At 54.4% G+C, this 57671-nt stretch carries 37 protein-coding genes, 20 tRNA genes and 2 pseudogenes (2 of these 59 cut by a window edge); 21 read left to right on the top strand and 38 right to left on the bottom strand.

The window, feature by feature from the left end; all coding sequences use genetic code 11:
• The 3 genes from AC5DDB_RS22645 to AC5DDB_RS22635 all read right to left on the bottom strand — a co-directional run.
• Positions 1-53 carry the 5' end (the start) of a Gfo/Idh/MocA family protein gene (locus AC5DDB_RS22645; RefSeq protein ID WP_491742030.1) on the bottom strand. Its footprint begins 1057 nt before the window's first position, so only the first 53 of its 1110 coding nucleotides appear in the window; its start codon is at positions 51-53; its stop codon lies off the left edge, out of view.
• A 186-nt stretch (positions 54-239) separates the two neighbouring features.
• A complete protein-coding gene (locus tag AC5DDB_RS22640) occupies positions 240-1508 on the bottom strand; it encodes a CCA tRNA nucleotidyltransferase (protein ID WP_491742029.1) in 1269 nt (422 codons plus the stop codon).
• Between the two features lie 71 nt (positions 1509-1579).
• Positions 1580-1954, bottom strand: coding sequence for a heavy-metal-associated domain-containing protein (locus AC5DDB_RS22635; RefSeq protein ID WP_491742028.1), 375 nt, complete (start codon positions 1952-1954; stop codon positions 1580-1582).
• Between the two features lie 236 nt (positions 1955-2190).
• On the opposite strand from AC5DDB_RS22635, the gene AC5DDB_RS22630 reads away from it, so the two are divergent.
• The 5 genes from AC5DDB_RS22630 to AC5DDB_RS22610 all read left to right on the top strand — a co-directional run bounded on the left by AC5DDB_RS22630 (position 2191) and on the right by AC5DDB_RS22610 (position 8744).
• Entirely contained in the window at positions 2191-2853 is a 663-nt protein-coding gene (locus AC5DDB_RS22630; protein ID WP_491742027.1) for a DUF1326 domain-containing protein, read from the top strand.
• A gap of 189 nt (positions 2854-3042) precedes the next feature.
• Complete coding sequence (locus AC5DDB_RS22625; RefSeq protein ID WP_491742026.1) at positions 3043-4011, top strand: phosphatidylserine decarboxylase family protein; 969 nt, start codon at positions 3043-3045, stop codon at positions 4009-4011.
• Positions 4012-4035: 24 nt separating this feature from the next.
• Complete coding sequence (locus tag AC5DDB_RS22620) at positions 4036-4908, top strand: CDP-alcohol phosphatidyltransferase family protein (protein ID WP_491742025.1); 873 nt, start codon at positions 4036-4038, stop codon at positions 4906-4908.
• A 318-nt stretch (positions 4909-5226) separates the two neighbouring features.
• On the top strand, positions 5227-7149 hold the full coding sequence (locus AC5DDB_RS22615) for a vWA domain-containing protein (protein ID WP_491742024.1): 1923 nt from the start codon (positions 5227-5229) through the stop codon (positions 7147-7149).
• Between the two features lie 218 nt (positions 7150-7367).
• Positions 7368-8744 carry a DUF1501 domain-containing protein gene (locus AC5DDB_RS22610; RefSeq protein ID WP_491742023.1) on the top strand — a complete coding sequence of 459 codons (1377 nt, stop codon included), beginning with the start codon at positions 7368-7370 and terminating at the stop codon, positions 8742-8744.
• A 13-nt stretch (positions 8745-8757) separates the two neighbouring features.
• Here AC5DDB_RS22610 and AC5DDB_RS22605 read toward each other — a convergent pair whose 3' ends face one another.
• Positions 8758-9681, bottom strand: a complete 924-nt coding sequence (locus tag AC5DDB_RS22605; RefSeq protein WP_491742022.1) for a LysM peptidoglycan-binding domain-containing protein — start codon at positions 9679-9681, stop codon at positions 8758-8760.
• 352 nt (positions 9682-10033) lie between these two features.
• Here AC5DDB_RS22605 and AC5DDB_RS22600 point away from each other — a divergent pair, with 352 nt between their 5' ends.
• Positions 10034-11020 carry an ATP-binding protein gene (locus tag AC5DDB_RS22600; protein WP_491742021.1) on the top strand — a complete coding sequence of 329 codons (987 nt, stop codon included), beginning with the start codon at positions 10034-10036 and terminating at the stop codon, positions 11018-11020.
• Here the strand turns inward: AC5DDB_RS22600 and AC5DDB_RS22595 are convergent.
• The 3 genes from AC5DDB_RS22595 to queG all read right to left on the bottom strand — a co-directional run bounded on the left by AC5DDB_RS22595 (position 10989) and on the right by queG (position 14014).
• Positions 10989-11888, bottom strand: coding sequence for a hypothetical protein (locus tag AC5DDB_RS22595; RefSeq protein ID WP_491742020.1), 900 nt, complete (start codon positions 11886-11888; stop codon positions 10989-10991). The genes AC5DDB_RS22600 and AC5DDB_RS22595 overlap by 32 nt on opposite strands.
• Positions 11889-12037: 149 nt before the next feature.
• The gene (gene dapB / locus AC5DDB_RS22590) at positions 12038-12844 is read right to left on the bottom strand and encodes a 4-hydroxy-tetrahydrodipicolinate reductase (RefSeq protein ID WP_491742019.1); all 807 of its coding nucleotides are present in this window, start codon (positions 12842-12844) and stop codon (positions 12038-12040) included.
• 42 nt (positions 12845-12886) lie between these two features.
• Positions 12887-14014 carry a tRNA epoxyqueuosine(34) reductase QueG gene (queG, locus tag AC5DDB_RS22585; RefSeq protein WP_491742018.1) on the bottom strand — a complete coding sequence of 376 codons (1128 nt, stop codon included), beginning with the start codon at positions 14012-14014 and terminating at the stop codon, positions 12887-12889.
• Positions 14015-14283: 269 nt separating this feature from the next.
• Here queG and eno point away from each other — a divergent pair, with 269 nt between their 5' ends.
• Together eno and AC5DDB_RS22575 are read left to right on the top strand one after the other, a co-directional pair.
• Complete coding sequence (gene eno, locus AC5DDB_RS22580) at positions 14284-15552, top strand: phosphopyruvate hydratase (protein ID WP_491742017.1); 1269 nt, start codon at positions 14284-14286, stop codon at positions 15550-15552.
• A 163-nt stretch (positions 15553-15715) separates the two neighbouring features.
• A complete protein-coding gene (locus AC5DDB_RS22575) occupies positions 15716-16315 on the top strand; it encodes a hypothetical protein (protein ID WP_491742016.1) in 600 nt (199 codons plus the stop codon).
• 55 nt (positions 16316-16370) lie between these two features.
• Here AC5DDB_RS22575 and AC5DDB_RS22570 read toward each other — a convergent pair whose 3' ends face one another.
• From AC5DDB_RS22570 to AC5DDB_RS22555, 4 genes are all read right to left on the bottom strand, one after another.
• Positions 16371-17501 carry a tetratricopeptide repeat protein gene (locus AC5DDB_RS22570; protein WP_491742015.1) on the bottom strand — a complete coding sequence of 377 codons (1131 nt, stop codon included), beginning with the start codon at positions 17499-17501 and terminating at the stop codon, positions 16371-16373.
• A gap of 283 nt (positions 17502-17784) precedes the next feature.
• Complete coding sequence (locus AC5DDB_RS22565) at positions 17785-19305, bottom strand: sugar ABC transporter ATP-binding protein (RefSeq protein WP_491742014.1); 1521 nt, start codon at positions 19303-19305, stop codon at positions 17785-17787.
• A gap of 56 nt (positions 19306-19361) precedes the next feature.
• Entirely contained in the window at positions 19362-20603 is a 1242-nt protein-coding gene (locus AC5DDB_RS22560) for an ABC transporter permease (protein WP_491742013.1), read from the bottom strand.
• Positions 20604-20934: 331 nt separating this feature from the next.
• On the bottom strand, positions 20935-22008 hold the full coding sequence (locus AC5DDB_RS22555) for a substrate-binding domain-containing protein (protein ID WP_491742012.1): 1074 nt from the start codon (positions 22006-22008) through the stop codon (positions 20935-20937).
• Positions 22009-22200: 192 nt separating this feature from the next.
• Between AC5DDB_RS22555 and AC5DDB_RS22550 the strand changes: the two genes are divergently transcribed.
• From AC5DDB_RS22550 to AC5DDB_RS22540, 3 genes are all read left to right on the top strand, one after another.
• Positions 22201-23433, top strand: a complete 1233-nt coding sequence (locus AC5DDB_RS22550; protein ID WP_491742011.1) for a Glu/Leu/Phe/Val family dehydrogenase — start codon at positions 22201-22203, stop codon at positions 23431-23433.
• A gap of 40 nt (positions 23434-23473) precedes the next feature.
• Positions 23474-24040 carry a cyclic nucleotide-binding domain-containing protein gene (locus AC5DDB_RS22545; protein ID WP_491742010.1) on the top strand — a complete coding sequence of 189 codons (567 nt, stop codon included), beginning with the start codon at positions 23474-23476 and terminating at the stop codon, positions 24038-24040.
• A 180-nt stretch (positions 24041-24220) separates the two neighbouring features.
• Positions 24221-24568, top strand: a complete 348-nt coding sequence (locus AC5DDB_RS22540) for a four helix bundle protein (RefSeq protein ID WP_491742009.1) — start codon at positions 24221-24223, stop codon at positions 24566-24568.
• Between the two features lie 40 nt (positions 24569-24608).
• Here the strand turns inward: AC5DDB_RS22540 and AC5DDB_RS22535 are convergent.
• The 4 genes from AC5DDB_RS22535 to AC5DDB_RS22520 form a co-directional block, all read right to left on the bottom strand.
• Positions 24609-24681: transfer RNA gene (locus AC5DDB_RS22535), tRNA-His, on the bottom strand.
• 121 nt (positions 24682-24802) lie between these two features.
• Positions 24803-24874, bottom strand: a tRNA-Arg gene (locus tag AC5DDB_RS22530).
• Between the two features lie 12 nt (positions 24875-24886).
• Positions 24887-24972 (bottom strand) — tRNA-Ser (locus AC5DDB_RS22525).
• 12 nt (positions 24973-24984) lie between these two features.
• Positions 24985-25055: transfer RNA gene (locus AC5DDB_RS22520), tRNA-Ala, on the bottom strand.
• A 209-nt stretch (positions 25056-25264) separates the two neighbouring features.
• Between AC5DDB_RS22520 and AC5DDB_RS22515 the strand changes: the two genes are divergently transcribed.
• Entirely contained in the window at positions 25265-25420 is a 156-nt protein-coding gene (locus AC5DDB_RS22515; protein WP_491742008.1) for a hypothetical protein, read from the top strand.
• Positions 25421-25518: 98 nt separating this feature from the next.
• Here the strand turns inward: AC5DDB_RS22515 and AC5DDB_RS22510 are convergent.
• The 16 genes from AC5DDB_RS22510 to AC5DDB_RS22435 all read right to left on the bottom strand — a co-directional run bounded on the left by AC5DDB_RS22510 (position 25519) and on the right by AC5DDB_RS22435 (position 27276).
• Positions 25519-25590 (bottom strand) — tRNA-Glu (locus AC5DDB_RS22510).
• Between the two features lie 11 nt (positions 25591-25601).
• Positions 25602-25684, bottom strand: a tRNA-Tyr gene (locus tag AC5DDB_RS22505).
• A gap of 193 nt (positions 25685-25877) precedes the next feature.
• Positions 25878-25950, bottom strand: a tRNA-Asp gene (locus AC5DDB_RS22500).
• A 52-nt stretch (positions 25951-26002) separates the two neighbouring features.
• Positions 26003-26076, bottom strand: a tRNA-Leu gene (locus AC5DDB_RS22495).
• A 15-nt stretch (positions 26077-26091) separates the two neighbouring features.
• Positions 26092-26164, bottom strand: a tRNA-Val gene (locus AC5DDB_RS22490).
• Positions 26165-26172: 8 nt separating this feature from the next.
• Positions 26173-26243 (bottom strand) — tRNA-Trp (locus AC5DDB_RS22485).
• 8 nt (positions 26244-26251) lie between these two features.
• Positions 26252-26336 (bottom strand) — tRNA-Ser (locus AC5DDB_RS22480).
• A gap of 10 nt (positions 26337-26346) precedes the next feature.
• Positions 26347-26421 (bottom strand) — tRNA-Gln (locus tag AC5DDB_RS22475).
• Positions 26422-26490: 69 nt separating this feature from the next.
• Positions 26491-26562: transfer RNA gene (locus tag AC5DDB_RS22470), tRNA-Gly, on the bottom strand.
• An 11-nt stretch (positions 26563-26573) separates the two neighbouring features.
• A tRNA-Ser gene (locus AC5DDB_RS22465) sits at positions 26574-26661 on the bottom strand.
• Between the two features lie 10 nt (positions 26662-26671).
• Positions 26672-26743 (bottom strand) — tRNA-Asn (locus AC5DDB_RS22460).
• Between the two features lie 85 nt (positions 26744-26828).
• Positions 26829-26902, bottom strand: a tRNA-Pro gene (locus AC5DDB_RS22455).
• A gap of 41 nt (positions 26903-26943) precedes the next feature.
• Positions 26944-27014: transfer RNA gene (locus tag AC5DDB_RS22450), tRNA-Gly, on the bottom strand.
• A gap of 23 nt (positions 27015-27037) precedes the next feature.
• Positions 27038-27108: transfer RNA gene (locus AC5DDB_RS22445), tRNA-Thr, on the bottom strand.
• A 10-nt stretch (positions 27109-27118) separates the two neighbouring features.
• Positions 27119-27191: transfer RNA gene (locus AC5DDB_RS22440), tRNA-Lys, on the bottom strand.
• A 13-nt stretch (positions 27192-27204) separates the two neighbouring features.
• Positions 27205-27276 (bottom strand) — tRNA-Lys (locus AC5DDB_RS22435).
• Positions 27277-27545: 269 nt separating this feature from the next.
• Here AC5DDB_RS22435 and AC5DDB_RS22430 point away from each other — a divergent pair.
• From AC5DDB_RS22430 to AC5DDB_RS22420, 3 genes and pseudogenes are all read left to right on the top strand, one after another.
• Positions 27546-28379 (top strand): annotated as a pseudogene (locus tag AC5DDB_RS22430) (DUF6797 domain-containing protein); the annotation flags it as partial.
• 174 nt (positions 28380-28553) lie between these two features.
• Positions 28554-32027, top strand: coding sequence for a DUF6797 domain-containing protein (locus AC5DDB_RS22425; protein ID WP_491742044.1), 3474 nt, complete (start codon positions 28554-28556; stop codon positions 32025-32027).
• Positions 32028-32207: 180 nt separating this feature from the next.
• Positions 32208-33311: pseudogene (locus AC5DDB_RS22420) on the top strand (M48 family metallopeptidase); the annotation flags it as partial.
• Positions 33312-36180: 2869 nt separating this feature from the next.
• On the opposite strand, the gene AC5DDB_RS22415 reads toward AC5DDB_RS22420, so the two are convergent.
• Positions 36181-37614: a sulfatase family protein gene (locus AC5DDB_RS22415; protein WP_491742007.1), complete on the bottom strand. Its 1434-nt coding sequence runs from the start codon at positions 37612-37614 to the stop codon at positions 36181-36183.
• A 316-nt stretch (positions 37615-37930) separates the two neighbouring features.
• Between AC5DDB_RS22415 and nrfH the strand changes: the two genes are divergently transcribed.
• Together nrfH and AC5DDB_RS22405 are read left to right on the top strand one after the other, a co-directional pair.
• Positions 37931-38482, top strand: a complete 552-nt coding sequence (gene nrfH / locus AC5DDB_RS22410) for a cytochrome c nitrite reductase small subunit (protein WP_491742006.1) — start codon at positions 37931-37933, stop codon at positions 38480-38482.
• Between the two features lie 24 nt (positions 38483-38506).
• Positions 38507-40030, top strand: coding sequence for an ammonia-forming cytochrome c nitrite reductase subunit c552 (locus AC5DDB_RS22405; protein ID WP_491742005.1), 1524 nt, complete (start codon positions 38507-38509; stop codon positions 40028-40030).
• Positions 40031-40310: 280 nt separating this feature from the next.
• On the opposite strand, the gene AC5DDB_RS22400 is transcribed toward AC5DDB_RS22405, so the two are convergent.
• Positions 40311-41672, bottom strand: a complete 1362-nt coding sequence (locus AC5DDB_RS22400; RefSeq protein WP_491742004.1) for an efflux RND transporter periplasmic adaptor subunit — start codon at positions 41670-41672, stop codon at positions 40311-40313.
• Between the two features lie 198 nt (positions 41673-41870).
• Between AC5DDB_RS22400 and AC5DDB_RS22395 the strand changes: the two genes are divergently transcribed.
• Positions 41871-45116: an efflux RND transporter permease subunit gene (locus AC5DDB_RS22395; RefSeq protein WP_491742003.1), complete on the top strand. Its 3246-nt coding sequence runs from the start codon at positions 41871-41873 to the stop codon at positions 45114-45116.
• Here AC5DDB_RS22395 and AC5DDB_RS22390 read toward each other — a convergent pair.
• Entirely contained in the window at positions 45108-46667 is a 1560-nt protein-coding gene (locus tag AC5DDB_RS22390) for a TolC family protein (RefSeq protein WP_491742002.1), read from the bottom strand. The genes AC5DDB_RS22395 and AC5DDB_RS22390 overlap by 9 nt on opposite strands.
• Before the next feature lie 302 nt (positions 46668-46969).
• Between AC5DDB_RS22390 and AC5DDB_RS22385 the strand changes: the two genes are divergently transcribed.
• Positions 46970-47158 carry a hypothetical protein gene (locus AC5DDB_RS22385; protein ID WP_491742001.1) on the top strand — a complete coding sequence of 63 codons (189 nt, stop codon included), beginning with the start codon at positions 46970-46972 and terminating at the stop codon, positions 47156-47158.
• Between the two features lie 8 nt (positions 47159-47166).
• Here the strand turns inward: AC5DDB_RS22385 and AC5DDB_RS22380 are convergent, their stop codons facing one another.
• Entirely contained in the window at positions 47167-48495 is a 1329-nt protein-coding gene (locus tag AC5DDB_RS22380; RefSeq protein WP_491742000.1) for a sulfatase family protein, read from the bottom strand.
• Positions 48496-48626: 131 nt separating this feature from the next.
• Positions 48627-51161 (bottom strand): ATP-dependent Clp protease ATP-binding subunit, encoded by a 2535-nt coding sequence (locus tag AC5DDB_RS22375; RefSeq protein WP_491741999.1) that lies wholly within the window; start codon positions 51159-51161, stop codon positions 48627-48629.
• A 467-nt stretch (positions 51162-51628) separates the two neighbouring features.
• Here AC5DDB_RS22375 and AC5DDB_RS22370 point away from each other — a divergent pair, with 467 nt between their 5' ends.
• Positions 51629-53212 carry a thiamine phosphate synthase gene (locus AC5DDB_RS22370; RefSeq protein ID WP_491741998.1) on the top strand — a complete coding sequence of 528 codons (1584 nt, stop codon included), beginning with the start codon at positions 51629-51631 and terminating at the stop codon, positions 53210-53212.
• A gap of 6 nt (positions 53213-53218) precedes the next feature.
• Positions 53219-54220, top strand: coding sequence for a glycosylasparaginase (locus tag AC5DDB_RS22365; RefSeq protein WP_491741997.1), 1002 nt, complete (start codon positions 53219-53221; stop codon positions 54218-54220).
• Between the two features lie 18 nt (positions 54221-54238).
• On the opposite strand, the gene AC5DDB_RS22360 is transcribed toward AC5DDB_RS22365, so the two are convergent.
• Together AC5DDB_RS22360 and AC5DDB_RS22355 are read right to left on the bottom strand one after the other, a co-directional pair.
• Positions 54239-56476 carry a mechanosensitive ion channel domain-containing protein gene (locus AC5DDB_RS22360; RefSeq protein WP_491741996.1) on the bottom strand — a complete coding sequence of 746 codons (2238 nt, stop codon included), beginning with the start codon at positions 56474-56476 and terminating at the stop codon, positions 54239-54241.
• A 14-nt stretch (positions 56477-56490) separates the two neighbouring features.
• Positions 56491-57671: the 3' portion of a sulfatase family protein gene (locus tag AC5DDB_RS22355; protein WP_491741995.1), read on the bottom strand. Its footprint extends 250 nt past the window's final position; 1181 of the gene's 1431 nt are visible here — the last part of the coding sequence; its start codon lies beyond the right edge, outside the window; it ends in the stop codon at positions 56491-56493.

Here is a 57671-nt window from a genome sequence, read left to right as displayed (position 1 = left end):
TAGTCGGAAACGGCTCCCGCGCCGATAATGCCAATGCGGACAGTCTGAGTCATCGGATTTACCTATTGGAACGTCAACTGAAGAATTTGGGGGCTCATCAATACGCAATGAGCGACAACGGAGCGGTTTATGTCACCACGTCCCAACATCAAAGCCTTTACAAGGCCCTATTTGTGTGGGTTCAGATCGACTAAGCAGTCTTACCGCGAGCCGACATACGATGCAACCAAGCCGCGGGGTCACTGCCGACGGAGTTGTTGAACGAGTTCCAACGCTTGGTCGGCATTCTCGATTTGGCCGTCGAGTTGGGCATCGCGAACCGCATCGAGCAGGGCTTTGAATTCCTTGCCCGGTTTGAGGCCGAGTTGGATCAAATCGTGTCCCCCTACCAACTGCGGGGGATCGATTTCTTCCGCCGTGTGCGTTGCCAAATAGTCCCGACAAAACTCGACGGGTGCCACATCGTCACCACGTGCGATGCGATCCGCTTGCATCAGCGACAGCAAATCGTTGATCCCCGGAGCCGCCAGGATGCGTTTGAGCCGATGGGCTGGCAAGCGGTCGGCGTCTGCCAAACTCTCGCGGTGTTCGAGGAGCCAGGAGATTTGGGCAACATCGTCGTTAGAAAGTCGCAAACGTTTTCCCAGTCGTTGAGCCAATGTGGTCGGCGATCCCGCGTCGGGCAGCCGATGCCATAGGGTAGCAGCCGCGAGTGGGAAACTCGGCTCCCGGAGATTTCCAAGTGCCTTGAGTGTGGCTTCCCAGGAATCGAGTTCATTGTGCAATAAGGTTCGAAACTCCGGAAAGATAACCGGGAGCAAATCCGTCTCCGCAAGCATCTCGATCGCCCGTTTGCGATGGCGGTCAATCAGCATCCGGCGAAGTTCTTGCGCGATTCGCTCCGCACTGACAACGGTAAGTTGCGACGCCATCTCGCACACGGCGGCCTGGGTGGTCTCGTCCAGGCGGAAATCGAGCGTAGCGGCAAAGCGGACGGCCCGTAGCATTCGCAGTTTGTCCTCGGTCATCCGTGCATGAGGATCACCGATCGCCCGAATCACACCAGATTGTAAGTCCGCTTCACCCCCGACATAGTCCCGAATCGCGTTCTCCAACGGGTCGTAGAACATGCCATTGATGGTGAAGTCCCGTCGCTTGGCGTCCTCCTCAGCGGAGGTAAACACCACATCTGTCGGTCGGCGGCCGTCTTCATAGTTGCCATCGCTTCGGAAAGTGGCGACTTCGACATGCTCAACCCCCTTCGGAGCCAACACCACAATGACTCCAAAACTCGCGCCAATGGAGAGTGTGCGTTTGCGGCCGAATAACTCTCGGACTTGGTCGGGAGTCGCATTGGTGGCGATGTCGTAGTCTTTCGGCGTGCGACCCAGTAGAAAATCTCGCACACATCCGCCCGCCCACAACGCTTCAAAACCGGCATCACGGAGCGTACGGACAAGAGTTCTGGCGTAGTCGCGGTTGGGGTCTTCGGCCGTCATTTGGCTCATGTTCTATTGGTTATCAGCAATAAAAAAGCCCCAGCGTGCAGACGCCGGGGCTTGTCGATGAGACGTCGTGATTAATTCTTGTTGTCGACGCTAGCACCATCAAACCCGGCATCCGCCAATGCGGAAACGGCTTTGTTGGCGTCGAATTCATTGTTGAGTTTCACTACCACGCGGCGATCGTTGATTTCGCCTTCTTTTTCTTGTGGCACAAGTTCCACTTCTTCCACACCGTCCAAGCTGGTCAGTGTTTTCTCGACCGTAGGATAGCACCCGAACGGACAGTGCATGCCGGGAACTTCCAATGTCAAAGATTCACCAGCGTTGTAAACAACCGGAGTAACAGCCGCAGTTGTTTCCGTTTCACCAGTTGCTTCGGGGGCCGGTGCACTTGTTCCGCAGCCAACGGCGAACGTCAACATCAAACCGCAAATCGTAAGTGTCTTCATAAGATTCCTAAACCAATAAAGAGGTGGAGAGATCGACTCCGTTCAACAATGAATTGTGGTGAACCAATACCGACATCGCAAGGTTCATCACCGACGGAAATCAATTGTCGCAAGGGACCGTCGTCTCTGCTGTGAATTAGCTCACAGATTTGACAAGGTTGACGGGATGTGTGTTCAGCGCGAAAATAGAAATCATGCCACAAACTGCAAGTGCCATTTGGAAAGGTCTTCGAACCATGCGATTTTTATCTCTCGCTACAATTGTCTTGGCTACCACATCCGTCGCAGGTGCGGCGACCATTGAAGGGGAATATCTCGAAGCACGCTCTTGCAATGTGTATACCGGTCCCTGCTTTGCAAACGGAGAAATGGAACTCGCCGGAAAAGAAGCACTTTTGGCGTGGAAAGTCGACAAGGGTTCCTGGGACAACGTCGATTTGGCTGGGTGTGGAGTGGCGTTAGTAGTGTCTTCCGACACCACACTCGGGGATGACGGTGTCTTCCCAATGAAGGACGGCAAAATCGAATCGGTGGTCTTGGTCGACGAAAAAGCCGATCGCGAGCAGCAACAAGCGTTGGTCGCGTTTGTGAAAGAGTCCGCCGGCAAACTCGCCGCAAATGTGCAACACATTCAACGTGTGCCGTTTAAGCTCGAGAACGACCATCTCAGCAGCAGCGGTCGTTTTGAAGCGGGCCAGATTGCCAAAATCGAAACTCGTCAGCTGAAAAAAAACGACTGCGTTTGTTCGAATGAAATTGTTTTTTATCAACCGCTGGTCAAAGTGGAGAACGCTCATCCGGCGTTTTCTCTCGACAACACCTTCCGTGGCAAAGGTTTGCAGAAATCTTGGAGCGGCGGCGGAGAACGTGGCGCGTTTTTGGCCACTTTTCGGAAGTGATCTGTGAATAAATTATCGAGAGCCGAATGATTCCCGTTCGGCAACATCGCAAGTTGGTGGATGGAGTGCTAAAGTGAAAGGCCAGTATTTTCCTGATTGCGCCTTCGATCTATCCACGTTTGCATGAACGATTCTACAACGACAACTCCACCCACCCAAACGCCCGAGGAACGCGCGGAGATTGAGCCGATGGACCCGCAATTGCGGACGATCCAACCGGGCGGGGGTGTGGTGATTCAGCTCGAACAGGCCTGGGGAAGCATTCGCCGTGCCTACCTGAGGACATTCCGCAAAGGTTACGTCAAACGGATGGAATCGCTCCGGCAAGGCGATACCAACCCCTGCCCCCATCCGGTGCTTGACCCTCGCGATCTCAAATATCACCAGAATCAACCGGGGTATTATTGGAGTCCAGAACACGATCCCTTCAAGTGGCGTGATCGTATCCCGTTTGCACGTGTGGGTTTAGCCGAATTGTTGGTGTTCTCGCTGATCTTCTTCGGCTTGGCGGGCGGGCTGGCGTGGTACATGTTGGCGATGCCGTTGACGACGCTCGAGAAAGTCATCGGATGGATTCTTGTCGCAACTTCAACCGTCATCGGCGGCCTGATCGTATGGTTTTTTCGCGATCCCGAACGCAAAATCGCTCAAGAACCCGGTTTGGTTGTATCGCCCGCGGATGGTTTGGTCGTCGCAATCGACGAGATTCCCCACGATGATTACATCGGTGGTCCGGCAGTGATGATCGGAATTTTTCTTTCCATCTTCAATGTTCACATCAACCGGTCGCCAGTCGACGCGAATGTGATTGCGCTTCGCTATCGTAAGGGTAAGTACCTCAATGCGTTGCGTCCTGAATCGGCCCGGGAGAATGAACAACTCGCCGTTCGCTTGGAAGAGAAAGCCGCACCCTATCGGCGGATGATCGTCCGACAGATTACCGGTGCGATTGCCCGACGAATTGTATGTTGGCTTAAACCGGGAGACGAACTCGACCGCGGAGAACGGTTCGGAATGATCAAGCTCGGTTCGCGAACAGAACTCGTGATTCCGGCCGATGCGAGTTTGTCCATTCGCACGAAAATCGGTGAAAAAGTCAAAGCCGGTAGTTCCATCCTCGCAGAGTACAAAGACGACTTTGCAGGCGATCCATCCTGAACAGCTTGAATCAGTAGCGTCCTCATGAGCAAAAAGCAAAAGATGTTCGCCGTGTTGCCGACGATGCTCACGTTGTGCAATGCCGCCTGCGGTTTCGGTGCGATTACCTTCGCGGCGAAACTCGGCCCGACACCCACCGGTAACCTCGGCGGCAACGAACTTTTGATTGCCGGGATGCTGGTGTATTTGGCGATGGTGTTCGACGCCTTCGATGGTTCAGCGGCTCGGTTGTTCAATCAAACGTCGGACTTTGGAGCCCAGTTGGATTCGCTGTGCGACGCGATTAGTTTTGGCGTCGCGCCGGCATACTTGATGTTGCAAATCATGGTGCACTCTTTCGGCGACGATGCGATTGCCGGGCTCAACTATCATCCGCGATTGCTATGGGTGATCGCGGTTTTGTACGTGATGTGTGCGATTTTGCGTCTCGCCCGCTTCAACGTCGAAACAGACGAAGACGATTCCCACGAGTTTTTCAGCGGTTTGCCGTCTCCGGCGGCGGCGGGTGTGGTCGCATCGTTTCCGATCGCTTTGTACGACCTCCGAGACTTGGCCATCGTGGGTGAAGGCACAGTCGCCCAGGATGCCGCCCGGTTCCTGTTGCCGACAATAAAACTCTTGATTCCGATGATCGTCTTGGCCGTCGCGTGTTTAATGGTCTCACGGTTTCGCTACAGCCATGTGTTCAACCAACTGTTCCGTGGTCAACGAAGTCGTCGACACATCATTCAATTACTGCTGACAGTGATCACAATTTTTCTGGTTCGCGAGTTGGCGGTTCCGGTGTTTTTCTTGTACTTCGCGTTCTCCGCTCCTCTGACGTCTGCTTGGCGTGAGATCATGCCAGACCGCAACAAACCGGCGTTCCAGTCGAACCAAGAAACACCGTCGCTATAATCCGTGGAGTGTCGTCTGCTGATGTCGTGTTGATCGTGAAAACGCTTGTGTTTTCCGACCGCCGCTAGACATTCATCGCGACGATCCTGTTCAGCAACGCTCGCGTTGTTAGCCCATCGAATCGGCTGATTTGGCCGAATTGCACTGGAAACCGCTGTAAACGGCACCATCGGCGAATCGGACTCCCCACCGATTCGCTAGTGGACATCGCCTATTGATTCCGATACGATCAATAGCTCTTGATCGGATATTCATATTCTCTTTGCATTCCGATTTCACTTCTGAACTCTCGTCCGTCGCTCATCGGAAGTCTGAAGCATGCAAGCGCGAAATCAGGTTCTCCCGGTTGCCATCTCAACCGTTCTACACGGTTTGGTGTTGTTCGTTCTGTGGAAGATCGTCGTCGAGACTCCTGCCGATCCCGTGCCTCCGGCCCTTGAGACCGTTCTGAATGAAGAGCGGATTCAGGAAGAATTCCAACAGGAACTCGACGAACAACTCGAAGCCGCCGAGACGGTGAATTTCGTCGCCGGTGGTTCGGTTTCGACAATGGTCGGCGCGACCTCCAGTCCGGTGGCACCGTCGACGAACATTGAAACATCTGAGTTGCTCGAAGACCCAGAGATCGAAGTCGCCTCGACCGATATCACCCGCCCAGGTGATGGGGAAGTTTCTATCGATATCGGTGAGGGGGAAATCAGCGGTGAAGTCGGAGCAGTCGTCGCTGGTTATGGCCCGGCATTGGACCGCTTGGTTCAAGAACTCATGCGGATAATGCGGAGTGAAAAGGTGCTCGTCGTTTGGATGTTCGACGAATCCGAAAGTATGAAGGACGACCAAGAGCAGCTGAAGTCTCGGTTACACCGCGTGTACGAAGAACTCGGGCTGGTCGAAACCGATTCGCGGGCCTTGGGTGAGAAGAAAAAGCTGGAAGATATTCTCCTGACGGCGATTACCAGCTTCGGCAACACCGTTCATGAGCAAACACAACAGCCGACCGGCAAACCCGACGAGTTGCTCAAAGCGATTGAACGCATTCCGATCGACAAGTCCGGTGATGAAAATCTCTGTGCGGCGATTCTGCAGGTCATCAATCGCTATCATCCCACCGCGTCCCGTCAAAAACGCAAATTGGTTCTGGTGATTGTCAGTGATGAATCCGGCGACGATGGGCAGTTGGTCGAGGAGGCGGTATTCGCTGCCAAGAAAGCGAAGTCGCCGATCTATGTCCTTGGACGCGAAGCGGTCTTTGGTTCGTTGTACGCCCATGTCAAATGGAAGCAACCCGAAACGGGGCGGACGTTCTACTTGCCGATCCGACGCGGACCGGAAACACCATTCGCCGAACAACTTCAGTGGGACGGTTATCGTCGTCGCCGCGATTCGCAAATGAGTGGCTTCGGGCCGTACGAGCAAGTTCGGCTCGCACGTGACACGGGCGGAATCTTTTTCCAGCTGCCGGGCGAGCAAGAAAACCTCAACGATCTCGACGACCGCAAACTCAACATGCTCAATCTGCGAGAGTATTTGCCGAATCTCGATTCGCGTCGGGAATATGCTGCCGATCGCGATTCGAGCCCATTCCGCAAAGCGATTTGGGACGTGATCGCATTGCTGAACCCCTATAATCCCGATGCTTCCAAGTTCCTAGAGATTCCTGATCCCGACGTCACTCGCGAGCAGTTCCCTGCGAATCCGAACGAGTACGGACCACGTGTTGCGAAACGTCTTCAGCAAGTGGTTTCGATATTGGGAGTCGTGAATCAGGCTCAGCAATATCTTGAGAAGGTCCGACCGCTTCGGGACAAGGAACCATCGGTTCGTTGGCGGGCCAATTACGATCTCATCGTCGCCCAACTTTGGTGGTATAAACTGCGACTCTTCGAATACGGGTTGGCGGTGGATCAGTTTGTACGAGTCGATTTGCCACAACGTTTGATCAAGAATCCGATGCACAATCGTTGGAATCTCCGCGAGAATCCCAGCGGTAAGATGATCAAACCCGACGAGCGACAATCGAAGTTGCTTGGTGTGACCGAAGAAGATTTGGCGATGGCACACGATATGGCTGTCGAAAAACTCAAGCAAGTCATCAAAGATCACCCAGAGTCGCCTTGGTCACGCCGGGCGGAATACGAACTCAACCGCCGGTTTGGGGTGTCGTTTAGTACTTGGCGTCACGTTCCGCCAAAACCCAACAACAAACCCCGACCTAAACCCACTCCCCCGCCAAAGTTGTAACTGGAATTTTGGCCACGTCACGAGTTCGAAACCGAGTGCCAGGTTCCATTTTTCGTTGACGAATGGCGATCTCACCTGCTAAGCTGACAGATCAACACGGGTTGAAATGTTGACCTGTGTTGTCGAGATTGGTCGATCAATACAAGGTGTCTTGATCGACACACACGCAGTCTTGTTCCCGCCTTCTGAGCTGTCCGAACCGAAAAGGATCTCCCGCCATGCTCACGATTCTCGGCCCCAAACATTCCTCGCGGTCTCAGTATTGTGACGGTGTTTCCCGTCGCGGGTTTCTGAAAATTGGCGGGTTGGCGATGGGAGCAGCTGGCGGACTCACGCTTCCGCAAATTCTTCGAGCCGAATCGGCTACGAAACAAGCTGTCGGTGAGATTCAGCCACGACAGAAGTCGGTGATCAATATCTTCCTAGGCGGTGGTCCGCCGCACCAGGATATGTGGGACATCAAGACCGATGCCCCGGCGGAGATCCGTGGGGAGTTCATGCCGATTTCTACGAACGTCCCCGGGATTCAAATCGGCGAGTGCTTCCCGAAGATCGCTTCGATGTTCGATAAGTTCACCGCGATTCGGTCGATCGTCGGCTGCGACGGGAGTCACGATGCCTTTCAGTGCATGACCGGTTGGCGACGACGCGATTTGGAATCGCTCGGCGGTCGGCCGTGCATCGGTGCGGCGCTTTCTCGATTGCGTGGGTCCATCGATCCCGGCATTCCCGCTGCCGTTGCCCTAGCTGAGAAAACTCGTCATGTGCCGTGGTCATTCGGTGGCGATCCCGGTTTTCTCGGTCCGGCTTATCAACCGTTCAAACCCAATGGCGAAGGTAAGGACGACCTGACGCTCAACAACATCACGCTCGATCGGCTGGGAGACCGTAAGCGTTTGTTGCGGGAACTCGATACGCTCAAACGCAGTGTCGACGCTAACGGCATGATGACAGGAATGGACGCGTTTTCCGAAGCGGCTTTCGGGGTGCTGACATCGAGTCGGTTGGCCGAGGCACTCGATATTTCCAAAGAACCCGAGGAAGTCCGGGCCCGTTACGGTGACGGCAAACCTTATCAATACCAGTACGACGGGGCACCAACCGTCAACGAACACGTGTTACTCGCACGTCGTCTCGTCGAAGCGGGCGTGCGGTGCGTTTCGCTGTCCTACGGTCGGTGGGACAGTCACGGCAAGAACTTCGACTTGGTCCGCGATCACGGCGGCAAACTCGATCAGTGTGTCTCGGCGTTAGTCGAAGACCTTCACGAACGCGGCATGCTGGACGATGTGTCCGTCGTTGTGTGGGGCGAATTTGGACGCACACCCAAAGTCAATGGCAACGCCGGTCGTGATCACTGGCCCCGCGTGAGTTGCGCACTCCTCGCTGGTGGCGGGATGCGACACGGGCAAATCATCGGCTCCACGAACCGTCTCGGGGAATACGCCGTCGATCGCCCGGTCGAAGTGCAAGAAGTGATTACCACGCTGTATCACAGCTTGGGTATCGATCCCATGTCCACAACGGTCATGGACCCATCCGGTCGACCACAGTACTTGGTCGATATTCGTGAACCAATCCGCGAGCTCGTCTAGAAAGACGTTCGAATCAGCGAAACGGCGATTGATGACTTGGCAGAAATCGCCGACTCGTTGTCTGTTGCACGCTCGGTGTTTTGGTCTCGGTTGGAACCGATTGCGATCCTTTCTCGTTCGTTTCGACGGTCGGGATCCGTAGTTCCATCCCGATCGGTAAGTTATCCGGATGGCTCAATCGATCCCGGTTGGCCTCGTAGAGTTCGTGGAAACGTCGACTGCTGCCCAACTCACGCCAGGCAATTTCCGAAAGGGTGTCACCCGGTCGGATTCGATAAGTACGTTCTCTGGCCGGCGGTTTCGTGAGTACCGGTTTGGTGTCCTGCTCGACGACGGCCTTGATTGGTGATTCCAATGGCGGCGACACAACCGTTATGCGGTTTGTCTTCGGGGGAACGTCTCGTGACTCCGATGCATTCGTAATCGGCGCGGCGATGTCGGGCAGAATCGGTTCGATGTCTGCAACGCTCTCCCATCCAATGTCTTCTGAGAAGACGTCCTGAGACTCATCGCGAGCAGTCTCGAACGGACTGCCGACCGGCACCGCGATTTTCGCCGGCTTGGAGTTTGTCACCGGTTCAATGCGAACCACCGGCGCGAAGGTATCGATCGGAACGGGAGATTCCAGCTGGACTGTCGACGCATCGGTGGCATTGCCGGTCGGTAACGGTTCCGTCGACGGAATCGTGCCCGAGTTGCGGTAGCGTTCATCGACCGGTTCCAGGCCCGTCAGGTACGGCCCGCCCGATTCCGTTGCGATTTGCTCATCCAACGCCAAGGCATCTTCGAGCAGCGGAATGTCTTCTAAGGGGTCGGACTCGTTCCGGAAAAAGAACGCAGCGACAATGCCGACCAATAAAATCCCCATGGCCAGCCCGACTTTTTTGTCGCGGTGCATGCCACAACCTCTTTGCGTTTCCCGCGGTTTGGCATCCATGCGAGAAAGCTCCACTATCGGCATCGACTTGGCGACCCGCCCGACTTCAGCTGGAACATCGAATCGTTGCGACAACGACTGAATCTGCTGGTTCGAGTTTTCGATCCTACCGGTACTGAGAATTCGAATGAATTCGACCGATGTGACGCTTGAATCATACGGAGCGATTTGAGGCGTTTTGCCGAGGCGGTGTCTAATCACTTCAACCGGTCAAAACGGTTTTCTTGATGGTGAATCATTGATGTCGTGCGCAATGTCACTGGAATCAATTGGACTGGCAGGATCTCAAAACCTAGATGAAAGCAGCACACCAAAAAGATAAGAATTATTTCCTGACAGGAGATCATCGGAAATGCCCCGTATTCTGATTGTCGAGGACTGCCGAGTCCAACAACGCTTGATTCAACAACTCATCGCCCGCCAACCCAATTGGGAAGGTGTCGGAGTGAGTCGTGGCGCTGCGGCTCTGGAAATGATGGTCAACGAACCGATTGACCTCGTGGTGTGTGACCTGCGAATGCCGGAGATGGATGGCCTTGAGTTTTTGCGTCTCGCGCAAGAAGCCTACCCGCTCGTGCCGGTGATCATTGTCACGGCACAGGGAAGCGAGGAGGTGGCCGTCAGCGCGTTACGCGAAGGCGCAGCGGATTATGTTCCCAAGCGGAACTTGATGACGGACCTCACCACACGTATCGAACGGGTCCTCAATGCGTCTCAACGCGACTTGATCGAGCATGAGTTGCAACAATGCGTTGTCTCACGCCGGACGGAGTTGGTCATCGGTAGCGATCGAACAATCGTGCCATCGGTGGTGGCCATGTTGCAAAGCCAACTTGATCCGCTCGGGGTGTGCAAAGATAAAGACCGCATTCGCATTGGTGTTGCACTCGAGGAAGCATTGGTCAACGCGGTCATCCATGGCAACTTGGAAATCACTTCGGAATTACGTGGTGTGGACGATGAAGCGTTTACGGCACTGATCAATGAGCGTTCTCAATCTGCTCCTTGGAACGATCGTCAGGTGTATTGTCTCGCGGAAGTTTCCCGAGCGAAAGCGAAGTTCGTCATTCGGGACGAAGGACCAGGGTTCGATCCCGGTGCCCTACCCGATCCCACGAAACCCGAGAACTTGGAGAAAGCCAGCGGACGTGGTTTGTTGTTAATTCGCACGTTCATGGATGCGGTGCGTTACAACGAGACCGGTAACGAGATCACCTTAGAGAAACATTTTTTCCAGAACAACGAACTCGATCATGTTATGGGGGCGATCGAAACGGTCCAAAACTGTGGCTCGCACAAGGAACGGGCTACTGCTCGAACACTTGTTCCATGCGATTGAGTTCGGCTAACCGGACGACGAGCAATCGTTGAAGATGTTTGCTCTCGCCGGCCCCTCGGAAGAAGTTGTCGCCAAGGTCAAACTCAGGTCCGTCCGTCGCGGTCAGAATGACCATTTCGCCAACATTGAGATCGACGGCGAACTGATGCCGGTACAGCTTCTCAATCTTCTGTGATGTATCCCATTGCCAGCCTTCGTCGGTGACCGTCCGGCGATTTGTGAATTCACCGTGATGGAGTTCGGGTAGAAACTCGATCCGCGCCCACCCATCTTGCAAGCGGTGCGGGCGAATGCGGAAGACACACCGGGCGTTTTCGAGCGTTTCGGTTTTATCTTCGTTCTCGCCAACGACAAGCACGTTCCGCAGCATACGGACTTCGCTAGCCGTCACTTGCGATTCGCCCCCCGAAGGAACCATCACACATTGGCCGGAAAGACGATTCTCATCGGAATCGGACGTACCAATTTCTGGTGACTCTCCGAGAAGTTTCTGCAACGCCTTGGGCGGGTTCGCGCCGGAACGTCCCACACGCAAACCGTTCCGCTTCAATTTGAGTCGTGTCTCGTAGTCGACGGACGCAATCTCGTCGAGTTCATCCCAGAGAGCTTTGCCCAAAAGCGGATCGTGATTCGGACGCTCGATGAGCACCACTTCGAGAACAATCACTTCCGGTGGCAACGGCATCTTCTTGAGAAGTGCCGTTTCGGGATGATTCGCATCTGTCGCATCGCCACCGACAAACAGCTGGCTGATACTCAGCAGCGAACAGCCCGGCAATAGACATACAAAGACCCACACCATCCACACTGGAAATTTCCAAAGGGTGGATGTCGAGCCTGGTGCCGCCGGTCTGCGAATGTGCAACACGAACCGCCTCCGTGGCATTCATCGAAGAACGCCGCGTCCGGACAAACTGACATGAAAACTAGGTAGTGAGAGAGAGTGGCGGGAATCTAGAGAGATGCCCGCTGCCCGTCAAGACCGGTTTTTCCGTGTCTGAAGTTCAAGGTTCGGAGCTATTCTAAACCGAGGACGTCAGCCATCGAGTACAGACCGGGCTTCTGAGAGACAAGGAATTTCGCCGCCGCCAGCGCACCGAATGCGTAGCTGTCTCGGGACTGTCCACGAACGGTGATGTCGAGTGTTTCGCCAATCAAACCAAAGACGATTGTGTGCTCGCCAACGTTGTCACCGGTTCTGAGGGCGTGATAACCGATTTCATGACGCGGACGTTGTCCGGTCCGTCCTTCGCGTCCGTGTTTGTGCTCGGTTTGCCCCATCTCCTGAGCGATGATTTCCCCGAATTTCAACGCGGTTCCACTGGGGGCATCTTCTTTGAAACGGTGATGGCGTTCGATCACCTCGACATCCACACCTTCGGGATGATTCTTCAACACGCGGGCGGCTTGCTTCGTGAGTTGCATCGCCAAGTTAACCGCTAAGCTCATGCTGGGGGCCATTACAATCGGTGTCGTCTGTGACGCTGCCAAGACGTTCTCGCGTTGGCTTTCCGATAGTCCTGTCGTGGCGGCGACTAAGGGAATCTGGCGGTCGCCGCAAATTTCCGCGATGTGGACCAAGCCGTCTGGGGTCGAGAAATCAATAACCACGTCGGGCGGATCATTTAACTCGCTCGTAATCGCATGGCCGATTGTTCCGATTCCCGCTAAATCGCCTGCGTCGCGTCCGATATGGGGCGAACTCGCTGATTCCAACGCGGTGTGGAGTGCGAGTTCCGGGTCGGAATGCGTGAGTGCGACCAGGCGTTGCCCCATTCGTCCACCTGCTCCATTGATGGCCACTTGAGTCGGTGCGTCTGGCATTTTCTGATCCCTATTGCTTGAGTGGATAATTGTGTGATTGGTTTAGTCGGATGAACAGCGTTTCAACGCGTCGCTCAGTTCGGCCTGTGTGTCCGCATTATTCTCGACGAGCGTTCGCGCCCGCAATGCCTGGGTCGCGGCTTCCCCGCCGATTTCGCCTAATGACCACGCTGCCGCTCCTCGGATCAGCGGTTCAACGTCCTCGAGCGCGGAAATCAACACGGGAACGAAGCATCGATCCCGCGAGTTCCCCAGCACAATCGCGGCGTTTCGTAGCAAGCCCGCACGTTTGGGTCGGGCGAGTGGTGTCTTGCGAAATCGGTTGCGGAACGCTTCTTCATCGAGCGTCAACCACTCGGCTGCATTCGCCGGAGTGATCAGCGGATTTGGTTGAAACGCTGGTTCGTCACTCTGTGGAGCTTTGCGGTTCCACGGACAGACATCCTGACAGACATCACATCCGAACACCCAGTTTTGCATCTCGGACCGTAAGTCTCGCGGGATGGGCGTGCGAAGCTCGATCGTCAGATAGGAAATGCATCGGCGGGCGTCCAACACTCCGGGTTCGGGAAATGCATCGGTCGGGCAGGCATCGAGACACCGCGTGCAAGTTCCGCAATGGGTCGACTCGTGCGGTTCGTCTGCTTCCAAATCAAGGTCCGTTAGCAACGCTCCCAAGAAGAAAAAACTGCCGACGTGCTTGTTGATCAGCATCGTGTTTTTACCGAACCACCCCAAACCCGCCAATCTTGCGAAGTCTCTTTCCAGAAGCGGAGCCGTATCGACCACCACCCGCGTCCGGCAATTCGGTGCCTCGTCATGGACAAAGTCGGTGAGTTGTCGCAACCGGTGCTTGATGACATCGTGATAATCCGCGGTTCCCCAAGCGTAACGTGAGACTCGAGCGTGATCCGGTCCCAGGGATTCCGGTTCCTCGGTGCGGTAGTGCATGCCGACCATCACCACGGAGCGGACGCCATCGAGCACGCGATCCGGGTGCGAATACGCATCGTGTCGACGTTCGATATAATGCATCTCACCGGCGTGACCGGCGGAAATCCAATCCGTCAGCCGCGGGAAGCCGGTCGGTGTGACAGCGGGCGCAATGCCCACCAAACCGAACCCCAACCGTTTTGCTTCTGTCTTGATGTCGTCCGACGTGACCGACATTCTGCGTCCCGCTGCTGATTCCGCGATTTTGTCCCGAATCCGCATTCTAGATAAAAACGGAGGGATCGTCAGGCGAAGGGGAATGTTGATGCCCTCGATCTCCACAGCCGATCAACATGAAAACACATCGAAATTTCCAGATCAGCAGGAGAACTTGCGGTTCCTTCATGGAAGGCGCGACGCCGAGAGAGTAAAACTAGGGCGCGGTCCGTAAGTGGGTCGCGTTCGCACCAATCGCATCAACAACCTACTGGAGAAGGAACCGATTCATGGGTCTGGCTATTACAAATGTTCACGCACGTGAGATTCTCGACAGCCGCGGAAACCCCACCGTCGAAGTCGAAGTGGAATTGGAAGAAGGCATTGTCGGCCGCGCTGCCGTCCCGAGTGGTGCCAGCACTGGTGAGCATGAAGCCGTCGAACTGCGAGATGGTGACAAAGACCGTTACGTGGGCAAAGGTGTTCAGAAGGCCGTTCAGAACGTCAACGATCAACTGGCCGATGCCTTGATCGAAATGGACGCCAGTCAACAAGCCGCCATCGATCAGAAAATGATCGACTTGGACGGCACCGAAAACAAAAAACGCTTGGGTGCCAATGCGATTCTGGCGTGTTCACTCGCCGTCGCCAAAGCGTCTGCTGAAGCTGCGTTTCTGCCGTTGTACCGTTACCTCGGCGGTGTGGGCGCGACGTGTTTGCCGGCTCCGATGATGAACATCATCAACGGGGGAGCCCACGCGAACAATGGCATCGACTGCCAAGAATTCATGATTATGCCGCTCGGTTTCGACAAGTTCAGCGATGGCTTGCGGTGCGGCGTGGAAATCTTCCACAGCTTGAAAAAGGTCCTCGGCGAAAAGGGCATGAGCACTGCCGTCGGTGACGAAGGTGGTTTCGCTCCTGACCTCAAAAACAGCCAGGAAGCCATCGACGTCATCATGACCGCCATCGAAAAAGCCGGTTACAAACCCGGTGAGCAGGTCAAGTTGGCTCTCGACTGTGCGTCGAGTGAGTTCTACGACAAGAAAAGCGGCACCTACAAAATGGAAGGCCAAGAAGTCGATTCCGCCGGAATGGTCGACTTGCTCGCAAGTTGGGTCGAGAAATACCCGATTTGCTCCATCGAAGACGGCCTCGACGAAAACGATTGGGATGGTTGGAAAATCCTCACCGACCGTGTCGGTTCCAAATGCCAACTCGTCGGTGACGACTTGTTCGTGACGAATTCCAAACGACTGCAAGACGGTATCGACAAAGGCGTGGCGAACAGCATTTTGGTGAAGGTGAACCAAATCGGCACGCTGACCGAAACCATCGAAGCGGTCCGCCTCGGTTACCGCAACGGTTACACCGCTGTGATGAGTCACCGTAGCGGCGAAACCGAAGATACGACAATCGCCGACCTCGCGGTCGCATTGGCCACCGGCCAAATCAAAACGGGTTCCGGCAGCCGAACCGACCGGATCGCCAAGTACAACCAACTTCTGCGAATCGAAGAGCAACTCGGCGACACCGCAACCTACGGCGGCACCATCTAAGCGTTTGTCCGTTGGGGGTGGTCCGTTGTCAGTTGTTCCAAGTCTCTCGAACTTTCTTCACCTCTCCCAGCTGGGAGAGGTCGAGCGTTAGCTCGGGAGAGGGGTATCGGCAAGATCATTTCCAACGTTCAAAACGTGATTTCAAAGTAGGGTGCGAGAATCGATGACCGAAACACTCGACACCTCCCCGAACGAAGAATCTACCGAAGCGGTTTCGTCGCCTCGGTCTTGGGGGGTGTCGATTTTGTTTTGGTTGTCGATCGTTCTCGCGATGACCCTCTATGGCGCTGTGGCTTTGTCGCCGAAACTCTTGCAATGGCGGCGACTGAAAGTCGAGAAGTACAATAACCAGGTCAAACTGGTCACGCTGGAATGGCAAGTCAAATACTTGAAACGTGTCGTTCGAGCGTTTGAACATGATCCGAATTTCGCCGCCGAGCAAGCCCGCGTCGATTTCGATGCCAGTCGTCCGGGGGAAGAGCGGATTGCGGTCCATCCAAGTTTGACACTCGATTCCCGCACGTCTCAGCCCGTGTTCCCCAAGGCCGATGCCAAGTTGCCTTGGTATGCGGACACGCTCGAAATGTTGTCGACACACGACGGTTTACGACATGCCTGCCTGCTTTCAGCGGCAATTGTGACCGTTGTGTCCTTCACGTTCTTGCAGGAATCTTCCGTGGAAGGTTTCAAGAAGTTCGTGCAAGATGTATGTCACATTGCCGACCGAGCAACCGCGCGATATCGCACACGCGGCGAACCCTGACTGTTCTACAACAATTGTCGTGTGGTGTTCGTGGAAACCGAAGACCGTAAACGATCTAGAACGCTTGGACTGTCGGCAACGAAGCGGTGGTTTGATCTAACGGCATCATGAGCATGCGGGATTGCATGTTGGGATCTGGCTCCGGTGCTGGTTGATCCGGTGTCGGGTTCGGCACGGGGTGATTGGCCGGCGTCGGCACGGCTGGTGTCGGCTGAGCCGGTGTTGGTTGCGCCGGTGTCGGTTGTGGGTTGGCCAACGTCGGCTGCATGATGGGGCGTTCGGCGACCGAGTATGTCTGCGTCGCAGGATTGGTAGCGTAGTATGGTGACGGACTACCGGGCATCATCCCGGGTGGCAGAGCTTGCCCAACGATCGTATTGCCCCAAGAACGTGGGCCAACCTGCGGACCGTATGGCATCGCGTAAGCGGTTTGGTATCCCGTCGTGTAAGAATTGTTGACAGCGAACTGCGAACCGGCGGGGTAATTCGTCACCATCTGTGGCGGACCTTGCATCATTTGCTGTTGCCGAGCCGCGAGCACCTGCGGTCGCAAGGTGGCCATGCGGGACATCACCTGCGGTTGATTCCAATCCGATTGCAGCGATCGCTGATAAAGAGCAACTGCCTGTTCGGTTCTGCCCATGTCTTGTTGGATTTGTCCGAGCTGCGCCAGGGCCACCGCATTGTTCGGCGATACTTGCAACGCGGTTTGCAACGATGCAGAGGCACCGGCAACATCACCCTGTTGACGCTGCAACCACGCCGTTTCGATGTGCGGAGCAGCGGAATACGGTTGGGTATCTCTCCAGGCGTACAACAACTGCGAAGCTTCTGCCGTCCGTCCGGTTTCCGTCATCAACTGTGCCAAACTGTGATAGCTCGGCTGATGCGATGGATCAATCGACAACGCCTGACGATAGGTTTGCTCGGCGGTGGCGTAGTCACCTTGGCGTTGCATCGTCGAGGCCAAGTTGTGCATGAAGGTCGGGTTGTCCGGATCATCCGCGAGCGCACGTTGGAAATCCAAACTTGCGGCTTGATAGTTGCCAGCCCGGTAATGTTCGCGGCCGATGCTGTTCGCGACTTGGCTGCTTACGGTCCGGCATCCGGACAACAGCGGCACGATCATGCAGCATGCGAAAACAAAGAAGACGAACCGAGTCGGCAAACTCCTGGAGGCGCGCATGGCGAGAGACTTCCATTTCATGGCGGCGTGGAGCAATTTGAACTAAGGAGACGATTGCGAATTTCCCGCGTTTCGTTCCCAACTTGCCACCGCGATTGAGAGAGGACGGTGTCGGTTGTCAGGGGTTCAAACTTGAGGAAAATCCGGCTGTGAGTGAAAGAGGGCGGGAGAATATCCAGAATCACTTAGCGCCGCAAGTGCATTTTGGACCGGATTTCCGACTTTCCGGTTCAAAATGAATGCGAAACGCAATTTTTGCTCAAGTTCGCCCGGCGAATCTGTTCTAACTTCGTGCGGTCGCCGCTTCCATGATGGCTTGCTCGGTCACGTTTTCTCTCGGGAACTCACCCGTCAACCGGCCTTCGCAGAGAACGAGAATCCGATCGCACAGCGTCAACAATTCCGGCAATTCACTGGAAGTGACGATAATGCCCAAACCCTCCCGACACAGGCGATCGATCACGCGATAAAGTTCGGCCTTGGCACCGACGTCGACTCCACGGGTCGGGTCATCCAACAGCAAAACCTTCGGCTGCGTTCGTAACCAGCGTGCGATAATACACTTCTGTTGATTGCCCCCGCTCAGGCTCATGATCGGTGCGTCGACACCGTCCGATTTCACACTCAGCATTTGGGCTGACTCACCCGCGAGTTTGCGTTCCTCACGACTCGAGACCAACCCGCCACGCGCTGCATCAGACAGCGTGCAAATCGTGATGTTATCGCGAACAGTCAAATGGCTGAACAGACCCAGGCGTTTGCGATCTTCGGTCACTAACGCCAACCCGTGTCGCATGGCATCGGCGGGATGATGGAAGTTGACCTCTTTACCATCGACGAGAATTCGGCCGTCGGGACGGACTGGGCTGGTACCGAACAGGCATTCCAAAAGTTCTGTTCGCCCGGCTCCCATTAAACCGGCGATTCCCAGAACTTCGCCACGCCGGAGGGTAAAACTGATGTCGTCCAACCGCCACGGTTTCGCATGACCAGGCCAAGGCAGATGGAGATGTTCGACTTCGAGCACGACATCGCCGGCTTGGTGTTCGCCGCCGCGTTCGACTTCCTCGATCTCCCGCCCGACCATTTGATGAGCGATATCCCGGGGGTTGGTTTGTTCCCGATCAAAGGTGCCCACGAGTTTTCCGTCTCGCAGCACGGTAATGCGATCGGCGGCGCGGAAGACTTCGTCCATCTTGTGGGAGATGTAAAGAATCGTCACGCCGCGTTCTTGTAGGCGTTCGATGACAGTAAACAACCGATCGGTTTCGGTTTCGGTCAGTGCACTCGTCGGTTCATCCATGATGAGGATGTCGGCATCGAGCGACAAAGCTTTCGCAATTTCGATCAGTTGTTGGTCGCCGACCCGCAACTCCCCCACGCGTTGACGGGGGTCGATCTCACACCCGAGTTGCGCGAACAATTTGGCGGCCTCCGCTTCCATCGTGCGGTTGTCGAGCCAACCCAATGCGTTACATCTTTCGCGACCGAGGTAGATGTTCGCCGCTGTCGTCAGTTCTTCGACGAGGTTCAACTCTTGGTGAATAATGCCGATGCCGACCGCTTCCGCATCACGGGTTCCGCTGAAGTTCGCCGGTTTACCTCGAACGAGAAACTGCCCATTGTATTCGGGGTACACACCCGAGAGGATTTTCATCAGGGTGCTTTTGCCAGCGCCGTTCTCGCCCATAATCGCGTGGAACTCACCCGTCGCGATGGAAAACGAAACATCATCAAGCGCGGTCACTCCGCCGAAGTGCTTTGAAACGTGCTGAAATTCGATGATCGGTTTAGATTCGGACATGGTATTGTTTCGATGGGAGCCACGGCTCATCAAGCCGTGGCACGCGAGCGTTCCCTCTACAGTTCCTTTGTCGTTCGACGTTCCATGAAAGCTCTGGCTTTGAGGATGATGAGAGTCCCAGCCGCTGCGATGGACGCATTGTCGAGTTTGTTATCGGGAGAAGTGACGGAGGTAATCACGCCGGCGAGTAGCGTCAGGATGTAGATATTGAGAAACCCGAGCGAGCCGGCGAAGAATTGTCGACTCCGCTGACCGTGGTTGCGAAGTTCATTGAACGCCACCGCAAGGACCACCAAAATCCCAACGATCAAGCCTTCCAGAATGTCCGGATTCTGCGCGAAGACCTTGGCAACAGCATCAATCACGACACGGAGAAACAACGCTCCCAAAATCACGCCGCCAACTGTGCCGATGCCGCCGGTCAGACTACACCCCCCGACCACCGCGGCAGCAATTGCGTTGAGTTCATAGCCGACGGCATCGTTGACGGGTTCCGCCATGCCGATGTAACTGGCGTGCAGAATACCCGCGATCGCCGCCGTCACACTGCCGACGCAATACGCCAACCATTTCAATTTGACGGTGCGAATCCCACAGAGTTCGGCGGCCGCTTCGTTTCCGCCCATCGCGTAGAGATGTCGACCGATGACGGTACGACTCAACAGAATCCACAACGCGAACGCCAACACCGCGAAGACGACCAGCGGAATCCACCACTCCGAACCAAGATGCCGGAACGTGCTGTCGGGGATGTAAATCTGCGTGCTGCCGGTGTCTCGATTTTCAGCGACCCGCGTGACATCGACAATCAACAACCGTGCCAGGCTTCGAAGTCCCACGAGCGACGCCAACGTCGCCACGAACGGCGGCAACCCGATTGACGTAATCAACCAGGCATGGAAGCTCCCGATCAACAACGCAACCAGCAATGTTCCCGCAAATGCGACCAGTAGAATCCAGAGCGAAATCTCACCCGTCTGCGGTTGTCCATTAACTTGTGGCACGAGCAGGTAGATGATCGATGTGCAAATTGTCGCACTGAAGGCGATGACCGATCCGCTGGACAGGTCGATCCCCCCAGAGATAATGACCGTCGCCGCACCCAATGCGAAAATCCCCAGCAGCGAGGTCTGCCGGAGGATTTCGTGGGCGTTTTGGGCGGGTTTGTCGCGGTACGACGATGAGGCAAATGTGGTAAAGGCAATCACCACGAGGATGGCCAACATCAAGCCGAATTCATTCCGTCCTCGGTTCCAGAGCGACTGCAGAAATCCGGTTTGGTGTTCGTGGGAAGACATGATGAGCTTCGGAAGTGACAAGTTCGTCGAAATGGCAGTCAGTGAGGCAGACATTCCGGTCTGCCAAACGTCTTTGTGTCAGGTCTGTATGGGGCAGACAAGAATGTCTACCCCACCGGACTGATGTTGAGAAGTTTGTCGGGTGTGTCGTGTAAGATTTCGCATTCGTCAGCGTTAACGAGTGCCACTGCTGGCTTGTCCAGAAGTGTTTTTCGCGACTCCCGAACGACTGGTCACTCGCACTAACAGTGGCACACAACTTCTTTCCTGGTAATAGTTTGTGTTCCTTGCAATCTCGCAAATGAACAATCGTACGTGACGCCCCCAACGACTAGGAGTCTTTGAGGTTATACTTCTTCAACCACGCTTTGAATTCCGGGAGTGTGAGGAATTCGGTATCGGGGCGGAGCATGTCCTTTTTGACGGGCGAATCCTTGCTCGGCACCACGAGTTTCAAACCGGTGTCGTAGATGTCGCCGTCTTCTTCGTCGTAGTTGGGGTACATCTCGTCGATGACTTTCTGATCGTCTTCAACGAGCGCCTTGAGCAATTTCACGCCTTGATAGCCCATGTTGAACGGGTTCTGTACGACCATCACTTCCAGCTTGCCCTCTTCCATGGCTTTCACACTGGCTTCGGCGGCGTCGAAGGTGACGATGGTCAGTTCGTCCAACAGATCACGTTGCTCGGCAATCTGCACCGCAGCGGGACCGTTATAAGCCCAGATGCCGACAAGTGTGGTGATGTCGCCATCGCGGTCCAATGCATCCTGCACCATCTTGGCTGCGACGGCAGGTTTGCCCCCGTCGTTCAGCACGGTCACTTCATCGAACGCCTCGCTCACGCCGTTACGGAAACCTTCAATCCGGGCCTTCGCATTTGCGTTCCCTTTGTTTCCGACGAAAACCGCATACTTCCCGCCTTCCGGACGAACTGCTGCCGTCGCTTTTCCGAGTTCCTCACCAGCGACGATATTATCGGTGCCGAGGTACGCAAATCGCACATCGCGGTACTTGTCGCGGTCGATTTCTCCGTCGATCGTCACAATTTTGATGCCGGACTCTTTGAGTTTCTTAAGTTCCTCGGCGATGGCTGGGTTCGTGTTGTCGTAAACGGAAATGCCAAGTGCCACAATGTCCGTCGCCAGACTGTACTGACGCAACTTGTCGACTTGCCCCTTCACTGTGAAGTCGGCCCGTTCGAACGAGAGTTCGAGATTGTCGTCCGCGAGTCCCAATTCCTTCTCGGCTTCCTTGGCACCGGCTTCGCAGGCATTCCAGAACGGATGATCGCCGTTGGTGAGGATGACAATGCGTTGTTTCTTCGCTTCCGGAGCTTCCCCGGCACAACCGACGAAAACGACCGCCACCATGACGGAGGCTAAACTCAACCAGCGACTTAACATCGGGAAACCTCGCAAGCGCAATGAGAAAACGCGATAGATTCAGAATTGAATTTTCACGATACTGCCGTCGTGATCTCAAGTCAACGATGCTGATTGCCGTCACGTGTTTGCAGGAGCGGTGTTGTCGGAAACAGCGCCAGCCACAAGAATACAAGCAGCGAGCGAAGTTCTCCTCCAGGGAAAGATCAAGCAATGAGTTCCTCTTATCAAAGCGTTTCCCGTTACTTTGCCGATGCGGTCGACCGAATGGGCTTGTCCGCGAACATGCAGAAATTGCTGCTCACGCCGGAACGTGAAATCAAAGTGCAGGTAGCCGTCGAGCGAGACAATGGCGAGATCGCCACGTTCATCGGATTCCGTATGCAACACGATAGTGCTCGCGGACCGATGAAAGGGGGCTTGCGGTTTCATCACGAAGTCGACGCCGACGAAGTACTCGCCTTGGCCACATTGATGACTTGGAAGACCGCCATCGTGAACATTCCTTACGGCGGTGCGAAAGGTGGAATCGCGGTCAATGTGCGGGAGCTAAGTCATGGGGAACTTGAACGCGTGACGCGGAAATTCGTCGATGAGATTCACGACATGATTGGCCCGCACAAGGATATTCCCGCTCCCGACATGGGCACTAACGCCCAAGTCATGGCGTGGATCATGAACCAGTACCAAAAGTTCCACGGGTTCAACCCGGCGTGCGTCACGGGCAAACCTGTTGAACTTCACGGTGCGGAGGGACGCGAAGAAGCCACCGGTCGCGGCGTAGCTCAACTCACGATCGCCACTCTCGAAAAACTCCAACGCGAACCCGCTGGGACAACGGTTGCGTTGCAAGGTTTTGGAAACGTCGGCTCGTTTGCGGCGAGGTTTCTAGCAGAACGAGGCTTGAAGATCGTAGCCGTCACCGACGCTTTCGGCGGCGTCACCGCGTCTAACGGCCTCGATATCGATGCCCTATCGGAACACATCTCGCAAACCGGCAAGGTTGAAGGCTTCGCCGATGCGGAACCAATTACGAATGAAGAGTTGCTCGCCGCAGAGGTGGATGTGCTGATCCCCGCCGCTTTGGGGAATGTTCTCACGTCCCACAATGTCGATGACGTGCGTGCAAAAATTATCATCGAAGCCGCCAATAATCCGACGACTCCCGAAGCCGACGAAATTCTAGCACGTCGCGAAATTATTGTACTCCCAGATGTGCTCGCGAACGCCGGCGGCGTGACCGTGAGTTATTTTGAATGGGTGCAAAACTGTCAGCACTTCAAATGGGAACTCTCCCGCGTGCGGAAAGAACTCGATAAAATCATGCTGAGTGCGTTCGAAAAAGTTTGGGAAATCGCTGAAGCCAAACACGTGTCACTCCGCACAGCGGCCTATCTCCTTGGGATCGGTCGGGTGGGGCGTGCGACAGTTCTCGGCGGTCTGTAGACATTGAATCCACGACTCTCGTGATAGAAAACCAATAGCCATGTCTTCGACAGAAGAAACCACAAAACTCATTCGCCTCGCGGACATCTCCGACCAACTTCGCCAATCATGCGTGTTGTTTCAGGAGATGAGCAACGCTGAACTGAAACAAGTGGTCACCCTGTTACATGCACAAGAATTTCCTAAGGATAAGGTAATCCTCCGCGAGGGAAAATCTGTGCAACGGCTGTGGATTTTGACTCACGGCCAATGCGAAGTTGTCAAAGCAATTGACGAAGACGGCCATCAACAACTTGCGGTTTTAGAGGCCGGTGCGGTTTTCGGCGAAATGTCGTTCTTCCGTCCCGGGCCTCATTCAGCTTCGGTGAAATCCCTCACCCCGGTCAAACTCTATTCCCTACCGCGCGAGGAATTTGAAGAGCTGATCGAAACTGGTTCGTCAGCGGCATATCGCATTGCCGTGAACTTAAACCGCATTCTGTCCGAACGTCTGGCCCGTATGGACGACTGGATTTGTCATCGTGTCGAAGGGACCGAAGAAAAGCCCGTGCAGAAAGACGAGTGGAAAGATTTTCGCTCGCGGCTCTACTCAGAGTGGCAGTTCTAGACGGCCCTCGAACATGTATACTAGTAATTACTCCGCCAGGGAATCGAACCCCGTCTAGTGGCTTCGAAAACCACCGTGCGTCCATCACACTCGCAGAGCAGATTGAAGTTTGAAGCGAGAAGGGTGAAACTAGAAAGCTATCAGCTAAACGGTTTCGATCAAACGTGCGGAATTACTCCGATGAAAAGCGATTTGCCGGAGCGAACTTTCGCCATCGCTGAACGAATTGTCCGATTGTGCCAGTTCTTAGAGAATGACAACACCGTTTCAAGTATCCTCATGAAACAACTGTTGCGATCCGGAACAGCCATCGGTGCACATGTCGAGGAAGGTCAAGCCAGCGAAAGCCGGAAAGACTTTGTGCATAAATATTCGATCGCACTTAAAGAAGCTCGTGAAACGCATTACTGGTTGCGATTGCTCGCTTCAACAGATCTGCTCCCCGCCTCACGGCTCGAATCACTCACCCAAGAACTCAACGAGCTTATAGCTATCCTCACCACAATTTGCAAAAAGACACGAAACTAATTTTCTAACTTCACACTTCAAACGTCCAACTTCTCGAAGGGGTAGCCGAAGGGAGTTGAACCCATACCTTCTGCTTCACAGGCAGACATGCCTACCACGTACACCACGGCTACCACAATGTGCACAGTCAGCGGAAGGAGCGGGAGTCGAACCCGCAAGGCATCATGATCGATGCTCAACCGGCTTCCAACCGGACTCTGTCGCCCATCGGATTGCCGTTCCGTTCTTTGCATATGGCTCGACTAGGACTCGAACCTAGAACACCGAGTTAGAAGCTCGGGATGATCTCCCTTTCACCATCAAGCCTAGTCTCGCTAGCGGAAGGCAAGGGATTCGAACCCTCATCTCTTTTCAGAGAACCGCGTTAGCAGTGCGGCCCGGCCAACCGTATCCGGCTACCTTCCCAAAACAGTCAATGGACTCACCAGGATTCGAACCTGGACTGCTGCCATGCAAGAGCAGAGTCATACCTTTTGACCATGAGCCCGGGGATTCAGGGACTAGGAGTCACGCGACAGGAGTCAATCAGGAAAATTGACTCCTGCTACCTTCTTCCAATCTCCTGAAAATAGCGGGTCCGGGAGTCGCACCTGGCGATTCAGGCTTATGAGACCCAAACGAACACTCGCTCACCCGCGAAACTTTCGTCAGTTAACTACGACGCTTTTTCTCGGTCCTTCATTAGGAGGACAACAAATGTTTGCACAAGCTGGGCTTGGTGAAGCGACTGGTGTACTTGTAATCTTGTTGGCATTGGTCTACTTTCTGGCCGCGATTCCACTAATTGGCTTGATTGTGTTTGGCATCATCAGGCTGTGCATTCGCCGGTGGAACTACTTTCGAGACCCATAAAATGGCCAAGGTGAGAATCGAACTCACAACACCATTGTAGGTACGAGGGCGTGTACCGTCGCGTGTCTCCCTATCTGCAACTCGACTAACACTAAGAGCGACCCGTAAGGGATTCGAACCCATATCACTAGGCTGAGAACCTAGCATCCTGACCGTTAGACGAACGGGCCGTATTAACAAGTGCGTCGGGACGGAGTCGAACCGCCACAGCATAATGCGGGTGGGTTACAGCCACTTGAGCTCACCAATGCTCGATGCCGACGCTTGGGTTAGGGATTAGGGTTTAGGGATTAGGATTTAGGGATTAGGATTTAGGGAAGGACCAACCTGGTTCCTACGTTCTACTTCCTAACTCCTAAACCCTAACAGGTAGCACGGGAGGGACTCGAACCCCCATCCGCGGACTTTTGAAATCCGTCGCTCTGCCAAATTGGCGTACCGCGCCACTTGTATCTAGCGTCCTCGATGGGATTTGAACCCACGATCTCCTGCGTGACAGGCAGGCGAGTACTCCGCTACTCCACGAGGACGGACAGTAAACCCTCTTTCTCTCGTCCTACTTCGCACTTTAAACTTTTCAAGTAGCTCAGGTGGGACTCGAACCCACAGCATCCCTGGTTCTAAGCCAAGGTGGTCTTCCAATTGCCTACCGAGCCATATCAATAGAATAGTAGTCCTGGAGGGACTCGAACCCCCGATCCGCTCTTTGTAAGAGAGCTGCCTTAGCCGCTCGGCCACAGGACTTTGAAAGGCACGTTTCCAAGGATTCGAACCCTGACCAACTGGGTTGGAGCCAGTCATGCTGCCGTTACACTAGAAACGTATGTTAGGCGGAAGTCGTGAGACTCGAACTCACAAGCCATTTGCATAGCCACCTGTTTTCAAGACAGGCCCCTCATCCAGCCGGATGGCTTCCGAAAGTTTAGCTGCGGGGGCAGGAATCGAACCTGCAGACTCGTCGTTCAAAGCGACGGATTTCTACCAGCAGAAACTACCCCGCATTCCAATTGCGTCCATGACTCGAATGTTGTGTGTTCGTGTGAAAACAAGAACAACCTCTAGGGCTATTAAGTGCTCTGCAGGAGTCGAACCTGCCTCACCGGTTTGGAAGACCGGAACCTCTGCCGCTCGGCCAAGAGCACTAGAGTTATAGCGGAAAGGGAGGGAGTCGAACCCTCAAGGCGAATGTTCCGCTCGACTGCTTTCGAAACAGTTGCCATCACCCATTGGCTTGCCCTTCCGTTGTTGTAGCTCCAGTAGAAGGAATCGAACCTCCACTCGTCGGTTTAACAGACCGCCGCCTTACCGTTAGGCCATACTGGAATGTCAAAACTAGTCGTTAGTAGTTTCTCATCACTATTGTTCAATAGTTACTGCAAGAAGTGCTGTTGATACGTACTAGTTTTAGTCAGGATGGCTGGATTCGAACCAGCGATCTCGTGCTCCCAAGGCACGCGGGATACCAACCTTCCCCACACCCTGTTTGAATTTCTCGATCTCGTGTTGGCTTTCTGACGTTCTCAAGCGTCCAGCGGGAATCGAACCCACACATCCGCCTTGGCAAAGCGACAAGCTACCGTTACATCATGGACGCATTGTTGAATTTTTGCAGAAGAAAGCACCAGGCGGGAGTTGAACCCACGTCTCCGCATTACGAAGGCGGCATCTTCCCACTAGACGACTAGTGCCAAAACTAAGTCGGATCGGACGGACTTGAACCGTCACCAAGCCGGTTAAGAGCCGGTTATGCTGCCTCTAACACTTCGATCCGAATGGGGATGGGATGGGACCAGAAGGATTTGAACCTACACCCGCCTGATTAAAAGCCAGGGATGCTTCCGTTACACCATAGTCCCGATTCATTTCTATAGACGATCGCAGCATGGGAAAGGTTCACTCGAAAATGGTCAGAAATTCGGATTGACGTTCTGGCATGTGATCGGGACGTCATGGGGAAATTTCAATCGGGCTGGCAGTTGTCGTGTGCCCGGCGGGTCGTGTTATACTCTTGCGACTTCACGCCGAACCCCTAACGACAACAATTTCCGCAAGAAACGGAAAGTAGCCGATGATTCGCTCGACTCCCGGTCTGCTCCTTCAGGTCACTGTTCTCCTGAATTGTCTGATGGCTTTTTCTTGGTCACGGGCAGCATCTGCTGCCGAACCGGCAGACGTGCTGCATCGGGAAAACTTGGTGGCATGGTGCATCGTGCCGTTTGATGCCCAGAAGCGTAGCCCGGCTGAACGTGCGGTGATGCTGAAAGACTTGGGGATCACGCGTTGTGCCTACGATTGGCGGGCGGAGCACGTCGCCTCCTTTGAACAAGAGATTCTGGAGTACAAGAAACACGGGATCGAATTCTTCGCATTCTGGAGTACCCACGAGAAAGCCCTTGAACTGTTCGAGAAGCACCAAATCCATCCGCAGATCTGGCAGACCTTGCCGGATCCCGGCGGGAACGATGAATCTGCGAAAGTCGAACTCGCAGCGCGACAAATGGAGTCGTTGGCGAAACGAACAAAGGCAATGAATTGCCAACTCGGACTCTACAACCATGGTGGGTGGGGCGGTGAGCCGGCAAACATGGTTGCGGTTTGTCGACGACTCCGTGAGTTGGGGTACGATCATGTGGGGATCGTCTACAACTTTCATCACGGCCACGGGCATATTTCGGATTGGGCTCAGTCGTTCGCGATAATGAAACCTTATCTGTTGTGCTTGAACCTCAACGGTATGAATGGCGAGGCACAGCCAAAAATTTTGGGCATCGGCAAAGGCCAATACGAATTAGAAATGATTCGTGTGGTCACTGACAGTGACTACGACGGCCCGATTGGAATTCTCGATCACCGCAATGAACTCGACGCACGGAAGTCTCTTCAAGAGAATTTGTCCGGGCTGGATTGGGTTCGTAAAGAACTGACGAAGCCCGGCAGCGGTGGGCCGAGACCTTCCTCTGGCGAATCGAATTCTGCTGCCAATACCGCAGGTCACGTGTACTCGGGCCAGGCGAGTTACCGCCAACCGCCGATCACGGTGGAGCTTCGTGCGACACTTCACGGACGCGATCAGTACAACATCTTGGTCGCCAGTGACACAAAACGGTCCGGCGACCATTGGGAGCTGTTCTCGATGAATGGCAGCGGTCGGTTGACGGCCTATCTGCCGGGGCAGACACCGGATCACATCGATAGTGAAGCGATGATCTGCGATGACAAACCGCATACTCTGGGAATGATCTACGAACCCAAACGGGTACGACTGTTTGTCGATGGCCAAGTGGTTGCCGATCAGGCGATCAAACCACGTGACGGCAAACAAAGCGTGCCCGGTGGACTTGCAATTGGGCGGTTGGTCGAGGGGCGGCTTGGTTGTGACGGCGATATTGAGTGGGTGAGGATTTCTCGGGGCGTTCGTGAAATCGCTTCAAAATCCGTGACCAGTGTGGGCCGCGACGAGACGACTCTCGGTTTTTGGACCTTTGAGAACAAAACGTCTGTAGCGAGCGATCTACCATCGAGCGAGCCGCCGTCTCCGACTGCTGAGTTGGAATACAATCAAGACTTGGTGAAGCAACTCGCTCGCGAGTCTCTGCAACACGGTGATTCCATTCGTGGTGCCCGGGTGTTTGCGAATGCGAAGTCGGCTTGTCTTTCTTGTCACAAAGTCGGCACGCATGGGGGCACGGTGGGGCCCGAACTCACTTCAATTGCCAAGGAACGGACGACAGATCAACTGGTGGAGTCGGTGTTGTGGCCGAAGCGGGACGTCAAACCCGAGTTCATCACTTGGCAGATTCTCACGTCCGAAGGCCACGTCCACACGGGCTATAAACACGCTGAGGATAAAAATTCTCTCACGCTTCGCGAACCGGCTTCGGGCAAACTGATTCCGATCGCAAAGTCCGACATTGAGGAAGAAGTTGCCGGTACGACTGTCATGCCACATGGACTGACCGCCAACATGTCCACGCAACAGCAGTGGGATCTGTTCCGGTTTCTGAGTGCACTTGGCCGCGACGGCCAACCTGTATCGCACGATGTGTTGCAGGTGATCGCACATAGTCAAATGCACGGACCGGCCACATTTCCGGTCACGCAGGCACCGGTCGATCCCGAGCGTTGGCCGAATGCCAATCAGCCTGTCAATCGCGATCGGCTCTACGACTTCTACACGAAGCAGGCCGAGTACTTTCGTAAGCAACCGCATGTGCCGATGGTGCTCGCCCCATTTCCCGGTCTGGATGGCGGAGAGCAAGGGCACTGGGGAAATCAGAACGAAACCACCTGGGCGGACGGTCGTTGGAATGTGACGCAACTTGGCAGCGTCCAATGCGGCGTATTCCGTGGGGCCGGGATGACAGTGCCGCGAGCCGTCTGCGTGCGTCTTGGAATCGACGGCAAGTTCGCAGCGTGTTTCAATCCAGACACGCTGAACTACGACGTCGTCTGGAAAGATGGTTTCGTGCAATTCGATGCGGTCCGTCATGGATTTGTCGGCGGGTTGAAACTCCAAGGCCAAGTGCTGACGAAATCAAAATCCCATCTGCCGAAAGAATCATTCGCGTATCACGGATTCTATCGGCACGGCGATCGCGTCATTTTCGCCTACCGCATTGGAGATGTGGAGTACCTGGATTCGCCGTGGGTCGAGGATGGCAAGTTCGTCCGCGAGGTGGCTCCCGTGGACGAGCACTCTCTCAGTGAGAAGCTCGCAGGAGGACCGACACAATGGCCGCAGATTCTCGAAACGAAGATCACTCCGGGAACCGGACGGCCTTACGCCGTCGATACGATTGAGTTGCCCGAGGAGAATCCATGGAAGGCATTGATGTTCTGTGGCGCTCATGATTTTCTCCCCGACGGCAGCGCCCTGGTCTGCACGATGCAAGGAGATGTATGGCACGTTTCGGGCTTGGACTCTCCTGGTGATCAACCGGGAGTTGCCCGCTGGAAGCGGTTTGCTTCGGGGCTACACCATGCGTTGGGTTTGGTCGTGGCGGACGGTCACGTTTACGTGCAATGTCGGGACCAACTCACGCGGTTGGTCGATCAGAACAACGACGGCGAAGCAGATTTCTACGAGTGCTTTAGCAACGCCTTTTTGACGTCGCCCGCCGGTCATGATTTCATCTGCGGATTACAACGCGATACCGACGGGCAATTCTACACCGCGTCTGGCAATCAAGGATTGGTGCGAATTTCGCCCGACGGTGAACGTGCCGATGTGATTGCGACTGGGTTTCGCAATCCGGACGGACTTGGACTTCTCGCCGATGGCACGGTGACGGTTCCCGTTTCCGAAGGAAGTTGGACGCCGGCATCTGCCATCAACGCCGTCCGCAATGCCCCTGATCGCTCGCCCGCGGATTCGTTGTATTTTGGTTTCGGCGGCCCAAAAGGGAATCTTCCCCCGGAGTTGCCGCTCGTGTATTTGCCACGCGGTCTCGACAACTCAAGTGGCGGCCAAGTGGCGGTGAACAGTGATCAATTTGGTCCGCTCGCCGGTCAGCTGCTTCATTTCTCGTTCGGTGCTGGAACGTGGTTTGTCGTGCTTCGCGATGAAGTCGACGGCCAACTGCAGGGTGCTCTCGTGCCGATGACGGGCGACTTTCTCTCCGGTGCACACCGTGGTCGCTTCAATCCGGTCGATGGTCAATTATACGTTTCGGGTATGGCCGGGTGGGGATCGTACACGCCCCGTGATGGTTGTTTTCAACGCGTGCGATACACAGGTGATGCGGTTCAGGTTCCGATCGGTCTTCACACTTACGAAAACGGAATTCAGATCACATTTGCAGAACCAATTGACGAAGCGGTTGCCACAGATTTGTCAAAGCAGTTCGCTCAATGTTGGAACTATCGCTACAGTGGAGCCTATGGATCGCTCGAGTATTCCCCGTCACATCCGGGACTGGCCGGGCACGATCCGTTAACGATTACCTCTGCCTATGTCCTTGCAGATCGGCGGTCGCTGTTTCTGGAGATTCCAGACTTGCAGCCTGTAAGCCAACTCCACTTGCGACTACACGTCAATACCGACGAGTCAATATCCGGCAACCCTGTCGGCAACGGCCAGGATTTGTTCCTAACCGTACACAAGCTCGATCAGCCGTTTACTGACTTTCCAAGCTACCGTCCTCGCACGAAAACCATAGCGGCACATCCCCTATTGGCAGATCTCGTTCTGCAAGCGGGGCGTAAACGGAATCCATGGGAAAAGCCGATTCCGAATGCCCGTCGCGTTGAGATTGAAACTGGTAAGAATCTCACCTACGCGACACGCGAATTCCAAGTTTCCGCAAACGAGCCGATAGGTTTGACACTCTCGAACCCGGATGTCGTGCCACATAACTGGGTACTCGTCGCACCGGGCATGCTACGGCAAGTTGGCGAGATGGGAAACCGAATGATTGCGAATCCGGAGGCCTACGCCAGACAGTATGTCCCCGAAAGTGACGCGATCATCGCACATACGGACATTGTTCCGCCGGGTCAGTCTCAAACCATTTACTTTCGAGCACCCGCCAAGCCGGGGCGTTACCCGTTTCTGTGCACGTTCCCCGGCCACTGGATGGTCATGAATGGTGTCATGACCGTCGAATAAACCACTTCAGTCAGGCGTTCCAGTGGCTGTCTTCGATGAAGCGCAGAAGTTGTACAGCCGTGTTGTAAATCGGTATGCTTGATATGGCACCAAAAAGGTCGTCAGCCAGCCGTAGAGGAAAGGCCGTCTGATCGCCTCCAAAATCATAGATTACTTGGTGAATCGTATCGCGAGGGTGGCATGAGTGAATCGGCAGCACGCTTACCAATTTCCGTTCCCGAGGGATTCACAAAGCCGTCTTCGTCATACCGATGGCGGGCACGTCTTGCGATGCTGGGACTACTCCTTTTCCTAGCAATCTATATCGGACTCGCATGCTGGTTTACGAGTATCACCTATCGCATGATCGCCGGTGTGATTGCTGGCGGCGAAGGCGCCGTTGCTAGTTTCTTCGCCGCAATTCCCTCGGCCTTCCTTTCAATCTTTATGTGGAAGGCGTTGTTCTTTATTCGTTCTGGCTCAGACGAACCGGGTATTGAGATCACAGCAGAATCACAGAAAGAATTATTTGAGTTCCTATACGGACTCGCCGACGAGATCGGTGCCCCACGTCCCAGGCGAGTTTATCTCAGTCCCGGTGTGAACGCGGCTGTGTTTTACGATCTTTCAATCATCAATCTCATCATTCCCACTCAGAAAAACCTCGTCATTGGTCTAGGGCTTGTCAACTCTTTGAACCGAATGGAGTTCAAAGCAGTACTCGCACACGAGTTCGGACATTTCGCGCAGCGTACAATGACAGTTGGACGTTGGGTCTATATGAGTGAGCAAATTGCTTCACACATTGTGCATAAACGAGATGCCTTAGATCGCCTGCTCGACTTGATCTCAGGAATTGATATTCGCATCGCTTGGATTGGCTGGATCATGCGAACTGTTGTCTGGTCAATTCGCTCGCTCATGGACACGGTGTTCTGTTGGGTATCACTCGCGCATCGGGCTTTGTCACGAGAGATGGAGTTTCAGGCCGATTTGGTCGCGGTATCAGTCACGGGGAGTGATCCCCTCGTCCATGCACTTCATCGACTGCAGCCAGCTGACAACGATTGGGAACTCACACTTGATTTCGCAGGCACCCAGTTGCAAAAAGGGAAACGTGTCTCCGATCTCTACACGGTGCAAAAGCGGATTGGCGAGAATCTCAGTCGTGTACTCGATGATCCAACTTACGGCCGCACTCCGGTTGTCCCCGAAGACGAGCCAAGCGAACATCGTGTGTTCTCGGAAGAGTTGGCTCACCCACCGCGAATGTGGTCGACACACCCAGCGAACACCGATCGCGAGGCCAACGCCAAACGAACCTATATTCCGGCCGACCTCTCCGACAACGAGTCCGCGTGGGTTCTATTCGACCAACCACAGCAACTACGCGAAACGATGACCGAGTTCGTGTTTCGCGATGTCGAAATGAAAGAGTCGCCGAGGGTTCTTTCGGAATCAACAGTTCTCCAAGCCGTTGATGAAAATTACTCCAAACTATCCTATGCTGCGGAATTCCAAGGGTGTTATCTAGGCCGTTCTCTGACAACGTACGCCAAAGATGTGCAGCAGCTTTTTGACGAGCCTCCGGCGCGAGAGGAAATCGACGGTACAATCTCCGAGCTGTACCCCGAGGAATTGAAAGAATCAGTCACCGCGTTGCGAAAGATCTCTGAGGAGATTGGTTTGATGGAGGCCGTCGAAGCCGGTGTCTATGATGCGGCGGGCGGTGTTGTCAAGTATGCCGGTCGTTCTGTGTTACGTGCAGAACTACCGCAACTTGTGAAGCAACTCAAAGAACAACGCACAGAGATTTTGGGGCAAATTCAAAGCCACGACCGTAAGTGTCGGACGACATACAACTCTGCAGCGAGATACATCGGCCGAGGTTGGCAAGATTATCATCGGTCGCTAGTCGAACTGCTGCACTATACCGAGCATAGTCTTGCAGACCTTCGTGATGCCTATAGTCACTTTATGAACACAGTCCGATTCACGGCCGCTGCTGGTCCGGTGAGTCGAGCAAATCTTCAGAAGATTCTTAAGTCGGCCAACGATCTTCAGGGAGTGATGTATGACTTAAACAGTCAGGTTAGCAGTGTGAAGCTTCCTCCCAATGTGAAGGCAGACCTCGAAGTTGAGAGTTGGCGTGATGCGTTTCAGGACTTAGAACTCCCTCCGGCTAACGATCAAAATATCAATCAGTGGGTTCAAGTGCTTGATTCTTGGGTCCAGCCGATGTTGTTCCAGTACGACCGGCTACAGTCCGCCACACTCGACGAGCTCTTAAGAACGGAACAGCAGATTGCGAGTCTGTATCAGTCGACAGAATCTGAGAATGACAGTCCGCCAGACGAAATTGCTATTGATAGCCATGCAAAGGTTCCTACGAAATATTCAACACGTCTGCCGGAGCATGTCAGACCGAAACAGAAACGACTCGATTGGTGGAGTCGGTTTCGTTTGGCGGACGGAATGGGACCAGCCGCGCTTCGGTTTGTGGTCGCATTGTCGATTGTGGGGGCCGTCCTTTATCTAGGAATGGTCACCGGGAACGCGAATGTGATCGTCTACAACGGCCTATCGACGCCTGTTGACGTCAGAATCGCTGACGAACGGCTCACTGTTTCACCTCATCAGCATCGGTCCGTCTCTGTCGGCGTCCATCGCTCGGGACTTGTCGAAGCAAGAGCACCTGACGGGCGATTAATTGAGTCCTTCGAAGCCGACATGGGAAAAGGGTTCGCTAGCTATGTTTATAACATCGCAAGTGCCGCACCAATGGTGGAATGGACCGCAGTCTATGGAAGTTATGCTCCCAGTGAGCCGAAGAACCTCGGATGTCCCCGCTGGCGAACAACGAGTGCGGAATATATTTTCACAGAACCCCCAAATCAGATCCGATCGAGCGGCTCTGGCAGTCGGAAGAAAGTGTTGTCTGCAGCGTCTAACGTTTCTCCGCTTGAGATCACGAGTATGATCGACGACTCGGCTGAACGGGAACGGGTCACGCAGCAACATATTCAATGGGATCAGACAAGTTCGAAGAACTATCTACTATGGCTGGAAATGGGACGTGAGTTTCCCGAACTAGGCGAAATCGTCTCTGAACGGCTTGCTCTCACTCCCGATGATGTTCCCTTAAGACGCATGCAACAAGACCTCGCAAAAGGTGAAGCTAAGGAGACTGTTCGAGTTGAACATCAACGTATCGCAGAGTCGCGGCCGGACGATGTCGATTGGCAATACCTCGCCGCCAGAGCGTTACCAGATGGCGAAAAGCAGGACACGTTATTCTTAGAGGGATACCAGCGATGGCCTGACAATCGCTGGTTCTGCAATGCCGCCGGCAATGTCCATGCGGAACATGCTCATTGGGAGAAAGCGTTAGAATGTTTTGAACCACTTCTCGAAGATCGCGGTATTCTATTTGAAGCGACGGCGTTAGTTTCCGCGCGAGTTCGGCGAGCTATGAACGGTAATGAGTCCGCCGACCTCCAAGACTTGAGCGATTCATCCGTTATATCAATGCGGCTCATGCTGGAAAAAGGCGAAGGGCTTGCGGATTCGCCCTTCATTGCGGTCTCTCAGTTGAATAACGGGCAACTCGAGAAAGCTTATCAAGCGGCAGGTGGCACGAATGCGACACCTTCACTGTTGATCTTGATCTCGACATCGCCAGGGGCGCAAGACGCTTGGCAAGATCAAGCGTTGCAAATTCCGATCGAGGAACTCGAGTCTCCCCACTTATGCATATACGTCGGCGCTCTCGCGTTTCGTCGGGGACAACCGACAGATCGCTATCTCGCACAACTCGAAACGATGTATGAAGAATCCGACCCTTCGCCGCTTGACTTCTATAAACAGTTCCTAAACGGACCACCGACCGCAGATCTGGAATCACAACTCGATGGCCTCGATCCATTCGATCGTGGTGTCGTACTTACCATCGCGACAATCATGTATCCAGATCGCGTTCAAACATCCTGGCGCGACTTAGCCCGACGTCTATTATTCGCAGTCGAACGGCCGAATTTATAACTCTGTAGCGTCTATGTTGACCGCCAAGCGGGCACACTGTTCAGTGCAGAGTGACAATACTCGTCGTGCACCATACTCCGGATGATTGCTACACGGAGTATGATGCTCGATCTAAGTCAATGGTGGATCGCAGTTACTTCTTTTCTGGTTTGTTTGTCTTCGCTAACGGAATCTCCAATTGCGAAGGGGCAAATTTCATTTCTTCTTTGTGCTTGGCGACTAGTTTTTCGATCTGCTTGATGATGTTCGGGTAGTTATTTTGGAGCGGATACTTTTCGCTGGGATCGCGATCAAGGTTGTAGAGGATGGACGGGTCGTGTTTTTGTGGTTGTTTCGGTTCAGTGCCATAGGAACCGTGCGTAACGAAGTGAGCTTTCCACGCTCCCATACGTACTGCCATCAGTTGATAGCCACGGTAGTAGAACATTACCTCACGAGGGCTTGGCCCCTGGCCTAGCAAGACGGGTGAGAGATCCATTCCGTCGACGACACGATCATCCGGCACTTTCGCACCGGCGAGTTTTAGACATGTCGTGTAAATATCCATCGTCGATCCAAGTTCCATATTGACTGTACCGGCGGCGATATGTTCGGGCCACCAAGCGAGTGTCGGTTCTCGCATGCCGCCTTCCCAAGTAGTGCCTTTACCTTCGTGGAGCAACCCCGCCGACCCACCGTGCGTGTCAAACACCAACCAAGGGCCGTTGTCGCTACAGAACCACACGAGTGTATGGTCGGCCAATCCTGTCTCACGGAGCGTGTCCAAAACCTGACCGACCGACCAATCGATTTCTTCCATTGCATCGCCATACAAACCGCGTCGGCTGACGTCCTCAAACTCTTTGGAGCGGAAGAGTGGCACGTGCATCATCGAATGGGCCAGGTACACGAAGAACGGCTGGTCTTGGTGAGACTTGATAAAGTTGATGGTCTCCTCGGTGTAGCGTTTTGTGATCGTGTTCTGATCGGCGGGGCGTTCGATGATTTCCAAGTCCCGCATCAATGGGACGTTCCAATACTCGATTTTAGGATCCCAGAACGCGGCTCGGCCTTTGGGGCCGATGTCGTTTAGCCTATCCATGTCGTTCGAGTAGGGAATGCCGAAGTAGGTGTCGAAGCCGTTGTTCGTGGGCAGAAACTGCGGCAGATGCCCGAGGTGCCATTTGCCGACGCAGGCCGTTGCATAGCCGACGTCTTTGAGAGCCTCTGCAAAAGTGATTTCACTCGCGGGGATGCCGCCACCAGAGTTCGGAAATAGCACACGGCGTTTGTCACTGCACATCCCGCTGCGAGCGGGCAGCCGTCCGGTCATCAACGCGGCTCGGCTGGGCGTGCACACAGGAGACGCTGAATAGAACTGCGTAAACTTGATCCCTTCCGCCGCCATACGATCCAAATTCGGCGTGCGAATCGTGGGATGCCCAAAGCATCCCAAATCGCCATATCCCAAGTCATCGCAAAAGATCACCACGACATTGGGTTTCGGTGGTTCGGCACAGAACGCCGTTTGACCAATTAGTCCAAGACTCGAAATCAGTCCTACAATCACACGAGCACTTAGAGACATGCGTTTTCCTTAGTTGTTAGAGAGAGGTTTGCGAAAACTCGAAACGCAGTCTACGACAGATAAAGAACGATTTACCAGTAAGTCTTCGATAACGGTATTGTCACGAATACGTTGGCGACGGACTACTAGGGAAAGCCTTTGCGAAGATTGTTAAATAGGATATTAATATCTTATTTTTCCGTGGGTCGATGGTGATTCTGATTGCAAGGTTGTATCATTTGAAGCAATCGACTCCGGGATTAGGTTCAGGTGTCAGGATGCTGTTATTTGATCCGTCACGATTCGCCCACCTAGAGATTATTAGAAATCGCGAGCCATGACTGATGCGGACCCTCAACCGGCGAAACGCGCATTGTTCCGTCGGGCGTTGTTCTCGTCGTCAGCAGTTGCCGTCGTGCTATGCTTGCTTCTTGGTACCTTGTCGGGGGTTGGGGCTTTTACGTTTGGATATGGTCAAGGGGCGAGCTATCTGAGCGACGATCCCAAAGGATGCGCAAACTGCCACGTGATGCAGGAGTACTTCGATACTTGGCAGAACAGCAGTCATCACCATGTCGCCGTGTGTAACGATTGTCATTTGTCGCACCACCCAGTCGGCAAATGGGTGACGAAAGCCGACAACGGGTTCTTTCATTCGCTCGCGTTCACACTACAGGATTATCACGATCCGATTGAAATCAAAGCTCGCAATAGAGTAATCACCCAGAACGCATGTATTTATTGTCACAAAGACTTTGTGCATGCCTTGTTGCCGCCGGCCTCGGCGGACGGTAAGGCTGCTTCACAGTCGATGTTGTCGTGCGTGCATTGTCATGCGGATGTTGGTCACGCGTTTCATCCGATTTCCTCGCAAGCGGTCCGCGACTAGCGTATTCGTAATTCGGAGTCATTCATGAGTTCCGCCGGCAAACCTTCGATTGGTGGGATGGCGTTGCTGACCGTCGTCGCTGCCGTCGCCACCTTTGGCGTGACGGCCCTGTTGATCAACATTTTTCAACGGAAACAAGAAGCACGGACGCCGACCGTGCGGATCGTGAACGTGACCGAAGCCACCACCGATCCCGAACCGTGGGGCTTGAACTATCCGATGCAATACGAAACGTACTTGCAACGTGCCGACAACGAATGGACCGACTATGGCGGCAACCATGCATTGGCACCGAGCAAGCTCGAATCGGATCCCTGGTTGAAACGGCTATACGCGGGCTATGCATTTAGCATCGACTACCGCGAGGCGAGGGGGCATGCTTTTATGCTGAGTGATCAGGAGGTCACCAAACGTGTCACGGAGGTTCAACAAGCGGGGGCATGTTTGCATTGTCATGCATCAATCGTTCCGACGTATCGGCGAATCGGACTCGAAGAACTCGGGCAGGAACCAACCCCCGAGAATATCGCAGACGGTTTTCATAAAGATGCCGTGATGGCGGGCTTCAAAGCGGTGAGTCGAAGGAACTATGAAGACGTTCATGCGGAACTTTTGAAAACTCTCGATCGATTCGGGAACCCTGAAGAGTACAAAGACCCGCACGTCGGCGATGCTCATCCGGTGTCGTGCGTGGACTGTCACGATCCCCAAACGATGGCCATTCGAATTACGCGACCAGGGTTCTTTGAAGGCATCATCAAGTTGGCGGAGAGTGACGATCCTGTTCCACACTTGCCTAGTATTCAACAGTGGCGGGATTCGGATCGTGCTACTCCGTACGATCCCAACAAAAATGCCACGCGACAAGAAATGCGGAGTTTCGTATGTGGGCAGTGTCACGTGGAATACTATTGCGCGAACAAGATGACATTGACTTACCCATGGAGCAACGGACTCAAAATGGAGGACTTGGAAGCGGAGTGGGAGTCAACTCGTTTTGAAGGTGATGAACCCTTCTTTGATTACGTTCACAAAGAAACCGGCACGAAAGTCTTCAAAGCCCAGCACCCGGAGTTCGAGTTATGGAGTCAAGGGATTCACGCGCGTGCCGGTGTGAGTTGCAGCGACTGTCATATGCCCTACGAAAAGCAAGGCGCGACGAAGTTTAGCACGCACTGGGTCCGCAGCCCGATGCTCAATATCAATCGTGCCTGCCAGGGCTGTCACCGTGTTCCTGAAGAAGAATTGGTCGCGCGTGTCAAAACCATTCAGGGACGAACACGCTCCTTGATCGACAGGTCCGCGGTCGCAATGACAGACATGCTTGATGCCATCCTCGCGGCCCAAAAGGCAGGTGCGACGGACGATCAACTGAAACCCATTCGTGATCTGCAACGCAAGGCTATGTGGCGGTTGGACTATATCAGCAGTGAGAATTCGAAAGGCTTTCACGCCGATCAAGAGGCTGCGCGGATTCTCGGCGAGTCCATCGACTACAGTCGGCAAGCTCAGGCGGCAGCATACAAGTTGCTAGGTCAGTCCGAATAAAGGCCTAGAAAACAAGGAAATACCATTCCTCAGAGGTCTCAAGTCGTGAGCAGTGACCAACTTGCCGGTTTGATATCGGTTCTCATCGGTGTTTATAGTTGGTTGCTTGGGCGTGATCTGTTGGCTCAAGCTCGGAGACATCATCCGGCAGTCGACCCATCTCTCGCGAGACGAGGGAAACTGCTCGTAATTGTCGGCCCGATTATTATAGTATCCGGTGTCGTCCAGATGATCAGTATCTTCGGAAGATAAACTCACTACACAAGAACTACAACTCGGACTAGAGCGGATTGTTGAGGACGAGATCTTCCTGGCTTAGATTCGACAGGACTTCGACCCGACCGTCGGAAGTGCGGCCGATAGTGACGAGCCGGCGTTCTTGTTGTCCATTCTCCATGACCACAACACGAGCCTGATTGGCGTGTTCTCTCTCGACGAGACACGACTCAGGAATCGTTAACCAGTCCGGCGTGGCCGGGATGGTCAATGTCACGGCTCCATACATTCCCGCAACGAGTATTCCATCGGGATTTGGAAGGTCGATCTCTGCTCGCATGGTACGAGTCCGACGGTCTTGGTGCTGACCGACACGACAGACTTGAGCTTCGAACAACTTGCCGGTAAGTCCGTCCACGCTCACATGAGCAGATTGCCCGGGACGCACGAATGGCACGTCGGGATTGGGAATCTGTACAATCACTCGCATGAAATCCGTTCTTGCAATTCGAAATAGCGATTGTTTCTCGCCCGCGGTTGCCGGTCGAATAAATGCACCGCGATCGAAGTTTCGTTCGGTAATCACACCGTCGAATGGTGCTCTGATTTGGGTGAATCGCTGCATCACATCCGCCCGTGCAAGTTCCGCCAGAGCAACGCGAACATCCGCTTCAGCCGCCTTTAAATCGGCTTGAGCTTGCTGAATGCGGGTTTCAAGGGCTGCCAACTCCGCCTTTGCAACGGTGGCCGCCGCATTCGCTTCTCTTTCCAAAGCCTGTGCCGATTCCCACCGGTGCACGTGTTCGTCGACGAGTTTTTGCTCGACCGCATTTTGTTCGGCCAAGTTCCGAATCCGCGTCAGCATTTTGTTTCGCAGACTCGTTTGAGCCGTCGCTGCACTAACTTCAGCGGCCACCTGTTCGATCTGAGCCAACTTCGCTACGCGCTCCGCTCGCGTCGTCGCAAGTTTTGCCTGAGATTGGATGACACGACTCTCAGCCTGTTGCAGCAACGCTCGGTAACGCTCGACATCCTTGAGCAATTCGGGAGCGTCTAGTTCGGCTAGGACATCTCCTTGGTGGACGACATCACCGATCTCAACATAACACTGCTTGAGATAACCCGGCACACGAGCAAACAGATTCGTCGATTCAAACGACTCGACTGTCCCGGTCATTTTCAACTCACGAGCTAGTCCACCCGGTTGAGGACGAATGACATCGTAGGTCGGGGATGGCTCGATCGGAGTCGGTGATTCAGATTCTAAGTGTTCTGGGGTTAATTCCGGTGATGACTGACTACCCCACAGAACACTCAAACCTCCAACAACCATAATTCCGCAAAAAGCGACCGCAATTCTTCGGCGGCGCCCTGTGGGTTTGGTGGTTGGTAGTTCGACTGGCAAGGCGGGGGCGTCGGCATTCATATGCTAGCTCTCTGGAGTCGATTCTAGTAACGGTGTCTTCGAAGGTAACAAACCCTTACGTTCTCGTTTCCCGAAAGTCCAAATAAAACTAGTCAAAACACGCCAAGAGATATCAAATCGTGAGCTATGTTGAAGTTAGGGAACACACGTGATACCGGGCCGCCTCGATGAATTAGACTTCTGAAGACGAGATGCAACATGATTCGAACTCTCATCAAAGGTTCGTTGGCCCAACCATGTACGGTGATTGTGGGAGTGCTTTCGATCGTTGTGCTCGGGGCAATTTGTCTCGTGTCCATACCGATCGACATTCTACCGGTGAACACTGCACCCGCGGTGCAAGTGCTAACGTTCTACAACGGTATGCCGGCTGAATCGATTGAGAAGAACATCACTAGCCGTCTGGAACGACAAACTGGACAGGCGACCGGGCGGATTCGGCAAGAATCGCGATCGATCCAAGGTGCGAGTATTGTTCGCAACTACTTCGACGGCAGTGTGGACCCCTCAGGAGCACTCACGCAGGTCAGTTCACTCGCAACGGCTGCGGCGAAGAACATGCCGCCGGGCACCGATCCCTCCGTGATTTTGCCGTTTGATCCCACCGGAACAACTCCGGTGTGTGTGATCGCTCTCGACAGCAAGACGGCTTCCGAATCGACGTTGTACGACATCGGTCGGTACGAAGTCCGTAACATGATCATGGGGATGCCCGGTGCCAACGCGCCAGCGGTTCACGGCGGGAAGATGCGGGCGATTATGGCGTATGTCGACCGCGATAAACTCGCCGCTCGGGGATTGTCACCGTTGGCGGTGATGGAAGCGATGGATAATTACAACGTGTTCGTGCCCGCCGGACAGGCACGGTTCGGCGACCGCACGTACGCGATTAGTTCGAATGCGATGCACGAATCCGTCGAGTCGATGGGGCGAATTCCGCTTCGCAGTGAAAATGATAACGCAGCCTTTCTTTCCGATGTCGCCACGCCGGTCGATACGAACTTGATGCAAAACAGTTTGGTCCGCGTCGACGGGCGTCGGCAGGTTTATATTCCGGTGTATCGGCAACCGGGAGCAAGCACGCTCAATGTGGTCGACAACCTGCGAAACTCCCTCGACGACATGACCGCACGCCTTTCCCAAGGCGGGGTCGATTTGAAACTTGTGATGGACCAGTCCGTTTACGTTCGACAGGCCATTCACAGTTTGGTGGAAGAAGGCGTGTTGGGCGCGGTGATGTGCTCGCTGGTGATTTTGTTGTTTCTCGGCGATGCTCGCATGATGGGCATCGCGGTGCTCGTGATTCCGATTTCCGTGCTCGCGGCCATTGCCGGTCTGAAAGCGACAGGCAATTCGATCAACGTGATGACCCTCGCCGGTTTATCGCTGGCGATTGGTCCGCTCGTCGACTTGGCCGTGATCGGGTTGGAGAATACCCACCGACATCTCATGCGTGGCGAATCGCCCCGTGATGCGGCTTACCTCGGCGCGAGTGAAGTTTCGACGCCGGCATTCGTGGCAACTTGTTGCACGCTCGCCGTTTTGGCACCGCTCGCGTTTCTGCCGGACTTGGGCGAATTCCTCTTCCGCCCGATGGCATTGGCACTCGGATTCGCAATGATCGCCGCGTACTTTCTTTCGCAGACGTTGGTGCCAAACCGCTGTGCCACTTGGCTCAAACCTCACAATCATCACGAAGAAACAACACCATCACTGGGAATGTTGGGGCGGGTGAGAGCCGTCGTCTCGGGAGTGTTCGCAAAGTGGGAACTCGTTTTCTATCACATGAGCCGCACCTATGAGAAAGCACTGCTGAAGTGTTTGAAGTATCGGCTTGCAGTCGTTGTGGGTTCGATGTTGTTGCTCGCAGGTACGCTCGTCGCGTTTGGTCCACATTTGAAACGGGAGTTCTTCCCCGAAGTGGATTCAGGAGCGTTCGAAGTCATCGTGCGAGCAGAGAGCGGCACATCGCTGGATGTGACCGAGAAACGTGTCGCGGCTGTGGAGGAACTGATTCGCACAAGCATCGGCGACGACATGCAACTCGTGATGTCCGAAGTCGGAGCCGTCGCGGATTGGTCCGCCGCTTACACACCGAACTCCGGCCCAATGGATGGCGTGATCAAAGTGCAATTGACCGCCGATCGTCAGGGAACATCTCAGCAACACGTCCGACGACTTCGTGACCGGTTGGCGAATGATCCGAAGTTCAGCGACCTTGAATTCGGTTTCGACACCGGCGGGATGATCCGCACGGCGATGAACGGCGGGAAATCGACGCCGCTCAACATTCGCGTAATCGGGAAGGATCTCTCGCAACTTCGCGGTATTGCCGATGCCATTCAGAAACGTGTGACCGAAATCGATGGCGTGGTTGATGCCCGCATTCTGCAGCGGTTGGATTACCCACAATACATCGTTGAAGTCGACCGCACCCGCGCTGCGGACTTGGGGCTGCCGTTGCCTTATGTGGTTAAGAACGTTGTCGCAGCTCTCAACAGCAGCATTCAATTCAACAAGAAGAATTTCTACATCGACCCGATCAGCAAAGGTCAGTACTACGTTGGCGTGCAGTATCGGGAAGAAGATATCGAATCGCTCGAAACGTTGTTGAACATCCCGATCACAAGTCCATCGCAAGGCGAATCGATTCCGCTGCGGAACGTGGTCACGCTGCGGCGGTCGAATGTGCCGACGGAAGTCGTGCACCAAGATTTGAAATCGGGGATCGATCTCGCAATGGCCGTCGATGGCCGCGACTTGGGCCACATCGCTGACGAAGTCGTCACATTGCTCGACGAATTCGGCGTGCAAAAAAGCGACGGTGTTTGGACTCCCTATGCACCCGATTCCAAAGACGAAACGATCGCCGGTGTGCAAGTCCAACTCAGCGGTGAATACGTTCGCATGCAGAATATGTTCCGCAATCTCGCGGGCGGCTTTCTGATGGCAACTTTCCTGGTGTATTTGCTGCTGGTGATTTTGTTCCAGTCGTTCAAGTTGCCGTTGGTGATTCTCTTCGCTGTCCCGTTGGGTTTGATCGGCGTGGTGTTGATGTTGTACGTCACTTCGACGGCGATCAACGTGCAATCACTGTTGGGAGTGATCTTCATGGTCGGGATCGTCGTAGCGAACACGGTGCTACTGATTGACTGTACCCAGAATCTGCGACGCGACGAATTTATGCCACCATTGCCTGCGATTCTGCAAGCCGCCTGCCTTCGGATGCGGCCGATTCTGATGACGGCTCTCGCGGCGTTGCTTGCACTGGCACCAATGGCGATGGCTCACGGTCGCGGCAGCGAAGCCAACGCTCCACTTGGACGGGCAGTGATCGGCGGTTTGCTAGCGGGTTTGGTCACGACACTCCTAGTTGTGCCGTGTTTGTACGGTTTGATGATTCACGAAGAACCATCGGATGAACCCGAACTGGTGTTAGAGTGAACTTGGCCAACCGAGCGCCCGGTTCAAACGAAACTGGGCCTCGTTGTAGTCCACCAACGTGCGAAGATATTCTCGGCGGATCGTGTCCAAGGCACGGAGCGACTGCAACGCTTCAATTGGCAACCCTTGGCCCTCGCGAATCCGTAGCATGTCCCGCTGATACGCATCCTCAGCCGACGTGATCCCGCCTTCGACAATTGTGATCTGTCGTCGGCGGGCTTCGACTTCGGCGTGTGCCTCCAGTACTTCACGGGCGACTTGATCCATCAAACGCACTTGATCGGCTTGCGCCTGGTGAATCCGAGCGGAAGCTTTGTGGCGAGCGGCTTGTTCTCCAAAACCAAGATTCCGAACTTCCCAGTATGCCATCACGTCGACATCAAACCGGTCGTCGTAACGATCGAGATCCGAATCTCGACCGCCGCCAAAACCGCCGTAACTCATTCCTAAAATCACACTCGGCATCAGCGGGGCGGCTTGTTCTCGTCGCAGTTGCTCGCATGCCATTCCGACTAAATGCCGACTCTCCACCAGTTCCGGTCGGTTCGACAAACCAACGGCGACGAGTTCATTTCGGTCTCGCTCGGGCGACACCAATTCCAACGGCGTTAGCACCGGTTCGCGGGGAGCCAACTCGGTAATGCCATCCAGACTCAACGCCTGCACCAACCGCACGGTTGCCACGTTAATATCCTCGGTGGCCCGCTCGACGAAGGTTTGCCGAAGCGTCAATTCGGTTTGGGCACGATCCGCATCGGACTGCGGCGCGAGACCTTCATTCGCGAACTTGGCCGTCAACTCAGCCAGTTGCTGAGAGTGATGCAAAGTCTCCACGACAATCGCTTGTCGCTGGTACGCTTCGAGCAATCTTAGGTATGCCAGCGAAGCATCCAACAGCACATCGTTGTTCGTTGCAGTGGCGGCTTGATGCCGTGCAGACACGAGTTGCTCGGCAATTCGTGGTTGAATCCAGGCGTCGGCCAGATGAAACGCCGCCAATAATCCCGGAATTGCCGGTGGACCAGAACCAATCGCCCGCGCTCCGAAACCTTGGTACGTCGCACCGCGGCTGACATCAATCACCTCACCGTCGGCTCGCTGCAGCGGTCCGTCATGTCGACTGTAACTTAGACCCATGCGAATTGACGGCAACCATAGAACCTCTGCTTGTTCCAAGTCGGCATATGCCTCGGCAATGCGATTTTGAGCGACGTGAATCCGCGGGTTCTCACGACCGGCAATCTGCAGCACTTCACCAAAGTCGACGGAATAAGCGGCTGCGGACGGAACCTGCTCGGGAAGTGGAACGTCCGGGGCGGTTTGCAATGATGCCGGTTGGACTGGGGACGCATCGGGATTTTTCGACTCGGATACCGGTCGACAACTCGGCAGTTGTTTCAATGACTCGGCAGCGGACGACATCACGCCTGAAGCCGGCGAACTCGAGTTTCGACTCACCTCAGGAGCCGCACAACCGACCCACGAAAAGCCCAGACAAATGCCGAGCGTATGGAGGTTTCGCTTAAAATGTCCGCGGCGATGCCAACTCATACTTTGCCCGTTCCGCCCCTGAAACGATTGGATTTCGCCCGCTCTCTTTTTTCATGTCGGTGGAAGCCGTTTGGAAAATTGAGCGGATTAGTTCAAGGGCAGTGAATTTGACGGGAAAAACGGTTGTTCCGACGCATTGTCGATTCTGATCACAGCTGTTCGACGGTCTAAAGATGTAAGGTTGTTCTCCGTCAGGGTTTCCAAGTCATCAAAGGCGTAATTTTCGATTGAATTTTTTTCAATCCCTGCAGAAAACTGAACTATGTTTTAAAGAAGTCAGTATTTCTCACGGGATTCGATCGATGCCAAATTACTTAGAATTGCCGGACGAATTGAGCCACCTCCTCGAAAAACGCGAGGGTCATGACCGACGCAAAGCCGACCGCCGTCGTAAACGGACGATCGCCGAGCAGAAGGCGAATTCGCCCGAACGCGAACGTCGAGCCGGACGTGAACGCCGACGAAAATCCCGTCGCAACAATGATTGTTGAGTCGTTACTTATTCACTCGCAAGTTGACTGAACGCGGCTTGCAACTGATCTCGGGCTACGCGTGCTTCGGAACCTTCTTGGTTTTGACGGAACGGATGGCGTTCTTGCAAATCCGTATGGAGGTCATAGAGCCGCCCGTCGTTGTAGAGTTTCCACCGCCCGGTGCGGACCCAACGCAATCCACTGCTGGAACCGTCTGGTTCGACGCCACCAGGTTTCGGTAGAACGGCTTCTTCCGCATATGCCCACCGTCGTGGTGAGGACCCGGTCCCCAACAATCGCGGTGCGAAACTCACGCCGTCGATCTTGCGATCCTGCGGAAGTTCTCCGCCGGTGAGTTCGACAAACGTCGGCAGATAATCGCTCATATCGACCAGGTCATCGACGACTTGGCCTGGGCGAATCGTTCCCGGCCAATTGGCGATCAGCGGGACGTTGGTTCCGTCGTCGGTCAGCTTCTTTTTCCCGCCAGGAACGAGCAATCCGTTCTGTTTGGATACCACCGCTTCTCGGATAAGTTCTTTGCCGTCCGCTCGGATGATGATCTCCGGCGGTGTGCCGTTGTCCGCTGTGAAGAGAATCAGAGTTTTTTCACGCAGTCCGAGAGCGTTCAAGGCTGCCACCATCCGGCCGACATTGCGATCCATTTCCGCCACCATTTCCGCGTAATTGTCATAGCGGCCGAACGGACCATGCGGAACCGGCGGGTCGAGATCGTCGGTCACTTCATGACACACCGCCATCGAATAATACGCCAGGAACGGTTTTTCGCGGTTGGCTTTCATGAACTCGATCAGTCCGCGAACGTAGAGATCGGGACCATAGTGACCGAGCGTGTCTTCACGGACTGTGCCGTCGTGGTAAATCATTGGCTCGTAATAACGCGGTCCCTCATGCCAACCGAAGAGGTCGGAATGTTGAAACCCAAGCCGACGGGGATGCAGCGGATCATCCCGCAACAAACAGAGTTGCCATTTTCCCGCGATGTATGTGGCGTAATCATTTTCTCGAAGTTGGTTCGCCCAGGTCGTCAATTCTTCGCTTTCGGGAAAATCACCCCAGGTGACTTGGCCGTGTCGAAAGGGATATTTCCCGGTCATCAGGGTCAACCGCGTGGGATGACAAACCGGCATGCTAAACCCATTGCGAAACAACATGCCGGTGCGTGCGAGTTCATCCAAATGCGGCGTGGCATACGACTGTCCGCCGTAACAGCCAAGAACTTCTTGCCCGACATCGTCGGCTAGAATGAACAAGATATTCGGCCGCTCCGCAGAAAACGCAGGAGCATGGAAAAGCATCGAACAAACAACAAGCTGCAGAATTCGCGTGAGCATAGAAAGCGCATTCACTTGTAGGTCAGGCTGTGCCCGACGGTTATGTTGGGAGTACTCAACGAAAAAGAGCCATGCTCTTTCGAGCATGGCTCCTAAACTAACCGAGTTTTGCTGGTTGTTTCAACCGGCGACTATTCTGCGGCGGCTTCGCCTTCACCGGCACCGACGGGAACTGGTTCTTCGATCGGCTCGTTGGAACCGACGAAGTCGAGTTGCTTCTGGTCGCCGACTTCTTTGACCGCGACGGTGATCAAGTTATCGCCATCGAAAGAACCACGCAGCAATTCTTCACTGAGCGGGTCTTCGATGTAACGTTCAACACTTCGACGCAACGGTCGAGCACCGTAGTCGAGTTGTTGACCGCCTTCGTCGCCGCGATCGATCAAGAACTCTTTCGCTTCGTCCGTCAATTCGAGACGCACGCCGCGTTGTTCGTTCAGACGTTCGCGAACTTTGCTGAGTTCGATTTCCACGATCTCTTTGAGTTCCTCACGCGTGAGTTTGCGGAACACGACGACTTCGTCCAACCGGCCCAAAAACTCGGGACGGAAGGCGTTTTGCAGGTCGCCCATCACGCCGACTTTCATCTTCTCGTACGAAGTGTCTTGGTCGGCCTTCTGGAAACCAAATGCCGTTCCGTGGGCGGTGGCCGACGAACCGACGTTAGTGGTCATGATCAACACGACGTTCTTGAAGTCCACTTTGCGACCGAAGCTGTCGGTCAGGTGACCTTCCTCCATGATTTGGAGGAGCATGTTGTAGACTTCGTGGTGAGCTTTCTCGATTTCGTCGAGCAAGACCACCGCATACGGACGCCGTCGGATTTTCTCCGTGAGCTGACCGCCTTCTTCGTAGCCGACATATCCGGGAGGTGCCCCGATCAACCGGCTAACGTTGTGTTTCTCTTGGTATTCGCTCATGTCGATTTGGATGAGGGCGTCTTCCTCACCGAACATGAACTCGGCCAATGTTTTTGCGAGCAACGTTTTCCCGACCCCGGTCGGACCGGAGAACAGGAACGCCCCGGTTGGCCGTTTCGGATCTTTCAAACCCGATCGAGCCCGACGGACGGCTTTCGCCACTTGCGTGATGGCTTCGTCTTGGCTGATGACGCGTTTGTGGAGTTCTTTCTCCATCGCCAGCAGTCGAACGGTGTCTTCGCTAGAGAGCCGCATCAGCGGAATACCCGTCATTCGGGCCACCACTTCAGCGACGACTTCCGCGTCGACCACACCATCGGTTTCTTTGCTCTTTTCTCGCCAATCGCGAGTGAGCTTCTCTTTTTTCTTCTTCAGCTTGTCGGCTTGATCCCGAAGCGACGCCGCCTTTTCAAAGTCTTGATTGGCGACGGCTTCCTCTTTGGATTGGTTCAGCCGTTCGATGTCTTCATCGAGTTCCTTCAAATCGGGTGGGCGAACCATGCTCTTGAGCCGAATTCGGGCACCGGCTTCGTCAATCACATCGATCGCTTTGTCCGGCAAACACCGAGCCGTAATATACCGCGTCGACAGTTCGACGGCTTTTTCGAGGGCATCATCGGTGATCTGCACTCGGTGGTGGGCTTCGTACCGATCTCGCAAACCCTTGAGAATCTGCACAGTTTGTTCAGCCGACGGTGGTTCGACCACGACATTTTGGAAACGTCGTTCGAGGGCACTGTCTTTTTCGATGTACTTGCGGTACTCGTCGAGCGTCGTCGCACCGATACATTGCAACTCACCCCGCGACAATGCCGGCTTGAGCACGTTGGAAGCGTCGATCGCCCCTTCCGCACCGCCAGCACCGACAAGGGTGTGCAATTCGTCAATGAACAAAATCACATTCTTCGCCCGACGAACTTCGTTCATCACGGCTTTAATGCGTTCTTCGAATTGTCCGCGATACTTAGTCCCGGCAACCATCATCGCCAAGTCGAGAACGACAATACGGCGATCGCGGAGCAAGTCCGGAACTTCACCGTTGACGACCATCTGGGCAAAGCCTTCGACAATCGCGGTTTTTCCGACACCGGCTTCCCCGAGCAACACAGGGTTGTTCTTTTGACGACGGCAGAGAATCTGAATGACGCGTTCGATCTCGTCGGAACGACCGATGACCGGGTCAAGTTTCGTTTGCCGAGCCAGTTCGGTCAGATCGCGACCGAAACTGTCGAGCGCGGGCGTTTTGCTCTTGCTGCTTTTGCCGGATGAACTTGCACCCGCCCGTTCGCTAACGCCTTCGCCACCTTCATTGTGGCCAAGGAGATTCAACACTTCGTCGCGAACATCTTCGAGCTTAAGCCCAAGATTCATCAAGACTTGCGCCGCGACACCTTCTTGTTCCCGCAGCAATCCAAGCAGCAGGTGTTCGGTGCCAACATAGTTATGATTTAGATTGCGAGCTTCTTCCATCGCATATTCGATGACTTTTTTCGCTCGCGGCGTTTGCGGCAGTTTGCCCATCGTGACCATATCCGGTCCCGACTGGACGATTTTTTCCACTTCGAGTCGAATCTTCCGCAGATCGACATCCAAGTTTTTCAGCACATTGGCAGCAACTCCAGAGCCTTCTTTCACAAGACCCAAAAGAATATGCTCGGTTCCAATATACTCATGGTTGAACCGTTGAGCTTCTTGGTTGGCCAACTGCATGACCTTCCGAGCCCGGTCCGTAAATCGTTCATACATGTAATTTCTCCCTCATAATCCCCCCAACTGCGTGGCGTCGGGTTGTCTGATTGACGAAACCGACGTCTTGAAACCGCCGCTGCATCCTCCATGTGCATTTTTCCAAGTCCCAAAATGATCGACGGGGTGAATTGTCGTTCGATTCAGAACTGGACATCATGGACAACATACCATCTTCATACTTACGCCACGAAGGGCGACCACGTGGGAACTTTTTTCGCTTCCCGTTGAACTTCACGACTGACTTCCCCGCCTTCGTCAGCTTGGAACTGTTTGGAAAGGTGGACGGGGATGCTAATTTCTTCCGATGAGTTGTCTCAAATGGGGTGGACAACAAAAAATGTGAAAACTCGAAACCTGCATTGAAATCAGGTTGAATTTTAGTCGTCCACCGGCAATGTGGCAAGATAGTCCTGCTGCACACATGATGGTGGCTGGGTCGAATTTGGGGAATTGGGGAAGTTTTCGTGCGAATCTCTTGGACAGCCGGTGCACTTCGGGCTTTCGAGCGGGCCGGCCAGTCGGCAGCCTCGCAAAATTGTGGTCATGTGGAGCCATCGCATTTGCTATGGGCATTGTGGTGTGAAGAGACCCGAGCCGCGGAGATCCTTCAAGAATTCTCGCTGAACGATCAACACATCCATGAGATTTGCCCGGGACAGCAGGAACAGCTCGAACTCCAACATGACATTCCCCCGGACGGCTCAAATATGGAGGCCATCCGCATTGCTGCCTCGGACTTGCTCGCAAAAGTCGGTGGCTCGTCCGAGGTCGGCACGGAATTTCTTCTATGGGGATTGTTCGAAGTCGATTCCCCGGTTGCAACGGCCATGCGAAGTTGGGGCATTACCGAGTCGGACCTTACCACGCGTATTTGCCGAAGTTCAGGAATCGTCACGGAACCGATTGCCGTCGATTTCCAATTGGACAATTCCCCGAACATCACGTCGCCCGTTGCTCCGCGACCGACAACAACATCACAGGCTGGTGTCGAGCGGTTGTTGGATGCGGCTGGAAATCGCGCTCGGGAGGGGTTGCGGGTCGTGGAAGACGCTGTGCGGTTTTTGTTCAACGACCGCGTTCTCACCGAGCAATTGAAATCTTGGCGACATGACTTGCGGACGGCTCTCGACAGTTTGGATTCCCATCGTCTTCTGGAATCTCGTGACACCACCGGCGACGTCGGCACCACCGTGCAAACAGCTGCAGAGTTCCACCGGCAGTCGGTGCGTGACATCATCACGGCAAACTTTAAACGCACGCAGGAAGCACTGCGGTCACTCGAAGAGTTCGGCAAACTACGATCCGCCCAAGTCGGGCAGCAATTCGAGCAACTTCGTTATCGTCTCTACACACTCGAACGCGATGTGATTCGCTCCATCACCTCTCGATCGATTAAGTCTGAAAGCGGACTCCACGAACGACATCTGTACGTGTTACTTACCGAGTCGGTTTGTCGGCCACGTACGCTGGAAGGGATCATTGAGAGTCTATCGCCGGCAGAAATTGCGAAGAAAACGATTGTGCAAATCCGTGAGAAATCGATGCCGGATCGTGAGTTGCTCTCGCATGCTCGAAAGATTCGGCAATTAACACGGGACCGGGACATCGTGTTGATCATGAACGACCGCCCCGATTTGGCCGTTCTCTGTGATGCCGATGGTGTGCATGTCGGGCAAGAAGAACTCACCGCGAAGGAAGCACGACAAATTGTCGGGCCGAATCGATTGGTCGGGGTGTCGACGCATACCATCGAACAAGCCCGGCAAGCCGTCGATGATGGAGCCGACTACATTGGCGTTGGCCCGGTGTTTACTTCGCAAACGAAGACGTTCTCGGAATTCGCCGGCCTGGAATTCGTTCGCCAAGTTGCGGAGGAGATCCCCATTCCGTGGTATGCCATCGGCGGGATCACCAACGGGAACATTGAAACCGTCATCGCTGCCGGCGCGAAACGCGTTGCGGTGTGTCATGATATCTGCGGTTCCAACGATCCCGCACAGACGGCGAGCTTGCTGCTCTCGAAATTGACAATCACCGAATCGGAGTAACCTTTGATGATTTCCATCTCGTCGGCGAATGGATTGGAAGCCACGAAGCTGGCCTATGAACAGATGCAAAATGGCGTCGATCCTTTGGATGCCGTCGTCGCGGGTGTGTCGTTGGTCGAGGACGATCCCAACGACACCAGCGTCGGATACGGAGGCATTCCAAACGAAGTGGGGGAAGTCGAACTCGACGCCGCAGTGATGCATGGGCCGACTCACCGGGCGGGCGCCGTCGCGGCGATGAAAAACATTCGCTACGCCAGCGCGGTGGCCAAGTTGGTGATGGAACACAGCGATCATGTGTTGATCGCCGGAGAAGGAGCGTTGCAATTTGCCAAGGCGTTCGGATTCGAAGAAGAGAACTTGTTGACCGAGAAAGCACGAAAAATTTGGTTGTACTGGAAGCAAACACTCTCGCCGCGTGGCGATTGGTTGCCACCTGCGATCGAGAACGTCGATCCCGATGTGGCGAAGTTTTTTCGATTGGAGAATCTCCGCACGCCGGAAGAACAAGCACTCGCCGCTACCGAACAACGGTGGTCTCGTCCGACGGGCACGATTCATTGTTCCGCGATGAATGCCAACGGCGACATTTCTTGCACGACCAGCACCAGCGGCCTGGCCTTCAAGATTCCCGGTCGTGTGGGAGACAGCCCGATTCCCGGAGCGGGTTTGTTCTGCGATAACGCGGTCGGTTCATGTGGCAGCACCGGACGTGGGGAAGCGAATATGATTCATGCATCCAGCGCTGCCGCTGTCGAACTAATGCGTGCCGGTCGGTCTCCGCAAGAAGCCGGTTTGGAACTCCTCCGCCGAATCGCGGACCATACCGAAGCCCGACTCCGCGACGAATCCGGTCGTCCAAACTTTGGTCTCAAACTCTACCTATTGGCGAAGAACGGTGATCACGCCGGTGTGTCGCTGTGGGGACCTGCGACTTTCGCCGTCACCGATGCCAACGGCACACGACTCGAACCGTGCGTGGCTTTGTACGATCGCGAGTCGAAGTAAGTTTTTCTTCGTATCGGTTCAATCATTGTTCGCGTCGGCTTCGGACACCACTTGGACCTTCAACGGCGAGAGCGAATCCAAGTGCAAGTCGCGTTGCGGGAACGCAATTGAAATATCGGCGTCACGAAACAACCCATCAATCCGCATTCGCACATCGCTTTCCACTCGCAGCCGATCGAACAGAACACGCACACGCATCCAGAAATGGAGTTCGAATGTCAGAGAATTGTCGCCGAACTCGGTGAATAAAACCGTTGGCTCGGGTTTGTCGAGCACCAAACCATGTTCCTCGGCCGCTCGTTTGAGCAGTTTTACGACATCTCGGAGCGGTGACCCATAAGCAACTCCGACAGAAATAAACGTGCGGATTTTGTTGTCGCTGAGCGTCCAATTGCTCACGCGGTTTTCAAGGAAGTTGCTGTTCGGAACGATGATCTCTAGGTTTGCTCCTGTTCTGATTTTTGTGCTTCGGGCACCGATCGCAAGGACGGTGCCATACAGTCCGTCGAGTTCAATCATATCGCCCACTCGAATCGGTCGCTCGGCGAGCAGGATTAGGCCGCTGATAAAATTATTGATGATGTTTTGCGATCCGAAACCGACCCCCAAGGCCAGTGCCCCGCCGAGCACGGTGAAGATCGTCAAGGGTACGTTGACGTATCGCAAGACCATCAAGGTGACAGTCACGATAAGGATATAGAACAGAATTTTCTGAATCGCGAACGCGGCGTTTTCGTGAATTCTCAACCGAGGCAACATACGGTGGGCGATGCTACGACTCAGCCGTCGTGACGCCCAGAATCCTAGAAGAAACAATAACAGACCGATGGCAATTTTGCGGACTGTGATCGGTCGATCTTCGACGCTGAAAAGTTCATAGTTCCACGCCGATTGAATGCCTTTCCAAATCGTGGCAATCCAAGCCTGAAAGTCACGCGATTCATCTCCCACGATTTCGCTGTTCAGTTTTTCGACCAGCCGCCGTGTATTCTCGATCGACAGCAAATCCGTTTCCAAAGCGTCGATTTGCGTTTCGAGAGTGTCGCGTTGCTCAGTGAGAGCTGTGATCAAAGCGGTATCGTCGGACGATGCGGAATCGAGGTTACTCAGGACGCCGTTAAGTTTCTGACGAGCTTGCCGAACGCGAATGGCCTGGAGTCGCGATTCTTTTTGCAGATCGTTCAGCGTTTCGGTTGCGTCCTGTTGCCAATCCTCTTGCTCCGCCTCGGTGGCCGTTTTGTTGATGACATCGAAGCGACGTTCCCAAGCTGTCTCCTGCGTCCCGACCCGCGCCAATTGTCGCGTTACGATGGCGAGTCTTTGTTGATTGACTTCCCGCTGAAGTCGATTTGCCTCGACAATCTGCTCGACCGTGGCCGGCTTGAGTGCGGTTTCACCGGGCGTTTGTGTGCGACTTGCTTGCAGCTGTGCGGATTCCCGAGTTAGTTGGTCTTGAAGACGCTTGAGTTCACTGGCCCGTTGCTGCAATTTGGCGAGCGGTTCTTGCAGGTCTTCCGAACGGAATGTCACCGAGTTCTGCAATTGGCTGGCGTACGCGGTGAGGTACTCTTCCCGCAGCTTCGCATTGACGAGCGATTGCCATTCTAATTGATATTCGGCTTTCCGCAGGCGTTCGTTCGCGGCCGCCAAACGACTTTGAAAAACGGCTTCCGCCAATTCTGCTCGAACCGTTGGCTCCGGTTCATCATCGCTCTCGTCGAGTTGTTCGCGAAGTTGCCGACGACGACGTTCGGCAGCCGTTCGGGTTTTCTGCGCTTCGGCCAGAGCATCTGCAGCCGCCTCGATGGTGGCTTCGAAAGTTTCGATCTGTGTCTGTTCGAGAACCAACTCGTCCCGTGTCTGATCGAGTTTCAAGAACGAGTACGGCGGAGCATCCGGAAGACCATTTTGACGCAGCTCGGCAAGTTGTTTCTGCAGTTCCTTTTGATTGGCCTTCAATTCCGCGAATTGCTTGTCGACGGCTTCCTGCTGTTCGAGCACCAAATTCAACTCGACCAGTCGATCGACCGTGACCCGTAACGATTCGGGCACGGCTTCTGGATTCTCAGCCTGATCGATGGCATCTTGCAGACGCTTCCGCGCCGCCTGCAACTCCTGCTCGATTTCAGCCTTCGACTCAATCGTCTCAGTCGCCGACGATTCAACCGGCTTCGTTTGTCCCCAGGTGGTTGACGTTGAACACGCTAGCCAACACAGAAGACCGAACAGCATCCTTGCAAGAGTTGGGTAAGTCATTTGAAAATTATTGACTACGATCCTTTTTGGGATCGAAGGTATTTGAGAGTGGGAAACTTGGCCTGCGTATATTCGCCGCCGCGTTCATCGCGAAGTTGATCGCAACGCTGGCGAAACTGATTGAGTATTTCCCGCGCCGCCGGATCGTCAACCAGGTTTTTCCGTTGCTCGGGGTCGGTTTCTAGGTCGTGCAGAAATTCGCCTTCGGGCAGGTTCTGGAAATAACGTGCGTAAACGTACCGTTCGCCCCGCACACCTTCCCACTTAGGGATCGCGGCGTTGTCCATCAAATGTTCGCAGAAGAATTCCGTTCGCCAATCGGACGGGGACTGTCCTTGGACAATCGGTTTAAGACTTCGTCCTTGGTAGCGACTGGGGAACTTGCCGAGTGCGTAATCGAGAATCGTGGCGGGCACGTCGACATTCAGAGCCATCTCATCGGCAACACGGCCGACGTTGGAATCGCTCCGCAGATCCGCGATGACGAGCGGCACGCGTAAAGACTCTTCATAGTGACTCCATTTCCCCGCGAACCCCCGAGACGCTTTGTAATATCCGTTGTCACCCATAAACACGACGACGGTGTTTTCTGCTCGCCCCAACCGATCCAGTTCCGTCAACACTCGGCCAATGTTGCGATCTAGGCCCGTAATCATCCGGTAATACGCTTTGACATTCTTTTGGTACTTCTCGGGTGTATCCCATCGCCAATAGAAGCGGTCGCGATTCATCGAAGTCTGTAAGAACTTCGGCAATTGTTTGTAGAAATCCATTTCGATCAGTGGCGGAGGAATTGTGACGTCTTCATATAATCCGTCTTCCGCAGGCGGCCATGGGTAGTGGTCTTTCTTGTCACTGTCTTCGGCGTGCGAGGCATTGAAACTCACCGACAAACAGAACGACTGATCGGCATCGCACGACTGCAAAAACTCGATCGCCTTGTCACCCGTCAGATCGGTCAGGTGACGGACGCTGCCATCGGGTTGTTTCTTGAAATAGGGATTGCGATTGAGCGACACGAAGGAATCGAACATTTGGTTGGTCGCGTTCTTTGGAACGCTTACGCCGAACTTGCCGACGAACCCAGTGCGATACCCCGCTTGTTTCAGCTGAACCGGATAACTATCTGCCACAAAGTCTTCCGCAATCGGCGGTGTGCCGAAGGTGTACTTGTGACTGCGTTCCCACAGGCCGG

The organism is Thalassoroseus sp. (genome assembly GCF_984380535.1).
The sequence above is the reverse complement of the archived record's forward strand: the minus strand, read 5'-3'. Positions and strand labels throughout refer to the sequence as shown.

Coding starts and splice junctions, on each gene's coding strand:
- AC5DDB_RS22640 (WP_491742029.1), bottom strand. CDS start 1,508: ATGAGCCAAATGACGGCCGAAGACCCCAACCGCGACTACGCCAGAACT.
- AC5DDB_RS22635 (WP_491742028.1), bottom strand. CDS start 1,954: ATGAAGACACTTACGATTTGCGGTTTGATGTTGACGTTCGCCGTTGGC.
- AC5DDB_RS22630 (WP_491742027.1), top strand. CDS start 2,191: ATGCGATTTTTATCTCTCGCTACAATTGTCTTGGCTACCACATCCGTC.
- AC5DDB_RS22625 (WP_491742026.1), top strand. CDS start 3,043: ATGGACCCGCAATTGCGGACGATCCAACCGGGCGGGGGTGTGGTGATT.
- AC5DDB_RS22620 (WP_491742025.1), top strand. CDS start 4,036: ATGAGCAAAAAGCAAAAGATGTTCGCCGTGTTGCCGACGATGCTCACG.
- AC5DDB_RS22615 (WP_491742024.1), top strand. CDS start 5,227: ATGCAAGCGCGAAATCAGGTTCTCCCGGTTGCCATCTCAACCGTTCTA.
- AC5DDB_RS22610 (WP_491742023.1), top strand. CDS start 7,368: ATGCTCACGATTCTCGGCCCCAAACATTCCTCGCGGTCTCAGTATTGT.
- AC5DDB_RS22605 (WP_491742022.1), bottom strand. CDS start 9,681: ATGGATGCCAAACCGCGGGAAACGCAAAGAGGTTGTGGCATGCACCGC.
- AC5DDB_RS22600 (WP_491742021.1), top strand. CDS start 10,034: ATGCCCCGTATTCTGATTGTCGAGGACTGCCGAGTCCAACAACGCTTG.
- dapB (WP_491742019.1), bottom strand. CDS start 12,844: ATGCCAGACGCACCGACTCAAGTGGCCATCAATGGAGCAGGTGGACGA.
- queG (WP_491742018.1), bottom strand. CDS start 14,014: ATGTCGGTCACGTCGGACGACATCAAGACAGAAGCAAAACGGTTGGGG.
- eno (WP_491742017.1), top strand. CDS start 14,284: ATGGGTCTGGCTATTACAAATGTTCACGCACGTGAGATTCTCGACAGC.
- AC5DDB_RS22575 (WP_491742016.1), top strand. CDS start 15,716: ATGACCGAAACACTCGACACCTCCCCGAACGAAGAATCTACCGAAGCG.
- AC5DDB_RS22570 (WP_491742015.1), bottom strand. CDS start 17,501: ATGCGCGCCTCCAGGAGTTTGCCGACTCGGTTCGTCTTCTTTGTTTTC.
- AC5DDB_RS22565 (WP_491742014.1), bottom strand. CDS start 19,305: ATGTCCGAATCTAAACCGATCATCGAATTTCAGCACGTTTCAAAGCAC.
- AC5DDB_RS22560 (WP_491742013.1), bottom strand. CDS start 20,603: ATGTCTTCCCACGAACACCAAACCGGATTTCTGCAGTCGCTCTGGAAC.
- AC5DDB_RS22555 (WP_491742012.1), bottom strand. CDS start 22,008: ATGTTAAGTCGCTGGTTGAGTTTAGCCTCCGTCATGGTGGCGGTCGTT.
- AC5DDB_RS22550 (WP_491742011.1), top strand. CDS start 22,201: ATGAGTTCCTCTTATCAAAGCGTTTCCCGTTACTTTGCCGATGCGGTC.
- AC5DDB_RS22545 (WP_491742010.1), top strand. CDS start 23,474: ATGTCTTCGACAGAAGAAACCACAAAACTCATTCGCCTCGCGGACATC.
- AC5DDB_RS22540 (WP_491742009.1), top strand. CDS start 24,221: ATGAAAAGCGATTTGCCGGAGCGAACTTTCGCCATCGCTGAACGAATT.
- AC5DDB_RS22515 (WP_491742008.1), top strand. CDS start 25,265: ATGTTTGCACAAGCTGGGCTTGGTGAAGCGACTGGTGTACTTGTAATC.
- AC5DDB_RS22425 (WP_491742044.1), top strand. CDS start 28,554: ATGAATGGCAGCGGTCGGTTGACGGCCTATCTGCCGGGGCAGACACCG.
- AC5DDB_RS22415 (WP_491742007.1), bottom strand. CDS start 37,614: ATGTCTCTAAGTGCTCGTGTGATTGTAGGACTGATTTCGAGTCTTGGA.
- nrfH (WP_491742006.1), top strand. CDS start 37,931: ATGACTGATGCGGACCCTCAACCGGCGAAACGCGCATTGTTCCGTCGG.
- AC5DDB_RS22405 (WP_491742005.1), top strand. CDS start 38,507: ATGAGTTCCGCCGGCAAACCTTCGATTGGTGGGATGGCGTTGCTGACC.
- AC5DDB_RS22400 (WP_491742004.1), bottom strand. CDS start 41,672: ATGAATGCCGACGCCCCCGCCTTGCCAGTCGAACTACCAACCACCAAA.
- AC5DDB_RS22395 (WP_491742003.1), top strand. CDS start 41,871: ATGATTCGAACTCTCATCAAAGGTTCGTTGGCCCAACCATGTACGGTG.
- AC5DDB_RS22390 (WP_491742002.1), bottom strand. CDS start 46,667: ATGAGTTGGCATCGCCGCGGACATTTTAAGCGAAACCTCCATACGCTC.
- AC5DDB_RS22385 (WP_491742001.1), top strand. CDS start 46,970: ATGCCAAATTACTTAGAATTGCCGGACGAATTGAGCCACCTCCTCGAA.
- AC5DDB_RS22380 (WP_491742000.1), bottom strand. CDS start 48,495: ATGCTCACGCGAATTCTGCAGCTTGTTGTTTGTTCGATGCTTTTCCAT.
- AC5DDB_RS22375 (WP_491741999.1), bottom strand. CDS start 51,161: ATGTATGAACGATTTACGGACCGGGCTCGGAAGGTCATGCAGTTGGCC.
- AC5DDB_RS22365 (WP_491741997.1), top strand. CDS start 53,219: ATGATTTCCATCTCGTCGGCGAATGGATTGGAAGCCACGAAGCTGGCC.
- AC5DDB_RS22360 (WP_491741996.1), bottom strand. CDS start 56,476: ATGACTTACCCAACTCTTGCAAGGATGCTGTTCGGTCTTCTGTGTTGG.